Here is a 57060-nt window from a genome sequence, read left to right on the forward strand (position 1 = left end):
TGCCTGGTGGCCTCCGGCACCGGACCCACCGATCGGGACGTCGACAGAGTGGGCAGCATCGTCACTCGGTTGAAGTCCGACCACCCCGACGTCGAGGTGTGTGCCTGTCTGGGCCTGCTCAAGGAAGGGCAGGCCGAGCGACTGGGCAGCTGCGGCGTCGACGCCTACAACCACAATCTCAACACCGCCCGCTCGCACTACCCGGAGATCTGCAGCACCCACGGCTACGACGACCGGGTGGAGACCGTCGGCCGCGCCGTCGACGCCGGCCTCTCCCCCTGCTCGGGGCTGATCGTCGGCATGGGCGAGAGCGACGAGCAGCTCGTCGAGGCGCTGGCCGCACTGCGGGACCTCGACGCGGACTCCGTGCCGGTGAACTTCCTCATGCCCTTCGACGGCACGCCGCTGGAAGGCCGGTGGGAGCTGACCCCGCTGGCCTGCCTGAGGATCCTCGCCGTCGCCCGCATGATATGCCCGGACAAGGAGATCCGGATCGCCGCCGGCCGCGAGATGCACCTGCGCAGCCTGCAGCCCCTCGCCCTGGAGGTGGCGAACTCCCTGTTCCTGGGCGACTACCTCACCTCCGAGGGCCAGGGCGCCGCCGACGACCTGACGATGATCCGCGACGCCGGGTTCACCGTGATCGGCGCCGACGGCTCCCCGGCCTCCACAGCATCCCCGGCCTCCCCTGCCGCTGACCGCTCGACGGCACCTGCTCCGCGAGCCGAGACGGCACGTCCTGCCACCTCACCGCCGCCGACCCCGTCAGCAGCCCCGACCGACTCCGCAACGGCACCTGCTCCGGCACCCGCTGCGACACCCGCGATCCGCCGCCGTGGCGCCGGCACCGATGTGGCGCCCAACGCCTGAACCGGCGCGCCTCAGCCGGCCAGGTGCGACCATCTGCCGCTGAGCTGACGCCACGGGCCGACGGCAGCGACCCGACCGGCCTCGAGGATCACCACGCGATCCGCCCGAGCCAGCGCCGCGCGCTTGGAGGTGGAACCGATCACCGTAACGCCCTTGTCCCGCAGCGCCTGCCACAACTCGATCTCCGTGGACGCGTCGAGGGCGCTGGAGACATCGTCCGCGAGCAGCAGCTCGGAGCCGGTGGCCAGGGCACGCGCGGTCGCCAGGCGCTGCACCTGACCGCCGGACAGGCGCACGCCGCGGTGCCCGACGGCGGCGTGCAGGCCTCCGGCCTCGGCGATGTCCTGCTCCATCTGCGCAATGCGGATGGCCTCGCCAGCCTCCCGCTCACGATCGAGCCGGATGTTCTCCTCGAACGTCCCGGAGAGCACCCGGGGCATCTGGGCGACGTAGGCCACGCGACGGGGCCGCAGGAAGGTGTCCGAGGTGACCTCTGCTCCGTTCCAGAGGATCCTCCCGCGGTGCGGCACCAGGCCCGCCAGGCTCCGCAGCAGGCTGGACTTGCCCGAACCGATGCCCCCGAGGATGAGGATCAGCTCGCCGCGGGCGACGGTGAGGTCCACCTGCTCCACCCCGATGACGCCGTCCGAGTGGACCGCGGAGAATCCCTCCAGGCTGAGGCTGCGGAGCTCGTCCTGCTGCTCCGGACCAGGAGCCGGGGCGTCTCCGGTCAGCTCGTCGACCCCGTCCACCCGGCGGAAGATGCTCTCCCCGCCGGCCAGCCGCTGGGTGGCCACCTGCCAGGCACGAGCCCCCGGCGCCTTGGTCACCACAGACCCGGCGCAGAGGCCGTACCAGGTGAAGCCCATCACGCTGCCGGAGGCGAGCACCGTGGTGGCCAGCCCCCAGGCGCCGATGAAGTACATGGCCCAGGAGACGGTCACCCCGACGGCGATCACCAGCCCGGGCACGCCGTCCAGGAGGGCCTGGATGCGGTGCTCCCTGACCTGGGCGTCCACCCGTCGGCGGTCCACGGTGTTCAGGTGCTGGTGCACCGGCCCGGTGGCCGCGGAGAGCTTCACGGTCCGTGCGGCGTCGAGCGCCGAGACCAGCACTCGGCCGAACTCCACGCGCGCGTCGGCGGCGCGCGTGGCAGAGCGTCCGGCCGCAGGTCTGCCGGCCCAGGAGGCCGCCGCAGAGAGGATCAGCACACTGGCAAGCACCGCCCCCACCACCCAGGTGCCCGAGAGCAGGACGGAGAGCAGCACGATCAGCACCGCATTGCAGAGATCCGCCCAACGGTCCGCGTAGTCCTGGATGCGGTCGCCGTCCATGGCGCGGGCCACGACCTCACCCGGCGGCGTGGTCTCCAGCCGGGGCTCACCGAGCTGACCGTCCAGGACCCGCGTCCGATGCCGGGACAGACAGGAGACCCACCAGCGGGGGTAGAGATTCACGCCCAGGGCGAAGACTCCCGGCATGATCAGCACGGAGGCTCCCGCCAGAAGGATCACCAGTCCCCACACCTCGTGATGACCCGAGGCCAAGGAGTCCGCGATGCGCCCCCACAGCCAGTTGGTGACCAGCCCCTGCGGGGAGAACAGGGCGATGAGCAGGAACATGGACAGGCCGACCAGTCCCCACCGCGGCAGGTGGCCGAAGGCGGCGAGCACGGCACGGGTCAGGCTCGGCCCGTCCCCGATGTCAGACGTCGTCGGCACATCGGTCCTCCGACGCGTGCCCCCGATGGCCACCGGACCGGTGGCCTCGTCGGAGGCTCCGGACGAGGTGTCGGTGAGGACATCACCGGGATCGTCATCCATGTAGCCCTGGTGTTCCCTCGAGGCCGCCAGCAGCACTCGGAACGGTCCCCGCGCGGCAGCGAGCTCACCGTAGGCTCCCTGCTGGATGACTCGACCGTGATCGAGGACGGCCACACGGTCCGCCCGGGCGACAGTGGTGAGCCGGTGCGCGATGAGCAGCCCGGTGCGCCCGGCCAGCAGCCGGTCCGAGGCGCGGATGACTCGGCGCTCGGTGAGTGGGTCCATCCGGGCCGTGGCCTCGTCGAGGATCACCACGGACACCTCGCGGACCAACAGCCGAGCGAAGGCCACCAGCTGCTCCTCCCCGGCGGAGAGCGTGACCCCGCCCGCACCCATGCGGGTGTCCAGCCCATCAGGCAGTCGCGCCACCCAATCCGTGAGGCCCAGCTCCTCCACGGCTGCCTGGACCCGCTCCCGGGGGATCGGGGCGAAGAGGGTGATGTTCTCCTCCAACGTGCCGGAGAGCAGCTCGGTGCGCTGCGTGACCACGCCGACCCCGCGGCGCAGCTGCTGAAGATCGATGTCTCTGACGTCGGTGCCGCCGAGGAACACCGTCCCCTGCGGGGGCTCGGTGGCGCGCGTGACGAGCGAGGCCAGCGTGGACTTCCCCGAGCCGGTGCGTCCCACCAGCGCCAAGGTCTCTCCGTCGTCGACGCTCAGCGAGACGTCCTGCAGGGCGAAGGACCCCTCCGTGTAGGAGAAGTGCAGGCCGCGGAACTCCAGGGCGTGGGTCGCCGGGAGCGCGGCGCCGCCGTCGGGCTCGGGCTCGACCTGCATCATCTGCTTCACGCGGGTGATCGCGCCGAGCCCCTCCTGCAGCTGGGGCAGCTGATTGATGAGCTCGCCGACACGTCCGATCAGCAGCGTGGTGGCCATCACCAGGGTGATCAGCTGGGGCAGCGCCATCCCGCCGGTGATGACCAGCGCGACGCCTGTCACGAGCAGCCCGGCGAACATCGCCTGCAGGACCGTCTGCGAGCGCAGGATCAGGTCGGCCTCCTTGACGACCATGTGCCGGAAGGTGCGGTGGATCCCCGCGGCCAGGCCGGCGACGCGCCGCATGCCGAAGGACTGACCGCCGCTGGTGCGCAGGTCGTCACGGGCCGCCACGACCTCCTCGAAGGCGGCGGCGTGGTCGGTCCAGGCCCTTTCATTGATGACTTTGCGCTGCGCGATGATCGCGAAGAGCGGGCGGACCATCAGCAGGGTGGCGGCCACGAGCACCGGCATGATGATCCAGGCCGGCCACCACATCACCCCCGCGACGACCCACAGCGGAACGGCGCCGAGGACGGTGGCCATCATGCCCCACCACTGCTCCCGCATGAGGGTGTTGATGGCGTTGGTGTCGTCGTCGATGCGGTCGAGCACCTCCCCCACAGCCTGCTCGCTGAGCACGCTGAGCGGCTGGGCGAAGGCGGCCGCGAGCAGGTCCCGACGCAGCTTCCCGGCCGCGCGGTCGATGACCTGGGCCCAGGCGACCTGCGCGCTGACCTGCACGGCCGCCGCCCCGACGATCAGGGCGCCGAGCAGCACCACCCCGTCGAAGGTGGGATTCTCGGCGAGCCGGCCGGAGACGACTGTGGCGAGGGACTGTGCGACCATCGCGACGGCGAGCACGGCCACCGCCAGCACGCTGAGCGGGCTGGCGAGCCTCCTCCAGGAGATCCGGCGCGAGGGTGGGACAGGACGCAGAACGGGCACCTGCGACATCCTAGTGGCCCGCACGGACGACTCATCCGCCGGAGGTGTCGACCTCCGCGGCAGCGATCATCTCACGCTGGGCCTCGTTGAGCTCCTGGGAGGCCAGCCAGTCCTCCGGCAGATGGACCTTCTTCGGCGAACCGGCCCGGCCGCGGGGCCCCTCGGCGTCGGCACCGGGGTACCCGATGCTCTGGTCGAGCTGGCCGAGCAGGTCCTCCAGCTGGGTCAGGGATTCGACGGTGACCAGCTGGGAGCGCAGCGCCCCGCCGATCGGATAGCCCTTGAAGTACCAGGCCACGTGTTTGCGGATGTCCTGCATGGCCTTGCGCTCGTCACCGTCGAAGTACGGGATGAGCATCTTGGCGTGCCGCAGCAGGGTGGAGATCACCATGGGCAGATCCGGACGGTGCCGGTCCGGCCGGCCCTCGAAGGCGGCCTGCAGGTCGCCGAAGAGCCAGGGCCTGCCCTGGCAGCCCCGGCCGACGACGACGCCGTCGACGCCGGTCTGCTCGACCATGCGCACCGCGTCCTCGGCGGACCAGATGTCGCCGTTGCCCAGCACCGGGATGTCCGGCAGGGACTCGCGCAGGGCGGCGATCGCGGACCAGTCGGCCTGGCCTGAGTAGTGCTGGCGCGCGGTGCGACCGTGGAGCGCGACGGCGGCGACGCCCGAGTCGCGCGCGACCTTGCCAGCTTCGATGAAGGTGAGGTGGTCCTCGTCGATGCCCTTGCGCATCTTCACCGTCACGGGGATGCCGCGCCGCCCGGCCTCCCGCACGGCAGTGGCGACGATCGACTCGAAGAGCCGGATCTTCCAGGGCAGGGCCGAGCCGCCGCCCTTGCGGGTGACCTTGGGCACCGGGCAGCCGAAGTTGAGGTCGATGTGGTCGGCGCGGTCCTCCTCGACCAGCATGCGCACCGCATGTCCGGTGGTCACTGGGTCCACGGAGTAGAGCTGCATCGAGCGGGGGATCTCGTCCGGCTCGTGCTTGATGATCCGCATCGACTCGGGCCGCCGTTCGACCAGCGCACGTGCGGTGACCATCTCATTGACGTAGAGCCCGCCGCCATGTTCACGGCAGAGCCGACGGAAGGCGGTGTTGGTGATCCCTGCCATGGGGGCCAGCACCACCGGGGTCTCCACGGTGATGGGGCCCAGGTGCAGCGGCGGCAGGAGGGCACGTCGGTCGCCCGACCCAGCCGGGGTCGGGCCGTCAGGGAGCGGCTGCTCCTCGGGAAGGGTCTGTGCGGTCATGGCATCCGGGTGTGCTCGGCGGAGGCGGGGCCTCCGGGCGGTCAGCGGGCGTAGATGAAGGCTTCGAAGTCGATCTCGGCGTCGCCGGAGGCGATGAGCTCGTCGGTGACGGTCTTCAGCGGGGCCATGGAGTCGTCCACCTCCAGCTCCACCGGGTGGCGGGCGGCCAGCAGGGCCAGCAGGGACCGGATGTGCCGCTCCGCCTCGGCGGGGTCGAGCTCCGGGTTCCAGCCGACCAGGACGTCGGCGGGGTCCTCGGTGCGGGCCGGGGTGTAGCTGACGGCGAAGGCGAGGACGGCGCCGTCGCCGCCCTCGGAGACGTCCCGCAGGGCCACTGCGCCCGTGGCGCCGGTGGCGTCGCCGAGGAGCAGCTGCTGGGCCTTGCCCACGGTCATCTCCGCGCGGTCCCAGTCGTGGACGGCGTTGTAGTAGTCGGCCACCAAACGGCTCAGCTCCACCGACCCGGTGGCGATCTCCTGGAGATCCAGGCCGGTTCGCTCCAGGTCCGGAAGCCGAAGGGCGCCCGGCTGGACGATCACTCGGCGGGTGGTCTGGATCTTGGTGAAGCCGTTGTCCTTGAGGAAGCACTGGGCGGCGGAACGCTTGGCGCAGCGGGCCTTCAGACCGGTGGCGCTGCAGTTGCTGGCCTCGGCCTCCAGGATCGCCAGCATCTCTGCGGCCACCCCGCGGCGGCGGTGGTCCGGGGCGACCTCCGCGTAGAAGGACAGCCGATCCGGGTGCAGCGAGGAGCGCAGGATGGTGGCCGCGGCCACGGGCACCCCCTGGTCCTCGGCGACGATGCACCGTGACCAGGGATCGTTGGAGGAGGGCCGCAGCAGCGCGCGGTCCTGGTGGTGCATCGCGTTCTCCGGGTCGCCCCAGACCTCAAGCAGGGCGAGGTCGTCGCCCTCGGCCCAGGGCCGGACGGTCAGGCCGGACTCGAGGGCGAGCCGGTCTGTGTCTTCGGTGGTGCTCATCGCCTGTCCTTCGGAAGCGTCCGTCTGCGCGGTGGCGCAGGGTTGATCAGCCACGCGAGTCTAGTCCTGCCGCCGTGGCACGGCAAACGAGCGACGCCCGGCCCCGTGCCGCAGGGTCAGGGACCCTGGGCCGGTGCCGGGCGTCTGTCCCGGGCATCTGTGCCGGGCGTCGCGCTCGACGTCGTCGCGCTCGACGTCGTGGTGCTCAGCCGAGGAGGCGGCCGGCCAGGTAGGTCTGCACCTGGTCCAGGCTGACGCGCTCCTGGGTCATCTCGTCCCGGTCACGGATGGTGACTGCCTGGTCCTCGAGGCTGTCGAAGTCGAAGGTGATGCAGAACGGGGTGCCGATCTCGTCCTGACGGCGGTACCGGCGACCGATCGCACCGGCCTCGTCGTAGTCGACGTTCCAGTTCCGGCGCAGCTCATCGGCCAGCCGCTGGGCGGGCTCGGCCAGCTCCGGCTTCTTGGACAGGGGCAGCACTGCCGCCTTCACCGGGGCGAGCCGCGGGTGGAGCTTCAGCACGGTGCGGGTGTCCACGCCGCCCTTCGCGTTGGGGGCCTCCTCCTCATGGTAGGAGTCCACCAGGAAGGCCATCATCGCGCGGGTCAGGCCGAAGGACGGCTCGATCACGTACGGGGTGTAGTGCTCCTCGGTCTTCGGGTCGAAGTACTGCAGCTTCTCGCCGGAGGCCTCGATGTGGGAGCTGAGGTCGTAGTCGGTGCGGTTGGCGATGCCCATCAGCTCGCCCCACTCGGAGCCCTGGAAGCCGAAGCGGTACTCCAGGTCGATGGTGGCCGCGGAGTAGTGGGCCCGCTCGTCCTCGGGGACGTCGAACTTGCGCAGGTTCTCCGGGTTCAGCCCCAGGTCCACGAACCAGTCGTAGCAGGCCTCCACCCAGTGGTCGAACCACTGGCCGGCCTCGTCCGGGTGCGTGAAGTACTCGATCTCCATCTGCTCGAACTCGCGAGTCCGGAAGATGAAGTTGCCGGGGGTGATCTCGTTGCGGAAGGCCTTGCCGACCTGGCCGATGCCGAAGGGCGGCTTCTTCCGGGCGGAGGTCATCACGTTGGAGAAGTTCACGAAGATGCCCTGGGCGGTCTCGGGCCGCATGTAGTGCAGGCCCTCCTCGTTGTCGACCGGACCCAGGAAGGTCTTCATCAGGCCGGAGAACTGCTGCGGCTCGGTCCACTTGCCGGGCTGGCCGGTCTCCGGGTCCTTGATGTCGGCAAGGCCGTTCGCCGGCGGGTGACCGTGCTTGGCCTCGTAGGCCTCCAGCAGGTGGTCGGCTCGGTACCGCTTATGGGTGTGCAGGGACTCCACCAGCGGGTCGGTGAAGGTCTTCACGTGCCCGGAGGCGTGCCAGACGGCCTGCGGGAGGATGATGGCGGAGTCCAGGCCGACCATGTCGCCGCGGCCACGCACGAAGGTCTGCCACCACTCGGCCTTGATGTTCTCCTTCAGCTCCGTGCCCAGGGGACCGTAGTCCCAGGCCGACCGTGATCCCCCGTAGATCTCACCGGACTGGAAGACGAAGCCGCGACGCTTCGCCAGGGTGATCACATGGTCGAGGGCAGTCTTGGGGGCCATAGGGCGGTACACCTCAGGTCGGGAGGGGGACAGACGCAGACGACGGGGACGGACGTCGGTGGGGCGGACGGTGCGGGCTGGTCCGCTCGCGGGGGCCTCAGTCGAAGACGACGGCGCCGTCGTCGGCCACCCGCCAGCCGGGGTTGTAGGCGATCTCCCAGACCACCCCGACCGGGTCCTCCACATAGGCGTGCAGCATGCCTGGCACCGCCGCCGGCTGTGGATGCTTCAGCACCGTGCCCCCGGCACGTTCCAGGCGTTCGACCGTGCGGTGGACCGCATCGGCGTCGTGGACGTTGCGGGCCAGGGTGAAGCCGCCGGGGGTGCTGTGGTCCCGGCCGTCTCCGATGTCCTCGCTGAGGCTGCCGGCGTCGAAGAGCCCGAGGACCTGCCCGGGCGCCACCTGGTAGAACTGGATCTCCCCGGCTGCCTCGAAGATCGGCCGCCAGCCCAGCCCGCCCACGTAGAAGCGGCGCGCGGCCGCCAGATCTCGCGTGGCGACGGTGATGATGTGGATGCCCTGCTCCATCGTGACCTCCTCCGGTGCTCTCCGCTCCCCGGCCTCTGGCCTGGCTCCTCGGGTCCGTCTGACCAGGAGGTGCGCGGGATGGACTGCGGGATGGCGAGTCTACGTCCGGAGTCAGGGCCAGGTCAGCGGCCACCGCCCGTCAGCCTCCACCGGGCACAGCACCGGGCCCAGCACCGGGCCCAGCACCGGGCCCAGCACCGGGCACAGGATGCTTCACAGGAGCCGTGCCGTCAGCGGCTCTTCGAGTGCGACGCCGTCGGGCCCCGGCTCGACGCGGAAGGCCTGGTGACCGGCACGCTCGGTGACGACGTCGGTCAGCCGCCCGTCGTCGAAGCGCAGCGCGCACCCGTCGTCGACGGCGTATCCGGCGGGCAGGGCGCCCTCGAGGACCCACCTCTGATAGCTCTCCCGTCGCCCCGACTCGCCGCGGTAGTGCGGGCAGATGCTGCCAGAGAGGACCCCCAGCCCGTCGCGAAGCGGCGCCAACGGCCCGTAGGAGTCGGTGGAGGAACCCTCGAACCAGCAGTTGGCCCCGGCGCTGATGCCGGCCAGGACCGTTCCGCCGGCCGCGGCGCGCCCCAGGACCTCCGGCAGCCCGTGCTGACGCCAGATCGCCAGCAGGTTGGCGGTCGACCCACCGCCGACGTAGATGAGGTCCTGCTCCAGCAGGACAGACGGACTCCGGTACCCCCACGGCGACTGGCCGAAGAGCGACAGCACGGAGGTCTCGGCGGAGTCGGCGAACGCATCTTCGAACTGATCGATGTACCCGCTGGCGTCCCCGCTCGCCGTGGGCACGAAACACACGCGCGGCCTGTCCCGCCCCGTGGCGCTGAAGATGTGGCCGAGGATGTGGTCGTCCAGAGCCGAGCGCCCGTCATCGGACATGGAGAACCCGCCGCCGCCCAGAGCGAAGATCGTCGACACCATGGACGAGACTGTATCGGCCTCCTACCCCGGCCCGATCCGGACCCCAGGAACATCGGCCCCAGGATCGACTCAGCGGGTGCGGCGGATGTCCGGCAGGGAGGCGATCACGACGGCGGCCAGGGTCAGCAGCGTGCCGAGCACCGTGGAGAGGGTGACCACGCTTCCCGGGGCGGGGACGAGGAGGTCGAGCAGCAACGAGCCGATCAGCTGACCGGCGATCATCCCCATGGCGGCCAGCAGCACACCCACCCGGGTGACCAGCACGGCCCCGAGCCCGATGAACACGCAGCCCAGCGGCCCGCCGAGGTAGTACCAGGGAGCGGTGGGCAGCGTCTCCCCCACCCCGCTGACCAGCACCTTCACCAGGTAGGCCAGCAGGAGCACTGCCGTTCCGGCCACGAAGTTGATGAGCGTGGCGGGGATCGGGCTGCCGTAGGCCGCCGACTGGCGTCCGTTGAGAGCCTGTTGGGCGCTGTTGGTGAAGCCGGCGGTCAGCGGGAAGATCACCAGGAGCAGCCAGGACCAGGACCCGGAATGGCCTCCCAGCTGCGGTGAGACCGTCCACAGCACTGCCAGCACGGTGAGGAGCGCGCCCAGCACCCGGACGGTGTTGAGCCGCTTCCGCCCCGCCGGGCCCAGGCCGATGCGGTCCCACAGCAGCCCGCCGAGGGTCTGCCCGGTCACCACGGCCACGGTGAAGACCGCGACCCCGATGAGCCCGATGGTCAGCGACTGGGAGAGCACGAAGTAGCCGCCGATGCAGCCGGCCAGCAGGTACCACCAGCGGACCTCACCGCGCCGGAGGGCTGGCCGGACCTGTCCCAGAGTGCGGCGTCCGGTGGGCGTGAGATATGCGATCACCAGCATCAGGAGCAGGCCGGTGCCGAAGGACAGCAGCGCGGCGAGGAACGGGTCGTCGACCTCTGCGGCCAGCTCCGAGTTGATGCGGCCCTGGCTGGGGATCGCCGCCCCGGCGACGAGGGCGGTGAGCAGGAACCCGAACCATGCGGCGGAGGACTGCCGCGACTGACCGACTGCGCTCATGGGCAACACTGTAGACCCGCCTGGCCGCTTTCTGCGCCGCGGCGTCAGGAGCGGTCAGCTCGCCACGGCCGCATCCCGTGGGAGACACTGACACCATGAACGCAGATGACGTGCAGCAGGTCCCGATCCGTGACGAGTCCATCCGCCTGGGGCAGCTGCTGAAGCTCGCCGGCGTGGTCGAGCACGGGGTGATGGCCCGTGAGGTGATCGACGCCGGCGCGGTGACCGTGGACGATGAGGTCGAGACCCGCCGCGGTCGGCAGGTGCGCCGAGGTCAGGTGGTGCGGCTCGACGGCGAGGAGCTGGGGCTTCCCAGCGCCGTCATCTCTCCCGCAGCGGAGTGAGGCGAGCGGGCGCCGTCGAGATGATCCTCAGGCGCGTCCGGCCGAACGCCGAGGCCGCAGCACCATGTAGGTGAGGAACTCGCCCACATGGGCGATCTCCTGGGGCACCACACCGTGGCCGGCGCCGGCGTAGAGCACCTTGGTCAGGTCCACCGACGAGTTCGCCCAACGGTGGGTGTAGTCGATGTGCTCCTCGGGAATGATCGGGTCGTCCTGGTCCCGGCCCCAGAAGAACGGCACCCGACGGGTGGCGAGCGCGGCGTCGTCGAACCAGTCCTGCATCTCCGGGCTCTCCCCGGGGTCGACGGCGAATCCGGAGAGCCCGACGACGGCGGCGAACTCCTCGGGCCGAGCGCGCAGCAAGGAGGTGGCCATCGCCATCCCCATGGAGAAGCCGAGCAGCGTCACCGAGGTGTGCTGGTCCTTCACCGAGGCGATCCAGGACCACAGGTCCTCGACGGCGTCGCGCGCCGCGGCCGAGGAGTAGGCCAGCCGTTCAGGGTCGAGGTCGAACCAGGTGTAGCCGCCGTGACCCATGGGCACCGGGGCGCGCAGGGAGGCGTAGGTGAACTCCTCGGGCAGGCTGGGCACCAGACCGAACAGGTCATGCTCGTGGGATCCGTAGCCGTGCAGCATCACCACCAGCGGGGTGCCTTCGCGGTCCTGCGGCTCGCGGGACCACACGACGACGGGCTCGGGCTGGGTGGGACTCATGCGGGGCTGCTCCTCGTACGCGACGTCGATGACCGCCTGTTCTGCTGGACGGCCGGACCATCTTCTCATTCCGGTCCCTTCGGCTGGTGCAACCGGGCTGATGTCCGCCTCAGGGAGGATGGAACCGACCGGTAACCTCAGGCACAATAAGACGTGTGGACCGATCAGCCGAGAGACCAGACGAGCAACCAGACCACCAGCACCCCGGCCCCGGCCAGGACGCTGGTGTGGTGACCACTCCGACACACCCCTGGACGCGCTACGTGGCCCTGGGGGACTCCTTCACCGAGGGCATCGGCGATCCCGACGAGTCTCGGCCCGGGTACCACCGCGGCTGGGCCGACCGGGTGGCCGAGGAGCTGGCTGCCGGAGCGGACCCTTCCCCGGGCGGGAAGCGCTTCGCCTATGCGAACCTGGCGGTCCGGGGGAAGCTGATCGGACAGATCCGTGACGATCAGATCGCCCCAGCCCTGGACCTGCAGCCGGATCTGATCACCCTGTGCGCGGGTGGCAATGACGTCATCCGTCCCGGCGGCGATCCGGACGAGACCGCTCGGATCCTCGACACGATGGTCCAGATCCTCTCCACCACGGGTGCCACGGTGGTGCTGTTCAATGGCCCCGACGTGCGTGAGACCCCTGTGGTGGGGTCGATCCGCGGGAAGGTCGCCATCTACAACGAGAACATCCGCACCGTCGCCGCCCGGCACGACGCCCTGGTGGCGGACATGTGGTCCCTGCGGCAGTTGGCGCACCCACAGATGTGGGACGAGGACCGCCTGCACTTCTCCCCACTGGGGCACCACACCATCGCCGCGATGGTGCTGGACACCCTCAATGTGGAACACGACCTCGAACCCCTGGAACCGCGGCCGGTGCCGGAGCGCACCTGGCGGGAGGCCCGGGCCGACGATGTCGTCTGGGCCCGCCACCACCTGTTCCCCTGGGTGGTGCGCCGACTGCGCGGACGCTCCTCCGGGGACGGGGTCACGGCGAAGCGGCCGTCCTTCGAGCCGCTGTTCGGCGGCTCAATGCCTCCCGGCAGCGGCGCCGCCGAGGAGGAGTGAGTGACCATCACGCCGGCGCCTGCGAACTCTGATCGTCACGATCCGCGCTTCGGCGCTGACGGCGTCCGGGCAGCACAGCGTTGAGAATGACGGCGGCAAGCATCGCGGGGACGATGCCCGAGGTCAGCAGCAACGCCACGTCTGCTGGGAACGCTGCAACAGCCTCCTCCGGGGCGAAGGAGAGCCCGACCCCGAGCCCGAGCGATAGCGCGACGATCAGCAGAGATCGCCGATCGATCATCTCGGGGGCCATCACCTGAATCCCTGCCGAGGCCACCATCGAGAACATCACGAGCACCGATCCTCCGAGAACCGCATACGGCACGGTGTTGAACACTGCCGCGACTTTGGGCACGAAGCCCGCCAGCACGAGCAGCCCGCCTGCCAAGGCCACGACGTACCGGCTGACGACGCCGCTCAGTGCGATGATCCCGGTGTTCTGACTGAACGTGGTGTTCGGCATCGCTCCGAGGACTGCGCCGAGAGATGTGCCGACGCCGTCAGCCATCACCCCACCGCTCAGCTCCCTGGCTCGTGGGGAACGTCCCAGCCCGGTACGTGCCACAGCGGTCAGGTCCCCGATCGACTCGACGGAGCTGGCCAGCGCCAGCACAGTAATCGCGATGATCGCGGCACCGGTGAAGTCGAGCCCGAAGTGCATAGGGGCAGGGGCGAATAACCACCTGGCCTCTGTCACGGGGGCCAGGCTCACCATGCCGAACACTGCAGCTGCGGCATAGCCGCTGAGGAGTCCGATCAGGACGGCGGCGACCGAGACCAGGCCTCTGCCGAATTGGTGACAGACCACGCTCACCACGATCACGAGTGCGGCGACACCGAAGTGGTGCAGCGCCCCGAAGTCCCCGGCGGCACGTGCGGCCGCACCCCCAGCGGAATAGTCGATGGCCGTGGGCATCAGCTTGAGCCCGATGATCAGGATGATGATCCCACACACCAGAGGCGGAAAAAGAGGGGTGAGCCAGCGTAAGGACATGCCGAAGACCACCTGGACCAACCCGGCGATGAACGCCCCGCCGAAGACCGCCGCGATCCCGAACTGCTCAGCTATGGGGATGGCCACGACCAAGAACGCAAAGCTCGTCCCCTGCATCACTGGCAGCCGGGACCCCACGGGCCCAACCCCGAGGGTCTGCAGAAGCGTCGTCGCACCCGAGACGATCATCGCCAGCTGGACCAACAGAGTGACTTCGCCTGCTGCCATACCGATCGCGGTGGCGACGATCAGGGGCGGTGCGGCGTTCCCCACGAACATCGCTAGAAAGTGCTGAACCGCCAGCGGCACAGCCCGCCGAAGAGGAGGCATCTCATGGACCGCGTCGTCTCTCTGAGGTGCTTCCGTCTGCCACACGGTCTCTGCGCTCATGACGTTCACGCTAAGCAGGCCATGTCACCGTGGTGTTACTCCATGGTTGCTGTCATGCGAAGAACGCTCCGCGCGGGCACGGCGCTCCGCGCCATCACAGCCTCAGGGTGTCTCGCATCTGGTCCGCGAGCTGCTCCGGGCTGGTGAGGAAGCCGTCGTGCCCGATGGGTGAGGAGATCATGTGGACCTCGTGCTCGCCGGGCAGCAGCGCCGCCAGCTCATGGGACTGTTCGGGCAGGTACAGCCGGTCTGACTCCACGGCGGCGATGAACGGCGTGGCGGTGACGCGGGACAGCGCCTCGGCGACGCTCCCGCGCCCGCGGCCGACGTCGTGGCTCATCAGAGCCTCGGTCAGCACGATGTAGGCGTTCGGGTCGAAGCGGTCCACCAGTTTGCGGGCCTGATGGTCCAAGTAGGACTCCACCTGGTAGCGGCCCCGACGTCGGGCGCTCCAGCCGAAGGGGTCCTCCTCCCCCTGGGGCTGACGACCGAACCGCACCTCAAGTTCGTGCTCGGTGCGATAGGTGATGTGCGCGATCCGGCGGGCCAGACCCAGCCCCTCCTCCGGGACGGGTCCGCCGTAGTAGTCCCCGCCGGCGAAGTGCGGGTCGTTCTCGATGGCCTTGATCTGTGCCTGCCCGAAGGCGATCTGCTCGGCGGTGGCGGCCGCGCCGCAGGCGAAGACCGCCACTGAGTCCACTCGGTCCGGGAAGGTGGCCGCCCACTCCAGCGCCCGGGCACCGCCCATGGAGCCGCCGATCACCGTGTGGAACCGCCGGATCCCCAGCTGATCGGCCAGCCGTGCCTCCAGGCGGACGGCGTCGCGGACGGTGGTGAAGGGGAACCGGGAGCCCCAGGGCCGCCCCTCCGGATCCGGAGAGGCGGGCCCGGTGGAGCCGTAGCACCCGCCGACCATGGCCGGGGCGACCACGAACCACTCGTCGGTGTCGATCGGTCGTCCCGGCCCCAGCAGGCCCTCCCACCAGCCCGGGGCCGGGTCGGCCTCGGTGGTGGCGACGTGGGTGTCTCCGGTCAGGGCGTGCGCGACCAGGATCGCGTTGTCGCCCGCCGCGTTGAGCGTGCCCCAGGTCTCGTAGGCCAGCTGCACGTCCGGCAGCTCACCTCCGGCCTCGAAGGTGTAGGCCCCGACGTCGACGACGGCGAGCGCGCCGTCGGGACGGAGGGTCGAGGTCAGCACCTGGGCGGTCATCGGGGTCGGAGCTCCTGCGTCGTTCATAGTGTGGACAGGCCTGCCGGGACGGGATGAACCGGCGGATACGGACGGGCCTCATCGGCCTCTCAGGCTAGCCTCAGGCCACCGGCTGCGGCTCGGGAGCCGCTGCCTTCTCACTCTGCGGACCGGTGGCCGCGGTCGTGATCGCCTTCTCCAGCCCCTGCTCGAGGTCGGCGATGATGTCCTCGATGTGCTCCAGGCCCACCGACAGGCGCACCAGGCCGGGCACGACGCCGGCGGCGCGCTGCTCGTCCTCGGTGAGCTGGCGGTGGGTGGTGGAGGCCGGATGGATGGCCAGGGAGCGGACGTCGCCCACGTTGGCCACCAACGAGTGGAGCTCGAGGGAGTCCACCACGGCCTGGCCGGCGGGCGCACCGCCGTCGACCTCGAAGGCGAGCACCGCTCCCACGCCCTTCGGCAGGTACCGCTGGGCCTGCTCGTACCAGGGGCTGGAGGCCAGGCCCGGGTAGGAGACCCGCTTCACGGCCGGGTGCGCCTCCAGGAACTCGGCGACCTTCTGGGCGTTCTCCACGTGGCGCTCGATCCTCAGGCTCAGAGTCTCCAGGCCGAGGTTGATCTCGAAGGCGTTGTGCGGAGACAGCGCCGGGCCGAGGTCGCGCAGCAGCTGCACGCGGGCCTTGAGCACGTAGGACAGGTTCACTCCGAAGACGCCGTCGGCGCCCAGGTCCCGGCCGAAGACGAGGCCGTGGTAGCTCTCATCCGGGGTGTTGAAGCCGGGGAAGCGCTCCGGGTAGGCGGTGTAGTCGAAGTTCCCCGAGTCCACGATCACGCCGGCGATCGCCGTGCCGTGGCCGCCCAGGAACTTGGTGGCGGAGTGGATGACGACGTCGGCGCCGTGCTCGATCGGCCGGATCAGGTACGGCGTGGTCAGGGTGTTGTCCACGATCAGCGGGGCGCCGTGCTCGTGGGCCACGGCGGAGACCGCCTCCAGGTCCAGGACGTCTCCGCGCGGGTTGGCCACGACCTCACCGAAGAAGGCCGCGGTGTTCTCGCGGATGGCGGCCCGCCAGGACTCGGTGTCGTCCGGGTCCTCCACGAAGGTGACCTCAATGCCGAACTTCGTCAGCGTGTGCTTGAAGAGGTTCTGGGTGCCGCCGTACAGCGACGGGGAGGCGACGATGTGGCCGCCCGCCTCGACGACGTTGAGCAGCGCCAACGAGGCCGCCGCCTGGCCGGAGCCGACGGCGAGGGCACCGACGCCTCCTTCGAGCGCGGCGGTCTTGTCCTCCACGGCCTGCACCGTGGGGTTGCCGATGCGGGTGTAGATCGGGGCGACCTCTTCCAGCCCGAACCGCTTGCCGGCGGCCTCGGTGCTGGGGAAGACGAAGGAGGTGGTCTGCTGGATGGGCAGGGCCCGGGCGCCGGTCACCGGATCCGGGGCGACGCCGGCGTGGATCTGCTGGGTCTCGAACCGAGGGGTCTGCGTGTGCTCGGTGGTCGTCATGGGAGGTGTCTCCGTTCAATGCGGTCGTGTCGACAGGACCGTCGGAGACACTCCAGGCGTGACGCCCGAAGCTGTTGCCCGTGTGGCGGCCCTGTCGTCGAGGACATGGGTTTGTGGGCCGCACTGTGGTGTGATGGCCCGCGCTTGCCCCACCGCATGGGCGGCAGGGCCTGGTCGTCACCCGGGGCACCCCACCGCGAACTGGAGGGTTGCCGGCCAGCAAACCGGGGTTTGACGCTGGCACTCTTGACCTGCCTCACAGTCTGCCCTGATCTGCGGGATCTGGGCAAGTCTGTGTCCTCAGGTGTCGGACCCCGGGAGCCCAGGAGACCGGGAGCCCAGGAGTCGCACGGACGCGGCACCGCCGCCGACCGCTCCGGTCGGCGCCGCAGCCGCTTGCGCCCCGAGTTGATTCTGGAACCCCGCTGATCTTTGCGGGGTTCCAGAATCTTCTCGGGGCGGGGTGGACTCACACCTCCGCTCAGTCGCGTCCTCCTGGATGACCCGCAGGCTCCACCGCGCCGACATGCCCACCGTCGATCCCACCACCGGTGAGGAACGAATGGAACGTGGGTCGGGCGAAGTCGCCGTGGACCAGTGCCCCGTCCTCGTCGCGCGCGTGAGAGACCGGCGGCGTGGCGGAGACCAGGTCGCGTTGCACCACGAGCCGCTGCCCGTCGGAGGTCTGTGAGCGGCTGCCGTCGTAGAGGACGTTGCTGGCGTCGACGTCGCCGGAAACCTGGTCCGCCCGGTCATGGCTGTCCGTGTGCGCCGAGAGGTTGTTGCGGAAGACGCCCTGCTCCTCGGGCTCGAAATACGGATTGGTGCGGAAGATGTAGTTGTACCGGGCGTTGTCCACCGCCGTGTTGTTGGTCAGCTCGAGCCGGCCCGGGTTGAAGTTGTCGGAGAAGCCGTCCAGGTTGTTGGCGTAGGCCAGGTTCCCGGCGAGCACGTGGTCCACCGGCAGGCCCTCGCCGCCGACCTTGAAGCCGGTGCCCACGCCGGACCCGGCGTTGTAGCCGTCGGAGAGCTGCCCGTTGTGGTGGGCGATGTTGTCCTCCAAGGTGATCGGGAAGTTGGGGCCCTCGTTGGTCCGGTTGTAGAGGTCCCAGCCGTCGTCGATGTTGTGGTGGGCCACATTGCCGCGGAAGACGTTGCCGGGGCCGACGCCGAGCTTGGCAGCGAAGCCGTCGGCGTTGATGTCGGCCGGGTCGCGATTGTCGTGGGCCTCAGAGTTCACGATCAGGTTCTCGGCGGGCCAGTCCTCCGGGTCGCCGGAACCGGTGAGCTGGAAGCCGGAGTTGCCGTTATGGCTGAAGACCATCGAGTCGACGACGTTGTGCGAGCCTGAGGAGCGCAGCCCGTTGCCGGCGGAGCGGGTGAGCTCCATGTCCGAGATGACCCAATGGTCAGCGTCCAAGCGGATGATCTGCTGCAGGGCGGACCGACCGTCGAGCGTGACCTCCGCATCCTCTGCGGCGGTGAGCGTCTTCGGCTCCTCGGCCGTGCCGGAGTAGGCCGGGGACAGCGAGATGGTGCTCTCCGGCTCATAGTCGCCCTCGAGCAGCTGGACCTCCTGGCCCGGCAGCACGTGGGTGACCGCCGTGTGCACATCGAGCGGGCTCTCCTCGGTGCCGTCCCCCTCGGGGGTTCCCTCAGGCGAGACCACCAGCGGGGCGTCGTCGCGAAACTCGCGCACGGTGACATCGACGCCGCGGGTGATCGGGCTCAGGTCCGGCCCGTCGGCCGGGTGGTAGGTGGCGCTGATGGTGCTCGCCCCCTCGGGCAGCTCCAGCTGCGCGGTGAACTCCTCCTCCGCGGTGATGGGCTCACCGGCCAGGACTGTCTCCCCGTCGACGGCGACGTCGACGGTGCCCGGGTAGCTGGCAGATGCGGCGAAGGGATAGTCGGTGCTGCCGGAATGTTCGGGGGCACGCAGGTCGAAGGCGACCGGGGTGACCGGTTCGGGCTGCTCGGGGCGGGGCTGGGTGTCGGCATCGCTGAGGGTCAGGGAGGCGTCGGAGAAGGTCACCGCCACGTTGCGGGAGGCGAAGAAGCCCACGGTCATCAGGTCCGGCTCGATGTCCTGGACCCAGTCCGCGCCCTCGAGCTCGTGGGTGTGGGTCTCCGGCTCATCCAGATGCGTATAGGTGGTGGACATGAGGAAGGCGTCGTCGGTGCGTTCCAGGCGCATGGTGACCGGCTCGTCGATCATCAGTCCGTGCCGTCCGAGGTCCGTGGCGCTGCGCTCCGAGCCCACCGTCCCCCACGGCTCGGTGACGCCGGTGCGTGTCATCCCCACCGACCCATGACGCAACATGGTGGTGGAGGCGTAGTTCGAGGCCGCCGGGACCTCTTCGAAGCCCTCGAGCATGGGGTCCTGGCGGGGTCCGCCGTTGAGATCGCGGACCATCAGCCCCGCGCCCTCCTGACCGTTCGGGTTCGCCCCGGTCTCGGGACCGAGCTGGTGGACGGTCACCTCCGCCTCGAGGACGAAGTTGTGCTCGTTCGGGTCGAGCGTCACATGGTAGAAGGTCAGACCGTCGTGGCCCGGGGCGAGCTTACCGCCGCGACTCTCCATGAAGATCTCGCCCTCGATCGTGCCGGGCTCATCAGGCACAGCATGATTCACGCCGACCTTCTCCGGCAGCACGTTGGAGGAGAAGTCCAGGTCGGTGGACTGGCCGAAGGTGATCTCCTGCCATTCGAGCTCCTCCGCCTGGACGTCTGGCTCCGGAGCGGACTCCTGCTCGGCGTCGGCCCAGGCCGACGGCGGGGCCAGCAGCGCGCCGACCAGCGCCAGGGCGACGGCCGTCGTCGCTCCGCGGGAGCTCACGCCGGGGCCTCTTCTTCTGCGGACGGTGGGTCGCTCGGGTGCGGCGGACTCGGACATCTGGTCTCCCCCTCAGGCAGTGGACAGCGCTGTCCCGACCAACCTAGAGGTGATCATCGTCACAGAGAAGGAGATGCGACGCTGAGTGCATTGCCAAGGAGGAATCGTCCGATACGCTCCTCGACCTGACGCGCCACAGCGTCATCGTCCACCACTGGCGCCCCGACATGATTCTGGAACCCCGCTGACCTTCGCGGGGTTCCAGAATCATGTCGGGGCAAAACGGTCAGGCCTGCGACTCAGACCCTCCTGCCCAGACCGCAGGATCAGACCCGCAGGATCAGGGCGTCACCCTGACCGCCGCCGCCGCAGAGGCCGGCCGCGCCGACTCCGCCTCCGCGGCGTCCCAGCTCCAGCGCCAGGTGCAGCAGCAGCCGCGCACCGGACATCCCCACCGGGTGTCCCAGGGCGATGGCTCCACCGTTGACGTTGAGCTTCTCCTCCCCGATCCCTAGCTGCCGCGCCGAGGCCACCCCGACGGCGGCGAAGGCTTCGTTGATCTCCACCAGGTCCAGCTCGGCGGGCTCGACGCCCTCCTTGGCGCAGGCCGCTGCGATGGCGTTGGCCGGCTGCAGCTGCAGGGAGGAGTCCGGACCGGCGACCATGCCGTGGGCGCCGATCTCGGCGATCCACTCCAGCCCGAGCTCCTGGGCCTTCTCCTTGGCCATGACCACCAGGGCGGCTGCACCGTCGGAGATCTGTGAGGCCGAGCCGGCGGTGATGGTGCCGTCCTGGGCGAAGGCGGGACGCAGCTTGCCCAGCGATTCGGCGGTGGCCTCGGGCCGGATGCCCTCGTCCGCGTCGACCACCAGCGGCTCCCCGCGACGCTGCGGCACCTCCACCGGGACGATCTCCGCGGCGAAGAGCCCCTTCTCCTGCGCGGCCGCGGCGCGCTGGTGCGAGGCGGCGGCCACCCGGTCCTGCTCCTCCCGGGAGACCTCGGCCTCGCCGGTGTTGCAGGACTCGGTCAGCGCCCCCATCGCCTGAGAGGTGGCCTGGTCGTAGAGCGCGTCATAGGCCATGGAGTCGACCAGTGCGGTGTCACCGTACTTCGTCCCGGTCCGGGAGCCGGGCAGCAGGTGCGGGGCGTTGGACATCGACTCCATCCCGCCGGCGACGACGATCTCGCACTCCCCGGCGCGGATGAGCTGGTCGGCGGTGGCCACGGCGTTGAGGCCGGACAGGCACACCTTGTTCAGGGTGATCGACGGCACCGAGGCGGGGATCCCGGCCCCGATCGAGGCGGTGCGTGCAGGGTTCTGCCCGGCGCCGGCCTGGATCACCTGACCCATGACCACATAGTCGACCGCGTCACCGGAGACCCCGGCACGCTCCAGGGCGCCGGAGATGGCGACCGCGCCGAGCTCCGCGGCCGACAGCGACGACAGCCCTCCCAGCAGCCGCCCCATGGGCGTGCGGGCACCGGCGACGATGACAGTTCCAGACATGACTCTCCTCTGCTGCAGTGATGGTCGCATCCTGTCCGGGAGCCGGACGACGCCGCGGCCGCACCGCAGAGGACGCCGTCGTCCCGTCAGACGTCCAGCCAGAGTATCGCGGTGAGCAGCGTCACGTCAGACGTCGGCGACGCCGACCGCGCGCTGTCAGCTCGCATCCGGACGGAGACGGCACACTGTCCGTCATGATCGTCTCCGAGACCGCCCCCTCCGCGGGTGCTACAGCGTCGCCCCCGCCTGCGACCTCCCTGGCGCCGCACATGTCGACGCTCGCGGACTGGCCCGCCCAGCTCTGGGACCGGGTCGCCGCCGCCCAGGATCCCGTGAGCTGGCAGGTGTCCCTACTGCTGGCCGCCGTCGTGCTGGCCGTGATCTGGAGCCCGGGCGGGTACCGCCTGGTGCGGCACCTGGTGACGCTGGTGCATGAGGCGGGCCACGCCGTCGTCGCGGCCCTGGCGGGCCGGCGACTGCAGGGAGTGCGCCTCCATGCTGACACCTCCGGTCTGACGGTCTCCCGGGGACGGCCGGACGGCCCCGGCATGATCGCCACGCTGTGCGCGGGCTACCCGGCCCCGGCCGTGGCCGGGGCCGCGGGCGCGATGCTGCTGGGCGCCGGCCACGCGGCGGCGGTGCTGTGGATCCTGGTGGTCACCAGCGCCCTGATGCTTCTGCTGGTGCGCAACCTCTACGGCCTGTGGGTCGTGCTGATGCTCGGCGCCACGGTGGGCGCACTGTCCTGGTGGGCCACCGGACCGGTGCTCTCGGCGGCCGCCCAGGTGGTGGTGTGGTCGCTGCTGCTCGCAGCGCCGCGGGCGGTCGTCGAGCTGCAGCGCCAGCGCCGACGCACCCGCGGCGGTGACAGCGACGCCGACCAGCTGGCCCGCCTCACCCGCACTCCCGCGGCCCTGTGGGTGGGGCTGTTCTGGCTGGTCTGCGTCGCGGCGCTGGCCCTGGGCGGCTGGCAGCTGCTCGACGGCGCCCCCTGGCCCTGGGGCTGAGCTGCCCTAGCCCTGAACAGCACTGGCCCTGAACTCCACTGGGCCTGAACAGCACGGGGCCGGTAGCCTGAAGTCCATGACCTCCCCCACGGCGAGCACCGGCCCCACCGCAGAGTCCTCCGAGGTCGGTCGGGTGGTGATCGTGGGCGCGGGCGACCTGGGCACCCGGATCGGACGACTGCTGCGGTCGGCAGGCCGCGCCGTCGACGGCTGGAAGCGTGACCCCTCGACGCTGCCGGAGGGGTTCGGCCGCGTCCCGGCGGACCTCACCCGCGGCTCGGAGCTGCCCGAGCTGCCCGAGGACACCGCCGCCGTCGTGTTCTGTCCGACCGCTGGGGCGCGCTCCGCAGCGCGCTACCGAGCCGTGTACCGTGACGGCCTGCGCGCGCTGCTGGAGCGTGCCGATCGGCTGGGCGGCCGCTCCGGACGGCGGGTTCGGATGGTGCTGGTGTCCTCCACCGCGGTCCATGGCGGGGAGGAGGGCCTGATCGATGAGACCTCTCCCCTGCACCCGAACACTCCGACCGGCGAGGTGCTGGCCGAGACCGAGCAGCTGCTGCGCAGCGACGACTCGGTGGAGTCCGTGGTGCTGCGCCTGGCCGGGATCTACGGGCCCGGACGTCGACGGCTGCTCGACCAGGTGCTCGGCGGAGGGTTCGGCGCCGCCGCTGAGCTGACCGGTTCCGCCCAGGTCTCCACCGCCGGAAGCCTGGGCACGGACCCCTGGAAGATCTCCAACCGGATCCACGTGGACGACGCCGCCGCGGCGGCCGCCGCGATGGTCACCGCATCCGAGTGCCCCTCGGTGCTGCTGGGCGTGGACGAGCTGCCCGTGCCGGTGGGGATGGTGCACGACTGGCTGGCCGATGAGCTCGGCCTGCCGCGTCCGTGGCCGCACCTCATCCCGGAGGGCGTCGCACTGGACCAGGTGCTCCACACCGGGCGGGAGGACCCCCTGTGGAGCGCGACGCCGGCCCACGGCCGGGCCGTCGACGGCGCGGCGCTGCACCGCTTCCTGGGCGGGCTGAGGCACCCGGACTTCCGATCCGGCTATGCGCCGATGCTCGAGAAGCCCGCCGCGGACGACTGAGAGGGCCGGTCAGCCGACCTCTGCCGCCGCACGGGCCGCCGCACGGGCCGCCGCCCAGAGATGTGCTTGACATCACATGACGGCGATGCTTGAGTTGACTTACCGACCAATCGGTCTGGAAATAAGTCGAGGAGTGTCGATGACCGAGCCCACCCAGCTGGCCTACGAAGGCGTGATCATGCCCGACGGCGGACCCCGGCACAGGATGCTGGAGACGGACCGCTGCACCCGCTGGCTCGGCGCCGAGGTGCTCCAGGCCGACCCCGGGCACGCCCGCCTGCGCATGACGGTGCGCCGCGAGATGACCAACGGCTTCGACATCGTCCACGGGGGAATGATCTTCGCCCTGGCCGACACCTGCTTCGCCATGGCGTGCAACCACCCCGACGGCGACGACGCCACTGTGACCGTCGCCTCCGGGGCCGACATCAACTTCCTGAAGACCGCCTGGCTGGGTGATGAGCTCATCGCCGAGGCCGTGGAGGTCTCCCGCTCCGGACGCAGCGGAGTCTACGACGTCAGCGTCACCCGCGGGGACGAGACCATCGCCGTCTTCCGCGGCCGCTCCCGCACCGTCCCGTCCCCCGGAAAGAAGTGAGCCATGAACACCCTGGCCGACGAACCCACCCGTGACAGCGCACAGCCCCACGACCCCGCCCTGCCGGATCCTGAGGAGCTGGCCACCCGCGAGGAGATCGAGACGCTGCAGCTGACCCGACTGCAGCACACCGTCCGGCACGCCTACGACAACGTCCCCGCCTACCGCGCGCTCTACGACGCCCACGGCGTGGGACCCGATGACCTGCGCAGCCTGGAGGACCTGGCGAAGTTCCCCTTCACCGACAAGGAGTTCCTGCGGGCGGCCTACCCGTTCAAGGCCTTCGCCGTGCCCATGGAACAGGTCCGCCGGATCCACGCCTCCTCGGGCACCACCGGTCGCCCCACCGTGGTGGGCTACACGCAGGACGACATCGACGTCTGGGCGTCGCTGTTGGCCCGCTGTCTGCGATTCTCGGGCGTCCGGCCGGGCGACCTCGTCCACAACGCCTACGGCTACGGCCTGTTCACCGGTGGCCTGGGCGCCCATTACGGCATCGAGAGGCTCGGCGGCACCGTGATTCCGATGTCCGGCGGACAGTCCGAGAAGCAGGTGCAGCTGATCCAGGACTTCCGGCCCCGCGTCATCCTGTGCACGCCCACCTACCTGCTGGCCCTGGCCGACACGTTCCGGGAAGCCGGCATCGATCCGCGCTCCACCTCCCTGGAGATCGCGGTGCTCGGCGCCGAACCGTGGACCGAGCAGATGCGGCATGAGATCGAGGAGACCTTCGCGATCCGGGCCTGCGACATCTATGGCCTCTCCGAGATCATGGGCCCGGGCGTGGCCGGCGAGTCCTGGGAGCTGCAGGACGGCTCCACCATCTGGGAGGACCACTTCCGCCCCGAGATCATCGATCCGATCACCGAGGAGCCGCTGCCCACGGGGGAGGACGGCGAGCTGGTGTTCACCACGCTCACCAAGCAGGCGCTGCCGATCATCCGCTACCGCACCCATGACCTGACCCGGCTGATGCCGGGCACCGACCGGCCGGGGCATCGACGCATGGCCCGGATCACCGGTCGCAGCGATGACATGATCATCCTGCGCGGGGTGAACCTGTTCCCCTCCCAGATCGAAGAGATCGCCCTGGAGATCGAGGAGCTCTCCCCGCACTTCCAGCTGCGCCTGAGCCGCCCAGGAACCATGGACGAGATGACGGTCCACATCGAGCGCCGGCCGGAGTGCGACGGCGCGGCCGCCGACTCCGCCGGCGCTGAGCTCGCCCGCCGCATCAAAGTCCGCATCGGCACCAGCTGCCGAGTATCGGTGGAGGAGCCGGGATCGCTGGCCCGCTCCTCCGGAAAGCTGCGGCGCATCTACGACGAGCGTCCGCGGCAGGCCGGATAGCCTGATGCCCATGACGACCACCCCCACCTCTTCCGGGACCTCGCGCCGCGGGCGGCCCGGCTATGACCGCGAGGCCCTGCTGACCGTCTGCGTGGAGGCCTTCAACCGCCACGGCTACGAGGCCACCTCCATGGGAGCGCTGTCCCGGGAGCTGGGCATCTCCAAGTCCGCGATCTACCACCACGTCTCCTCCAAGGAGGAGATCCTGGACATCGCGCTGAACCGGTCGCTGGCGGAGCTGGAGCGCGTGGTCAGCGAGGCCGAGGCGCTCGGCGCCCCGGCGGTGGACGAGCTGGAGACCATCATCCGGGAGTCGGTGAAGGTCCTGACCGCCTCGCTGCCGTACGTGACGCTGCTGCTGCGGCTGCGCGGCAACTCGGAGATGGAGGTCAAGGCCCTGCAGCGACGCCGGGAGATCACCCTGCGGATCGCAGAGCTGATCCGTCAGGCCCAGGCCGACGGCGACCTGCGTGACGACGTCGACGCCCGCACCGCCTCGCGCCTGGCCATGGGCATGGTCAACTCCCTGGTGGACTGGTACCGCCCGCAGGACGGGCAGCCCGACGACGCCCTGGCCGCGACGGTCACCCACCTGCTGCTGGACGGGCTGCGTTCCCCGCGGAGCTGACGCCGCCACCACATCCTTCTGCCGCCGATCGGGCGATGCGAGTGCCCACCGAAGGCTTCACGGCCGACGAGGCCCGTCGCATCGCCCGATCGGTGCGTTCCCGCACCTGTCCTGGACCAGATATCCCCAGGTCATCGTGTGTTGACCATCACACCTACCCTGCTATACTGAACGAACGGTCGGTAATTCAGGCGACGGAAACGAGGACCAGCATGTCGGCAGAGCACCCTTCCCAGGACCCCCACGCACCGCAGCTCCGCCTGTCGGACGACTCCGACGCGTCCGCGGCCGCGGACGCCGCGCGGGCCGGTCAGGAGCGCTTCGAGGAGCTCATCGCCGCAGACTCCCGAGTGGAGCCGCGGGACTGGATGCCCGAGCCGTACCGCAAGACCCTGGTCCGCCAGGTCTCCCAGCACGCGCACTCGGAGATCATCGGGATGCAGCCGGAGGGCAACTGGATCTCCCGCGCCCCGAGCCTGAAGCGCAAGGCCATCCTCATGGCCAAGGTCCAGGACGAGGCCGGCCACGGACTCTACCTCTACTCCGCAGCCGAGACGCTGGGCACTCCGCGGGACGAGATGTTCGACCAGCTCTACACGGGCCGCGCGAAGTACTCCTCCATCTTCAACTACCCGGCCCGGACCTGGGCCGACGTCGGCGCCATCGGCTGGCTGGTCGACGGCGCGGCCATCACCAACCAGGTACCCCTGTGCCGCGCCTCCTACGGGCCCTACGGACGCGCGATGGTACGCGTCTGCAAGGAGGAGTCCTTCCACCAGCGGCAGGGCTGGGAGATCCTCTACACGCTCTCCCACGGCACCGAGGAACAGCATCAGATGGCCCAGGACGCCGTGGACCGCTTCTACGGACCTGCCCTCCAGATGTTCGGCCCGCCGGACAGCGACTCCCCCAACTCCGGACAGTCCATGGCGTGGAACATCAAGCGCTTCTCCAACGACGAGCTGCGCCAGCGCTTCGTGGACATGATCGTCCCCCAGGCCGAGGCCCTGGGGCTGACGCTGCCGGACCCCGACCTGCAGTGGAACGAGGAGCGCGGCCACTACGACTTCGGCGAGCTGGACTGGGACGAGTTCTTCTCCGTGCTCAAGGGCAACGGCCCGCTGAGCCGCCAGCGCCTGGAGCACTACCGCCGCGCCCGTGACGAGGGCGCGTGGGTGCGCGAGGCCGCCGCGGCCTACGCCGGCCGCCAGCACCAGGAACAGGCCGCCCTCGCCGGCGCCTGATCCATCGGCTCGTCACATCCCATCACCCTTCGACTCCCGAGACACCCTCAGGAAAGGCGAGGCCCATGACCTCCATCGACCCCGCAGACTCCGGCTCGTGGCCCCTGTGGGAGGTGTTCATCCGCTCCTCCCGCGGACTCTCCCACGTCCACGCCGGCTCGCTGCACGCCCCGGACGCCACCATGGCGCTGCGCAACGCCCGGGACCTCTACACCCGGCGCAACGAGGGCACCTCGGTGTGGGTGGTGCCGGCCGAGGCAATCATGGCCTCCGACCCCGACTCCAAGGGCGGGTTCTTCGAGTCCCCGCAGGGCAAGAGCTACCGTCACGCCACCTACTACACGCAGTCGGAGGGGGTGAAGCACCTGTGAGCTTCGCATCCCACGACTCCGCCACGCGCCAGTCCCAGGGCGAGGCGATCACCCCGGAGGAGATCGCCGCCTCCGACGCCGTCGCCGACGAGGCCACCGCCCGCTACGCGATGATCCTCGGCGACGACGCCCTGATGCTCTCCCAGCGCCTCAGCTCCTGGATCTCCCGCGCCCCTGAGCTGGAGGAGGACGTCGCGCTGGCCAACATCGCCCTGGATCTGCTGGGACATGCCCGCTTCCTGCTCACCTATGCGGGCACCGCCTGGGGCAAGACCGAGGACGATCTGGCCTACTTCCGCGATGAGGAGGAGTTCCGCTCCTGCCGTCTCGTGGAGCAGGAGAACGGGGACTTCGGCCGCACGATCGCCCGCCAGCTGATCTTCAGCACCTATCAGCACCAGCTCTACAGCCGGCTGGTCCACTCCACCGACCCGACCCTGGCCGCCATCGCGGACAAGGCACTCAAGGAGGTCCAGTACCATCAGGACCATGCCGCCCAGTGGACCCTGAGGCTCGGACTGGGCACCGAGGAGTCCAGCCGCCGCATCCAGGACGGGCTGGACTCGCTGTGGTCCTACGTGGAGGAGCTGTTCCTCGACGTCGACCCGATCCCCGCACTCGGCGACGTCGCAGTCCTGCCCTCCAGCCTGCGCGATGACACCCTGCACCAGCTGCAGGAGATGATCGAGGCCGCCGGCCTCACCGTGCCCGAGATCTCCGGGGCCTACGGCTCGGACCGGACGGGACGGTTCTCGGAGCAGCGAGGCTTCATCCTCGCGGAGATGCAGGTGCTCGCGCGTCAGCACCCCGGAGCGAGCTGGTGAGCATCGCAGTCCGGACCCGAGCCGGCAGGACGGAGGACGCCATGAGCGCACGCTATGAGACCCCTGACCCACGCCAGGCCTCCCGCATCGTGGCAGAGACCATGATGGCCGGCCACCCGTCGCTCGCGCCGACCGCTGAGACGGCGGAACCAGCCGTCGACGGCGGCCGGGAGCGCACCCTGTGGGAGATCGCGGCCACGGTCAACGACCCGGAGATCCCTGTGCTGTCCATCGAGGACCTCGGCATCCTGCGCGACGCCCGCCTCGACGAGGACGGGACCGCCGTCGTCGTGATCACCCCCACCTACTCCGGCTGCCCCGCCATGGACACCATCACCTCCGATGTCCGGGAGGCACTGCGCGCCGCCGGCCATGAGCGCGTCCGCGTGGAGACCGTGCTGCAGCCGGCCTGGACCACCGATTGGATGACCGAGGCCGGAAAGGCCAAGCTGCGTGCCTACGGGATCGCTCCGCCCACCGGGCGGGCCGCCGTCGGACCTGTACGGGTAGGGCTGAGCGTGAAGTGCCCGCACTGCGACTCCCCGGACACCCGTGAGATGACCCGCTTCGGCTCCACCGCCTGCAAGGCCCTCTACCAGTGCCGGCAGTGCCTGGAACCCTTCGACCACTTCAAGGTGCACTGATGCAGATCAAGACCACCAAGCGCCGTCGTGCGAAGTTCTCCACCCTCACCGTCTCCGAGGTGCGGCGACTCACCCCCGACTCGGTGGAGGTCACCTTCGCCGTGCCGGAGGAGCTCCAGGACGACTTCGACTACGCCCCCGGCCAGTACGTGGCGCTGCGCGCTGAGATCGACGGCCAGCAGGTCCGACGCTCCTACTCGCTGTGTCAGGAGCCCACCCGCGGCGAGATCCGGATCGCCATCAAGCGCGACCTCGGCGGATCCTTCTCCACCTGGGCCAACGAGCACCTCTCCCCCGGCGACACCCTGCAGGTGATGAACCCCTCCGGGACCTTCGTCTCCAGGACGGCCATCACCTCCATGAACCGGCCCGAGGAGCTCGCCGCCGAGGCCGTGGCCGGCCGCCCCGATGTGCACCTGGTGGCCTTCGCCGCGGGCTCCGGGATCACCCCGATCATGGCGATCGCCCGCTCTGTGCTGGCCGCCTCGGACAGCTCGACCTTCGACCTGGTCTACGCCAACCGTTCCGCCGGCGACGTCATGTTCGCCGAAGAGCTGGGCGATCTGAAGGACCGCCACCCCTCCCGGCTGGCGATCCACCATGTGCTCAGCCGCGAGCAGCGCATCAACCCGCTGCTGACCGGTCGGATCGACGTCGAGAAGCTCGGCGACCTCCTGGACAAGGTGCTCCGTGTGCCCGAGACCGACGAATGGTTCCTCTGCGGACCCTTCGAGCTGGTCCAGCTGGTCCGCGACCAGCTCGCCGCCCGCGGCGTGCCGGAGGAGAAGGTCCGCTTCGAGCTGTTCACCACCGGCCGCCCGGACCGCCCCGAGGGACATCAGGGCCGCCGGGTGGAACAGGAGGCCGACGGCGAGACCGTGGAGATCGAGTTCACCCTCGACGGGCTGACCGGCCAGGTGACCTCTCCGAAGGGATCCGGGGAGACCGTGCTCAATGCGGCGCTGCGCTCCCGCTCGGACGTGCCCTTCGCCTGCGCAGGCGGCGTCTGCGGCACCTGCCGGGCCAAGGTGGTGCGCGGGGAGTTTGAGATGGAGGAGAACTACGCCCTAGAGACCGACGAGCTCGAGGCCGGCTATGTGCTCACCTGCCAGACCCGTCCCACCGCGGAGAAGCTCGTGGTGGACTACGACGCCTGACACGGCCCCGATCCCACCCACCTGCCCGACCCCGACCCACCCAGACCCGCCCGCCCCGCCTACTGACGTGCCGCTGAGGAGCCGCCCTGTGATCCGCACCCACCTCGACGACGGCCTGGCCGAGATCGTCCTGGACGCCCCGAAGAAGCTGAACTCCCTGGACGAGGAGGCCTTGTCGGCACTGGACGACGCCTATCGGCAGGCCGAGGAGGCCGGAGTGCGCGCGGTGCTGCTGCGCGGCGAGGGCAAGGGGTTCTGCGCCGGGCGGGACATCTCCGGGGTGGACCCCGCCACCGACGACGCCCTGGGCTATCTGCAGGAGAAGGTCACCCCGGTGCTTCGCCGGATGGCGGACTTCCCCGCGCCGACCTTCGCCGCCGTGCAAGGCCCCTGCCTGGGGGTCGGGCTGGGGCTGGCCATCGCCACCGACGTCGTCTATGTGGCCCAGGACGCGAAGATCGGTTCCCCGTTCGCCGCGCTGGGCGCCACCCTGGACTCGGGCGGCCACGCCCTGTTCACCGAGCGGCTGGGGGCGCACCGCACCCTGGACCTGATCTACACCGGCGACCTGATGTCCGGAGCCGAGGCGGTGGCCTCCGGGCTGTTCTCCCGCGCACTGCCGGCCGAGGAGCTGGTGGACTTCACCCGCGAGAAGGCCCGCCGGGCGGCCTCCGGCGCGACGCTGGCGTTCCGCGAGTCCAAGGCGCTGGTAGCCCGGGTGCGGGATGAGCGGATCGGGCTGTGGGAGTCCCTCGAGGAGGAGAACCGGGCCCAGGGGCGGCTCTGCGACTCCGCGGACTACGCCGAGGGCTTCGCGGCCTTCCAGCAGAAGCGGACGCCCACCTTCCGCGGCGAGTGACGCGACGGGCGACAGGGACGCCCCGAGTCAGGATCAGCCGGACCCCGACGACGTCAGTGCCGTCTCGCCTCCGCCCCCCGCGGAGCGAGAGCGGGCGATCTGAGCTTTGTTCTGCTCGCCCCACTCGCCGAGGGGACCCGCCGCCAGGATGAGCGTGCGGCCGATCGGCGTCAGCGAGTATTCGACCCGCGGAGGAACTTCGCGATACACCTCACGATGGACGACGCCGTCGCGTTCAAGTTCTCTGAGCTGGCTCGTCAGCACCTTCTCGGAGATGCCCGGCAAACCACGCCGCACCTCAGCGAAGCGCCGCGCCCCCTCCGAAAGCTCCCAGATGATGAAGAGCTTCCATTTGCCGCCCACCACCGCCACCGCAGCGTCCAGGCCGCAGCTGAACTCAGAATCCTCAGACATGATCGGCACACTATCAAAGAGGTAAGTACCCCACTTCAAAGTGGGTACTTGCCACAGTGGCGGTGGGGTCAGAGGATCGACGCATGATCACTTCTCGCACCGCAATCCTGGGCTTGGGAGCCATGGGAACCGTCTTGGCCTCCGTCATGCTCCGCGCTGAACGTCCCGTCATCGTCTGGAACCGCACGCAGCACAGGGCCACTCCCCTGGTCGATCAGGGAGCAGACGCCGCAGACACTGCCGTCGCAGCGATAGGTACAGCCGACATGACCGTGGTGTGTGTCAGCGACAACTCCGTCGTCGAGGAGCTTCTCATAGGGGCGGACCTCGCCGGCCGGACGATCGTGAACCTCACCAACGGCACACCGGCCGAGTCGCGAGCACTGTCCGATCAGGTCGTGGGCCAGGGCGGGACCTACCTGGACGGGGCGGTCCTCGCCACACCCGAACTCGTCGGCACCCCCGGTGCCCGCATTCTGCTGTGCGGGCCCGAGTCGCTCGACCACGAGGTGTACGACCGGCTGTCCCCGCTCGGGGAGATCCAGTGGGTCGGCAGCGACGCAGGAGCCGCCTCACTGCTCGACGCAGCATTGCTGAGCAGCATGTACGGGATCTTCGCCGGCGGACTGCAGGCCTATGCGCTCGCCCGAACCCACATGCCGCCGACGCAGTTCGCGCCGCTGCTCCACGGCTGGATGACGGCGATGCTCCCCTACGTGCCGAGCTTCGGCGAGCGCGTGGAGGACGGACAGTTCGAGGAAGGCGTCACCTCCTCCCTCGGCATGCAGGTTCCTGCCATGGACGCCATCCGCGCCACGGCTCGAGACGCCGGAGTGAGGGATCTGCTCGGACCCATGGGCGAGGTGATGCGCGGAGCGCAGGCGGCCGGTCACGGCACCCAGGACATCTCTGTCCTGGTCGAGCACCTCGCCACGGGCGCCCAGGGCCCGGCCTCGTCCCCTGAGCAGCTCGGCCTCCTGCTGGTGGAGCGATACAACGCCCAGGACCTGGATGGCCTGGTGGACCTCTATGAGCCCGATGCCGTCCTGGAGCTGCCGGACGGGACACAGGCCGTCGGACACACCGCCATCCGGTCGACGTACCAGACCCTGATGGAGGCCTCCGTCCCCTTCGAGGCTGACTTCACGGCCACCACGTATCACCACGGCGACGTGGCCCTGGTGAACACCAGAACCCGGGACAATGTGACATCCGAGCTGGCCAGCAGGCAGCCGGCGGGCGGATGGCGATGGGTGGTCGATCGGCCGCAGAGCATCTGAGTCGTCCCGCCGACAACTGTGGAGGGCGTCAGGACCAGTCCATCCGAGACCCCCCCCCAGGCCTCAGTCCTCGTCGCCAGCGTCGTCGTCCTGCCGGTGCTCCTGGACCCGGACGTCCTCGAACCTCCACGGGTCGAAGCCCTCTCGATCCTCCCACTCGGACTCCACCGGGATGTCGATGGTCACCTCCTCGCTGGAGACCAGGGGCCAGACCACGGTGACGACTCCCCGGACACCTTCGGCCGCACCGTAGCCCCCGCCGAAGTACTGGTCAGCCATGGGCGAATACCAGGGGAGGTCGTCGATGATGAACTCCCCGTCCTCGTCCACTCCGGAGACGAATCCCTTCCCGCTCATCTCCAGAGGGAAGACCCGGCTGTCACCGATCAGCAGGGTCACCGCATCCGCCTGTCCCCCGTCGGCCAGCGCATCGAGGTCATCCCGCTCGCCGCCGGGGCCGAAGCTGAACGGCCAGGCCAACGAGCCTGAGCTGTCGTGGCCGTCCGCGTTCTGGGTGATCTCCACCGAGAGACGACCCACCAGCAGGCTGTCCACCTGATAGAGCTCCTCCACGGCGACCTCCGCGGATCGGCCGTCCTCCGCGGTGACCTGCAAGACGTCGTCAGCCGCACCCACCGGGCCCTGCGGCTCCGCCGGCTCGCCGATCTGCTCCAGGTCGCTGAGGTCCTCCAGGTCCGGGAGCTCGAGCGCAGCTCCACGCGTCGGTTCTGCGCCCGCCCCTCCTCGGTCTCGTTGTCCGCCACCGGTTCCTGGAAGTTCCGGCCCTCCACGGTGATGTCGAAGCCGGAGAGGTCGGTGAGGTCGTCGAGCCGGTCATGGACCGACCCCGCACGCCGTTCCGAGAGCGCCTGGTTGTAGTCCTCGTCGAGCACGTCATCGGTGTGCCCGATGATGAACAGCTCTCCGCCGTCGAGACGCTCCAGCTCCTCGGCTGCGGCCTGCAGTGCGGCGTCGGCGTCGTCATCGAGCTCGTGCTCGTCGACGTCGAAGAGCACGTCGGAGGGCATCGTCAAGGTGGCCTGGCCGTCGTCGTCGCGGATGGTCACGTCTCCGCCGTCACGCTCCCGGTAGACGTCCCCCGGGTAGGTGCGGGCCTCGAGCCGCTCCGGCGGGTGCTCCAGATCCTCCAGCATGTGATAGCCCTCACGCAGCTCATCCTCGAGATCCTCAGGGTCCACCACCTCGATGTCTTCGACCAGCCCGAAGTACGGCAGCAGCATGGCAGTCTCGTCGAAGCCCGTGTCGCCGAAGTAGGCGATCCAGCTGGCCCGCTGGCCGGGCAGGATGTATTCCTCGTCGAGCCCGTAGAAGTCCAGAGGCTGCTCACCGTCGGAGCTGACCGCCGTCATCTGGATCTCCAGAGTGACAGGGTCCACGATCCTCACCTCGGCGGGCTGCTCCGTATGGGACATCAGCACATGCGAGAGATCCAGGGCGCCTTCGTCACTCAGCAGTTCGAACTCAAGTCGCGCGGCCAGGTAGTCCTCCCCCTGGAACGGGGTGCGGACCAGCGGCAGCACGGTGACCTGGGCCTCGACCTCCATGCCATGATCGAAGTCCCACAGCTCGGTGGTCACGACCGTCCCGGCGTCCCCCCAGCCATCCGGCGCGTCAGGGTCGATCAGCACCTCCCCGTGCACGTCCTGATCGGGCTCGTCCGACTCCTCCGACTCCTCCGGCTCGTCGCCGTCGTCGTCCTCACCGGACTCGTCACCGGACTCGTCACCGGACTCGTCACCGGGCTCGTCGTCGTCGGCGGCCTCCTGCACGTCGGGGGTGCTCGCCGGCTCCGCGGGGCCCTCAGCCTCCCCCAGCGGGATGCAGCCGGAGGCGAGGAGCATCACCAACGCCGTCACCGCCGTCGGGGCGGACCAGGTCCGTGAACCGTCTGCCGCAGCCATGCCGTCCCCTTCCGCCCACGTTCGCCAGTGTGGCGTTCACTATTGCAAACAGCCGGTGGGGTGTCAAGGGGTGCAGGCTCCTCCGCGACGCCGACGAGGCGCCCCATGCCGCCCCGACCAGATGACGGGACCCCTCCCAGCTGGGAGGGGTCCCGTCATCAGAGTGAGGAGGATGGGCTCGACGGCTCAGCGGACCGTCGGCTCAGAGAGTCACGCCCACTCGGGCTTCTTCTCCTTCGCCACCCGGGTGAGGACGTCGTAGGTCGCGACGACCTCGTCGTGCTGGTTGTGCAGCACCGTGTCCCAGCGGACCTCGCCGTAGTCGTCGGTCTCGCGCGGGATGATCTGCTTGGCGGTCAGCGTCACGCGGATCGAGTCGTCGTAGGTGACCGGTGTCTGGAAGGAGAGGTTCTCCAGGCCGGTGTTGGCCAGCACCGGCCCCGGGGCCGGCTCCACGAACAGCCCGGCGGCCCAGGAGACCAGCAGGTACCCGTGAGCCACCCGGCGCGGGAAGAACGGGTTGGCCGTCGCCGCCTCCTCATCCGTGTGCGCGTAGAAGGTGTCCCCGGTGGACTCGGCGAAGGCGAGGATGTCCTCGAGGTCGACCGTCCGCAGGCCAGAGGCGAACTGGTCGCCGATGCGCAGCTCGGCCAGTGACTTCCGGAACGGGTGGACGGCCTCGCCGCTGGCCACCGTGGCCGGGGTGGCGGTGTTGGCGCGGGCGCCCCGGTGCCACACTCCGGTGACGCCGGTGAGCAGGTCCGGGGAACCCTGGACGGCGGTGCGCTGCATGTAGTGCTTCACCGCTCGCACGCCGCCGAGCTCCTCGCCGCCGCCGGCGCGGCCGGGTCCGCCGTGGACCAGGTGCGGCAGGGGCGAGCCGTGGCCGGTGGAGGTCTTGGCGTCGTCGCGGTCCAGGAACAGCACGCGCCCGTGGTGGGAGCCGATGCCGCGAGCGAAGGCCGCTGCGGTCTCCGGGTCATGGGTGCAGACGGTGGCCACCAGGGAGCCGCCGCCCAGCGCCGCCAGTTCGACGGCGTCGTCGACGTCCGCATAGCCCAGCACGGAGGTGACCGGCCCGAAGGCTTCCACGGCGTGCACCTCGGGAGTGCGGGCGTCGTCGAAGGACAGCACGGTGGGTGGGAAGAACGCGCCGGCCTCGGCATCGGCGGTGCCGACGTCGCCCTCGGGTCCCCCCAGGCAGAGGGTGCCCCCGGCGCTCAGCAGGGTCTGCACGGCACGGCCCACTTCGGCCTGCTGGTCCTTCGAAGCCAGTGCCCCGACGGTGGTGGCCTCGTCGCGCGGGTCGCCGAGGACCACGCGAGACTCCAGCCGGCTCCGCAGCGCCTCGACCACGGCGTCCACATGCTCGCTGGGCACGATGGTCCGCCGCACGGCGGTGCACTTCTGCCCGGCCTTGGCGGTCATCTCCAGGGTCACCGACGTGATGAAGGCGTCGAACTCGGGGGTCCCCGGCCCGGCGTCAGGGCCCAGGATGGCCGCATTGAGCGAGTCGGTCTCGGCGGTGAAGCGGACGCCGCCCTCCTGGACGTTGCGGTGGGAGCGGAGCATCTGCGCCGTGGCCGCCGACCCGGTGAAGGCCACGTGGTCGCGATGGTCCAGGTGGTCGAGCAGATCCCGGGCGGAGCCGGAGATCAGCTGGATCGCGCCGTCGGGCACCAGCCCGGACTCCAGCATCAGCCGCACGCAGGCCTGCGTGACGTAGGCGGTCTGGCTGGCAGGCTTGACGATGGTCGGCACTCCGGCGATGAAGCTGGGCCCGAGTTTCTCGAGCATGCCCCACACCGGGAAGTTGAAGGCGTTGATCTGCACGGCGGCGCCGGTGAGCCGGGTGTAGATGTGCTCGCCGAGGAAGGAGCCGTCCCGGGAGAGCTGCTCGACGTCGCCGTCGATGATGACGTTGGTGTTCGGCAGCTCCTTGCGCCCCTTGGAGGAGAACACGCGCAGGGTGCCGATGCCGCCGTCGACGTCGATCAGATGATCACGGCGCGTGGCGCCGGTGCGGTCGGAGAGCGCGTAGAGCTCCTCCTTGTGCTCGTCCAGGTAGCCGGCGATGTGCTTCAGGCGCAGCGCGCGCTGGTGGATGGTCAGCTCGCCCAGCCCGGCCTGCCCGACGCTGCGGGCATGCTCGACGGCGGCACGGGTGTCGAGGCCGTCGGTGGAGATGCGGCACACCGGCTCTCCGGTGGAGGCGTCGTGGACCTCGGCGACCTTCTGCGGGTCCTCCGGCGTCCACCAGGAGTCCTGGATGTAGCTGGGCAGCAGGTCGACGACGGCGGCCTCGGCGGTGGGGGCTGTGGCGGTCATGGCGTCCTCTCGACGGCGGCGTAACTGACCGAACGGTCGGTAATCATGATCATACTAACGTGATCGCGGCCACTTTTCGAGGGGCAGTCGATGCGGACCGAGACCCCATCCACCGAGACGGAGCCTCAGCCCTCCGGCGCCACGGCATGCCGATGCTCGGCGTGATCGTCGAAGATCAAGGCGGTCTGCGTGGACTGCACACAGGACAGTGACTGGATCCGCTCGAAGATCACCCGGCGCAGCTCCTCCACCGTGCGCGTGCGGACCAGCAGCACGGCGTCGTACTGCCCGCCCACCAGGGCCAGGTGCCGCACCGCCGGCTCGTCGGCGAGCGCCGAGCGCAGCACCTCCCAGTCATCCTGCTTGAGCGTGAGGAACACATAGGCCGCCGTCGCGAGGCCTGCGGCGCGAGGGTCGATGACCGCCGTGTAGCCACGCAGCACCCCGGCCTCACGAAGCCGCGCGATGCGCTCATAGGCGTTGGCCCGAGACAGGTGGAGCTCCTGGGCGATGCTGGTGACCGATTTCCGCGCATCCGCACTCAGCGCAGCCAGGATGCGATGGTCGACGGCATCCAGCGGCCGCATGCTCGACGAAGTGGTGTCCGGCAGACTGCTCATATCGCTGGACGATACCACCGCCAGAACCAGCCATCGAGGACAGATCGTCCAGCCGACAGCCCGCCGAGTGAGACGACGTCTTGGATGTCCGGCAGAGCTGGAGACCTCGCCATGAGCTGGGTCACACTCGAAGCATCACCCGTGATGCACCGATGCCGCGACCCCCGCGCCGGCGACACCTTCGAGGAGGCTGACAGCCATGACCCCCGGCACAGCACCAGCCGACGAGACCACCCCCACCGGGGAGGCCTCGCCGCACGCGCAGCAGCCCGACCAGGCCGCCGACGACGGACCGCGAGCCGGAGCCGGGTCCACGCGCACCGACGTGGACCCGCGCTTCGCCCCGGAGGTCCCGGGCCATGAGAAGGCCGAACAGGCCACCCATATCTGGGAGACGAGCCGCCGCTTCGGGATCACCCCGGAGCAGTACATGCTCCCGGCCGGCCAGCAGATCCGCATGCTGGCCCCCGACGGCACCCTGATCCCGGAGGACCAGCAGGGCACCAGCCCCGGCCACGAGTACCCCCTGCCGGAGGACGAGGCCCTGCTGGCAGCCTATGAGGCCCTGGTGGTCGGCCGCCGGATCAACGACCAGAACTACGCCCTGGTCCGGCAGGGCCGCCTGGCCGTCTACCCCTCCTCCCACGGGCAGGAGGCCTGCCAGGTGGGCGCCGCTCTCGCCCTGGGCGACGGCGACTGGATGTTCCCCACCTACCGGGACACGGTCGCGGTGATCACCCGCGGCGTCGACCCGCTGGAGGTCATGGTCTCCTTCCGCGGCGACTGGCACTGCGGATACGACCCGCACCAGTACCAGGTCTCCGCACTCTCCACCCCGCTGACCACCCAGCTGCTGCACGCGGTCGGCGTCGCCCACGCCGCGAAGCTGCGCGGCGAGGACACCGTGGTGCTGGCCATGTGCGGCGACGGCGCCACCAGTGAGGGCGACTTCCACGAGGCGCTGAACTTCGCCGCCGTCTTCGAGGTTCCGGTGGTCTTCTTCGTGCAGAACAACGGGTATGCGATCTCGGTGCCGCTGTCGCACCAGTCGGCCGCGCCCTCCCTGGCGCACAAGGCCATCGGCTACGGCATGGCGGGCGAACAGGTGGACGGCAACGACATGGTCGCCGTGCTGGCCACCCTCCGCCGCGCCGTCGACCTGGCCCGGGAGCATTCCATGCCGCTGCTGCTGGAAGCCACCACCTACCGGATGCAGGCCCACACCAACGCCGACGACGACACCCGCTACCGGGACGCGGATGAGGTGGAGCTGTGGAAGGAGCGCGATCCGCTGCTGCGGATGAAGCGGTTCCTCTCCGGCAAGGGCGTGCTCGACGACGCCGTCGAGTCCCGCATCAGCGCCACGGCCGAGGAGGTGGCCGCCTCCCTGCGCCAGGCGATGACCACCGAGCCGGCCATGGACCCGCTGGAGATCTTCGATCACGTCTACTCCGCCCCCACCGCCCAGCTGCGCGAGCAGCGCGCCCAGCTGGCCGACGAGCTCGAGCGCAGCCAGGAGGACTGACCATGGCCACCACCACAGAGACCACCAGCACCGCCGAGACTTCCCCCGCCTCCGCCGCGGGCGACACCTCGCCCACCGGAGTGAAGGCCACCACCTTCGCCGCGGCGCTGAACACCGCGATGTCCGACGCCATGGAGCACGACGACGCCGTCTGCGTCTTCGGCGAGGACGTGGGCACCCTCGGCGGCGTCTTCCGCATCACCGACGGGCTGACCCAGCGCTTCGGCGAGAACCGCTGCTTCGACACCCCGCTGGCCGAGTCCGGGATCGCCGGCATGGCCACTGGCATGGCGATCAACGGCATGAAGCCGGTGATCGAGATGCAGTTCGACGCCTTCGCATACCCGGCGCTGGAGCAGATCTTCAGCCACATCGCCAAGCTGGCCAACCGTACTCGCGGCCACGTGCGCCTGCCGATGGTGATCCGGGTGCCCTACGGCGGCGGAGTCGGCGGCGTGGAGCACCACTGCGACTCCTCCGAGGCGTACTACGCCCACACCCCCGGCCTGAAGGTCTACACCCCGGCCACCGTGGCGGATGCCTACCTCATGCTGCGGGAGGCCATCGACTCCCCCGATCCCGTGGTCTTCTTCGAGCCGAAGAAGCTCTACTGGACCAAGGAGCAGGTCGACCTGGCCGCGCTGCGCCGCCGGTATGAGTCTGGCGCCGCGGACGCCGGGGTGGGCACCGAGGGCCGCGCCGTCGTCGTCCGCGAGGGCTCCGACGTCTCCCTGATCAGCTACGGGCCCTCCGTCTCCGTGGCGCTGAAGGCAGCCCAGGCCGCCGCCGAGGAGGGCATCTCCGCCGAGGTCCTGGACCTGCGCAGCATCGTGCCCTTCGACGACGACGCGCTGACCGCCACCGTGGAGAAGACCGGCCGCGCCGTGGTGATCGCCGAGCCGCAGGGTTTCGTCTCGGTGGCCGGTGAGATCGTGGCCCGCATCCAGGAGCGCTGCTTCCACTCCCTCTCCTCCCCGGTGCGGCGGGTCACCGGTTTCGACATCCCGTATCCGTCGCCGAAGCTCGAGGAGCACCACCTGCCCAGCGTGGACCGGATCCTGGATACCCTCGACGAGTTGCAGTGGGAGGACTGAGATGACCACGTTCGACCTGCCCGACCTGGGCGAAGGCCTGACCGAGGCCACCCTGCTGAGCTGGCTCGTGGACGAGGGCGACATGATCGAGGTCGACCAGCCGATCGCCGAGGTGGAGACTGCGAAGTCGTCCATCGAAGTCCCCTCCCCCTACGCCGGAATCGTGGTGCGCCTGCACGGCGCGGTCGGCGAGACGCTCATCGTGGACGAACCGCTGATCACCGTGGACACCGACGGCGGCGGCGGGTTCGACGACGCCGCCGGGCCGAGCGCGGCCGCAGGCTCCTCCGCGGGTGCGCTGAGCTACCGCGAGGAGGAGCGGGCCGGGACCGCGGTCCCCGCCGACGGCGGCGGGGAGGAGACCCTTCAGGACACGGGCGACGAAGGCTCTGGGAACGTGCTGATCGGCTACGGCACCTCCGCCTCAGCCGGCGCCCGCCGTCGTCGCCGTCGCGCCGGTGGCTCGAGCCAGTCGCCCGCCGGCCCTCGCGCGGGGAGTGCACTCGCCGTGGCGGAGCGTCCCGCGCAGAAGGCACCGCGGGTCTCCTCTCCGCTGGTCCGCCGACTGGCGCGGGAGCATTCCGTTCCGCTGACCGGACTGACGGGCACGGGCCCGGACGGGCTGATCATCCGCGCCGACGTGCTGGCCGCCGTGGAGTCGCGCGGCGCGGCGCCCGCCCAGGACCAGCAGACTGCTCAGGCGCCGGCGTCGGCTGGCCCGGTGTCGACGGACTCTGTGTCGACTTCGCCGTCCCTGCCGGCTCCCGGCGGGCTCGAGATCCGCGAGCGGGTCGCTGTGACCGGCATCCGCAAGGCCGTGGCCACCACGCTCTCCCGCTCCCGCCGGGAGATCCCGGAGGCCACCGTGTGGCAGGACGTGGACGCCACCGAGCTGCTGGCGCTGCGGGCCCGCCTGAAGCGTCAGGCGGAGGCCGAAGGCTCCTCCGCGCCCTCACTGCTCGCACTCATCGGCCGGTTCGTGCTGGCCGGGCTGTCCCGCCACCCGGAGCTGGCCACCCGGGTGGACACCCGGGAGGACGGTGAGCAGGAGATCGTCCACTTCGACGGGGTGAACCTGGGCTTCGCCGCCCAGACCGACACCGGACTGGTGGTGCCGGTGGTCCGGCATGCCGAGCGACTCTCCGCCCGTGAGCTGCACGGCGAGATCGGCCGACTCGTGGGGGCCGCCCGCGACGGCTCCATCTCCGGCAAGGAGCTCACCGGCGGCACGTTCACGGTGAACAACTACGGGGTCTTCGGCTCCGACGGGGCCACTCCGATCATCAACCACCCGGAGGTCGCGATCCTGGGGATCGGACGCATCCTGGACCGCCCCTGGGCGGTGGACGGGGAGCTGACGGTGCGCAGCATCACCACGCTCACCCTGGCCTTCGACCACCGGGTCTGCGACGGCGGCACCGCCGGAGGGTTCCTCGACTTCGTGGCACGCTGCGTAGAGGACCCCACCACAGCCCTGGCAGATCTCTGAGCCGCTCCCCACCGCCCGGACCCCACAGAGCCGGTCCCACTGAGCCGGTCCCACTGAGCCGGTCCCTCGGACCGCCCGCAGGATCACTCGCACCCTGCACGACGGCCGGGACACGGCCCACCTCCGCGTGACTCCACGCAGCGGTGGCCGCGTCCCGGCCGTCTCGTCAGAATCCTTCACCTGGACGCTGTCTCCATCGAGGAGTCACTTTCCCTCACGCCACAGGCCGGTGCAACCACCGATAGACCCCGCCGCGCGTCAGCCCTCCCTGATGTGCGGGAGAATGACTCCTCGAGGCGAACCGCATCGAGCCGAGCCGCAGCACCTCACCCAGGCACGCGCGCGAGCAGGCGATCCACCGCCCACAGCAGGCACGCCAGCAGCAGATACCCGCCCAGGATGGCGCCGACGTACACCCCGACCCCGGCGTAGCCCATCCCGGGGACGTCGAGGATGTCATAGGGGTACCAGTCGATCAGCGGCCCTCGTCCGAGGGTGACGGCCAGCCAGCCCAACGGCACCAGCAGGGACAGCGCCACCACCTTGCCGGTGATGACTCCTCGCGGCCCGACCAGCAGCCAGACGGCCGGCACCAGGATCGGCACGATGACATGCAGCACCGTGTCATTGACCCACCGCACCCCGGTGAGCACGTCCGGGCCCCGCAGGAGCAGGTTGAACACCACTCCGGTGATGATCACGCTCACCACCGCGCAGAGCCGCAGGGCATGGAAGACCGTGGAGGTCCGAGGCACCCGAACCGCCAGCATCGCCGAGGTCAGGCAGGCCAGGAACCCGGAGAGCACTGTGAAGTAGGCGGGCTGGTTGAGGGTGTGCTCCCACCCGGCGGCGAATCCTCCGTGATAGCCGACCCCGACGGGCAGGCTGGTCTCCGTGGTCCACCCCAGGTGCACCGAGGTCACCAGGCCCACGGCACACAGGGCCGCGACGACGGCGTGCAGGCCCCGCGCCGTCGTCGACTCCTCCCACCGGCCAGGGCCGAAGGGTCGCGGCTCCGCTGCGTCCTGGCGTGCGCTCAGGGCACCTCCTGTGTGCTCGTCGCCGGCCACCTCAGGGAGTCCGCTTCAGGACAGCCCGATCAGGACAGCCCGATCAGGATAGCCGGATAGGGACATCCGGATCAGGAGGGCCGGCGGGTCAGTCCTGAGGGTAGTCGTAGAAGCCCTTGCCGGTCTTCCTCCCGAGCTCTCCACGGGCCACCATGTCCCGCATCAGCTGCGGCGGGGCGAAGCGCTCCCCCAGCTGGGACTCGAGGTACTCGGCGATCCCGAGCCGTATGTCCAGGCCCACGATGTCGGTCAGCGCGAGGGGACCGATCGGGAACTTGTAGCCCAGCACCATGGCGTTGTCGATGTCCTGCGGGCTCGCCACGCCCTCCTCCACCATCCGGATGGCTTCGAGTCCGATCGCGACCCCCAGCCGGGAGGAGGCGAAGCCCGGAGCGTCGTTCACCACCACCGGCGTCTTGCCCAGCGCCTGTACCCACTGCGGGCTGCGGCGAGTCAGCTCCTCGCCGGTGGTCTCGGCGAGCACCACCTCCACGAGCTTGGAGGCCGGCACAGGGTTGAAGAAGTGCAGTCCGCAGAACCGCTCGGGGCGCTGCAGGTGCTCGGCCAGTCCGGTCACGGACAGCGAGCTGGTGTTGGTGGCCAGCCACGCCTCCGCGGAGAGCTGCTGCTCCGCCCGGCGCAGGGAGGAGGTCTTCAGCGCCATGTACTCCGGCACAGCCTCGATGACCAGCCCGCAGCGGGCGAAGGCGGTCACGTCGTCGGTGGTGGTGAGCTTCGCCGTCCAGTCGGTCAGCTCACCGCTGATCTTGCCGCGTTCCAGGGAAGCGGCGACGTCGGCCTCGATGCGCCCTCGGGCAGCCTCCGCGGCTTCGGCGGAGACGTCGACGACGACCACCTCCTCGGCTCCCGAGACGAGGAAGGCGTGGGCGATGCCTCCGCCCATGCGCCCTCCCCCCAGGACACCGACGATGGCGGGCAGGGTGGCGCCTCGGGCGGGCTCAACGGTCTGGGGGGTGCTCATGCGTCGTCTCCGGTGTTCTTCTCGGCGGCCTGGCGTCGCTTCCGATCCAGGAAGGCCTGCATGCGGTCGAACTTCGCCTCGGACTCGAAGAGGATCGCCTGGGCGAGGTTGTCGATCTGCGGGTGGGCCTCCCGCGGCATGTGGAAGACCTGCTTGGAGATCCGTACCGCCAGAGGGTCCTGCCTCGCGATGCGATCGGCGAGCGCATGGGCGGCCTCGGACAGCTCCTCCGCCGGGTGGACGGCGTTGAGGAGCCCGTGGGCCAGAGCCTCGTCGGCGTCGAGGATGCGCCCGGCCAGCAGGATCTCCTTGGCCATCGCTTCCCCGGCGAGCTCGCGCAGCCGCCACAGTGCCCCGGCGGCGGGGATGATGCCCAGTCCGGTCTCCGGCTGGCCGATCCTCAGCTCACGGGTGCCGAGTCGGAAGTCGGCGGCCCAGGCGAGCTCGGCCCCGCCGCCGAGGGCGTAGCCGTCGAGGGCGGCGATGACCGGCATGGGCAGCTTGGCGATCCGGTCGAAGACCGTGGAGTTGACGCCGCGCAGGGCGTCGTCGCGGCGGCGTGCACGCAGCTGGCCGATGTCGGCTCCGGAGGCGAAGACCCCCGGTCGGCCGGTCTGCGGCTCCGGGTCGGTGCCGGAGAGGATCAGGATCTTCGGGTGATGCTCCAGGTGGGCGCACAGCGCGTGAAGCTCGTCGACCATCGTCGCGTCGATGGCGTTGCGGACCTCGGGTCGGTCCAGTTGGGCGTGGAGACGATCGTCGGTCTCGGTGACGCGGAGGGTGGTGAAGGCAGCGGCGTCGAGCCGGGGTCCGTTCTGGTCGGAGGAGTGCGGCGCAGGGGTCTCAGTCATGGTCACACCGCCTCCAGCAGCATCGCCGACCCCTGACCGACTCCCACACACATGCTGGCCAGGCCGCGGCGGGCGCCTTCGTCCTCCATGCGGCGGGCCAGGGTGAGCACGATGCGCGCCCCGGAGGAGCCCAGCGGGTGGCCCAGGGCGATCGCGCCGCCGTCGGCGTTGACCAGTGCGGGGTCCAGGCCCAGGCGTCGGATGCAGGCCAGGGACTGGGTGGCGAAGGCCTCGTTGAGCTCCACGGCCTCCACCGTGCCGATGTCCCAGCCGGCACGCTTGAGGGCCTTGGTGCTGGCCGGCACGGGCCCCATGCCCATGATCTCGGGGGCCAGGCCGGCGTTGGCCCCGCCGGCGATCCGCGCCCGGGGGGTGAGCCCGTACTGTTCGACGGCGGCTTCGGAGGCGACGATGACGGCGGAGGCTCCGTCGTTCAGGGACGAGGAGTTGCCGGCGGTGACCACGTCGCCGCCGCCCACCACCGGTCGCAGACCGGCCAGGTCTTCCATGCTGGTGCCGGGCCGGGGCCCTTCATCGGTGTCGACGACGGTCACCGCGCCTTTGCGCCCGGGGACCTCCACGGGAGTGATCTCGCGGGCCAGCCGGCCGGCGTCGACGGCGGCGGCCGCCCGACGCTGGGACTCCACCGCGAAGGCGTCGGCCTCCTCCCGGGTGACGCCTTCGACGCGGGCGACCTCCTCGGCGGTCTCCGGCATGGAGTAGGTCCGTTTGTCGATGGTGAGGAACGTCGGGTTCACGAAGCGCCAGCCGATGGAGGTGTCGACGATCTCCCCGGGCTTGCCGAAGCCGCGGGTGGGTTTGGCCATCACCCAGGGGGCCCGCGACATGGATTCCACTCCCCCGGCGACGACGAGGTCCGCGGCACCGGCGGCGATCATGTGGTGCGCCTGAGCGATGGCGCTCATCCCGGAGGCGCACAGCCGGTTGACGGTGATGCCCGGGACGGTCTCGGGGAACCCGGCCAGCAGCCAGGCCATGCGGGCCACATTGCGGTTCTCCTCGCCCGCGCCGTTGGCGTTGCCGAGGATGACCTCATCCACGGCGGCGGGGTCGATGCCGGCGTCCTCGACGACGGTGCGCACCACCAGGGCGGCGAGGTCGTCGGGCCGGACGGAGGACAGCGCGCCGCCGTAGCGGCCGACGGGCGTGCGTGTCCCGGAGACGAGGAAGGCGGGGGTGGTCACGGGGTTCCTCCGACTGTCGGTGAGGGCTGCAGGGCGGCGGCAGGTCGCCGGACCGGAATTACTGACCGATCGTTCACCTGAACACTCTTCCACGCCCGGGCTGTGAGGTCAATCACCAGGAGGTCGCCTGCGCCGCACCCAGCGGGTCGCTCGCCCGGCGAGGCGGTCGACTGACTAGGGTGAGGTGAGCCACGTCACTCAGGAATCACCCCTTCCCTGTCACTGACGCCTCAGTCTCACCATCAAGGAGGATGCCGTGAACGCTGCCCCCTCAGGCCAGAAGCCCAGCGCGGGAGGCGGAGCCCTGCTCGGCCCCGTCATGCGACCGCTGAACACCGTGGTCGAGAAGCTGATCCCCTCAGCCCTGGTCTTCGCGATCGGGCTGACGGTCATCGTCGCCGTGCTCGCCCTGCTGCTCACCGACGCCGGCCCGGTGCAGGTGATCGAGGAATGGGGCCTGGGCCTGGCAGGCCTGCTGGAGTTCATGACGCAGATCGCGCTGATCCTGTTCCTGGGCTACATCCTGGCCAGCACCCGTCCGGTCCGGGCCCTGCTGCGCCGGCTGGCCCAGGTCCCGCGGACCCCCATGCAGGCCTATCTGTTCGTGTTCCTGATCGCCGCCCTGGCTTCGCTGATCACCTGGGGGCTGGGACTCGTGGTGGGCGGTCTGATGGCCCGGGAGGTCGCCGAGCAGGCCCGCCGTCGGGAGATGCCGGTGCACTTCCCGATGCTGGTGGCCGCCGGATTCTCCGGCTTCGTGGTGTGGCACATGGGGTACTCGGCCTCCGGACCGCTGACCGCCGCCACGCCGGACTCCTTCGTGGCCGATGTCCTCGGCGAGCCGCTGTCCATCACGGAGACGGTGTTCTCCAGCTGGAACCTGATCGCCGCCGCGGTGACGATCCTCGTGGTCGCCGGCGCGCTCACGCTCATCGCGCCCCGCAATCCCCACGACGTCGTCCCGCTGGGAGTGGACGCGCGCCTGAAGGACACGGAGGTCGACGACGCCGTCGTCACTCCGGCCGACCGCGTGGACGCCAGCCGCATTCCCACGATGCTGGTGGGGCTCATGCTGGTCGGCTACCTGGCCATCCACTTCTCCGGCGGAGGCGGGCTGACCCTGGACATCGTCAACTGGAGCTTCCTGACGCTGATCATGCTGCTGGTGCGCAGCCCCTTCGAGCTGCTGGCGCTGACCAAGGAGGCCGCCGCGAATGTCGGCGACATCCTGCTGCAGTTCCCGCTCTACGCCGGGATCCTGGGCATCATGGCCGGCACCGGACTGATGCAGGTGTTCTCCGAAGCGTTCGTGGCGATCTCCACGGACCAGACCTTCGCGCTGTGGGCATTCCTCTCCGCCGGCATCGTGAACTTCTTCGTCCCCTCCGGCGGCGGGCAGATCGCCGTGCAGGCACCGATCCTGCTGGAGGCGGCCGAGTCCCTGGGCACCGATCCGGCAGTGGCGATCATGGCGGTGGCCTACGGCGACCAGTGGACGAACATGATCCAGCCGTTCTGGGCGCTGCCGCTGCTGGCCATCGCCGGGCTGAAGATGCGCGACATCCTCGGCTACACCACGATCGTGCTCATCGCCTCCGGACTCGTCTTCGCCGCGACGCTGCTGATCGTGTCCTGAGCTCCCCCACCACCCTGAACTCGACTCGGAAGGTCCTATGACAGCCCATTCCAGCACTCTGACGTCCACCACCGCCCTGCTGGCCGCCGGCGCCGCCGTCGCGCTGCTCACCGCCTGCTCACCGGCTTCCGAAGCCGACGCCGAGCACGGTGCCGACCAGAGCACCGAGCAGGCCGCCCCGCAGTCCCTCGAGGACTCCTCCCGGCTGGACGAGGTCCTCGACGCCGGCTCGCTGGCGGTGTGCACCACCGGCGACTACCCACCCTTCACCGAGCTCGACGAGGAGACCGGCGAGTACACCGGCATCGACGTCGACATGGCTCGAGACCTCGCCGAGCACCTCGAGGTGGAGGTCGACTGGGTGCAGACCAGTTGGGACGACCTCATGGAGGACTACCTGGCGGAATGCGACATCGCCGTGGGCGGCATCTCCATCAATACGGCGCGGTCCGAGCAGGTGTTCTTCTCCGCACCGCTGATGGAGGACGGCAAGACCCCGATCACGCGCTGTGAGAACGTGGACGAGTACCGCACGATCGAGCAGATCAACGACCCTGACGTCACCTCGATCATGCCCAGCGGCGGGACCAACGAGATCTTCGCCCAGGAGCACTACCCCGACGGGGACCTGGTCACCCATGACAATCTGACGATCTTCGACCAGATCGTCGACGGCGAGGCCGACGTCATGACCACCGACCGCTCCGAGGTGCTGTGGATCGCCCACGAGTATGACGAGCTCTGCGCTGTGAATCCGGACGAGCCCTTCGACTACTTCGAGAAGGCCTATATGCTTCCGCGCGGCGACACCGTGATGAAGCACTATGTGGACCAGTGGCTGACCATGGCCCTGAACGACGGCACCTACGAGGAGATCACGGAACCCTGGTTCGGCGACGACGTCGACCTGTGAGAGCGGGCCGTGGGCCTGGCACACCGCCCCGAGCGGCGGCTCACCTGCTGGCGGTGGCAGAGCCTGCGCTCATCGACCCCGCGGTGCCATCGCTGTGAGCGCGAGCTCCCCGGACTCCACCCGCCGGCGGTGCGAACGTGCCATGACCACCGCGATGAGCGGACCGAAGAACGGCAGCGTGAACGCCAGCAGTCCCAGCACCAGCTTCCACCCGGGGGCCAGGCCAGGGCAGCGGAAGATCTCGACCAGCGCCCAGACGAGCAGGGCGAGCGTCAGGAGCCCTGCTCCGCTGGCCACGGCCTCAAACCCGGCCGGAACCAGCGGGGTGGCGGACAGGAGCACCAGCGCGTCAGCAGTCATGACCCCCACGGTACTCCCTCAGAACGCGTTGAGCTGGTGCGTTCCCGCCCGAATGACGCTCGACAGCGCCTGATTCCGGTGGAAACGCACCAGCTCAACGGTGACGGAGTGCGCCTACTGCAGCATCGTCTTGTCGTCGACGACGGCGCCCTTGAGCTTGCCGAACTCGGCCAGCAGGTCCTCCGGGGTCATCTGAGACTTCCGCTCAGCATCGACGTCGAGGATGATCCGACCCTCGTGCATCATGATCAGCCGGTTGCCCACCTCCAAGGCTTGGACCATGTTGTGGGTGACCATCAGGGTGGTCAGCCCCTTCTCCTCCACCACGGAGCGGGTGAGCCGGGTGACCAGCTCCGCCCGCTGCGGGTCCAGGGCGGCGGTGTGCTCGTCCAGCAGCAGCACCCGGGGGTCGGAGTAGGTGGCCATGAGCAGGCTCAGCGCCTGCCGCTGCCCGCCGGAGAGCAGCCCGACCTTGGTCTTGAGACGCTTCTCCAGGCCCAGCTCCAGCTGGGTCAGCGCCTCGGCGAACCGCTCGCGCTTCGCCTTGGTCACGCCCCGGGCCAGGCCGCGCATCTTGCCGCGACGGTCGGCCAGGGAGAGGTTCTCCTCGATGGTGAGGTTCGGGGCGGTGCCGGCCATGGGGTCCTGGAAGACCCGGCCCACCTTCGCCGCGCGCTGGTGCTCCTTGAGGCGGCTGACGTCCTTGCCGTCGAGGGCGACGACGCCGTCGTCCTGGATGATCCGGCCGGCCACGGTGTTCAGCAGGGTGGACTTTCCAGCGCCGTTGGAGCCGATCACGGTGACGAAGTCGCCCTCGGCCATCTCGAGGTCCACGTCCACCAGGGCCCGACGCTCGTTGACGGTGCCGGGGAAGAACGTCTTGGACACGGAGGTGATGCTCAACATGTCAGGCTCCCTTCTTGCCGGCGCCGGCAGCGGCGTCGGAGGTCAGCGTGGCCTCGGCGGCGGCGCTCAGGGCTGAGCGCCCCTTGCGACGGCGGGTGAGCTTGGCGAAGCCCTTCCACTGCGGCAGCAGCAGGGCGGCCACCACCAGCACCGCGGACATCAGCTTCATGTCGTTCGGGTTCAGCCCCACGTTGAGGGCCAGCTGGATGGCCAGGCGGTAGATCACTGCGCCGAGGACGACCGCCAGGGTGGCCTGGAAGACGGTGCGGGTGCCGAAGATGGCCTGACCGACGATCACCGAGGCCAGGCCCACCAGGATCAGACCGATGCCCATGCCGATGTCGGCGAAGCCCTGATGCTGGGCCACCACGGCGCCGGAGATGCCGACCAGCCCGTTGGAGAGCATCAGCCCGGTGATCTTCTGCCGGTCGGTGGAGACCGCGAAGGAGCGGATCATCTGCTCGTTGTCACCGGTGGCCTGCAGGGCCAGACCGTTGTCCGTGTGGAGGTACCAGTCCATGACGAGCTTGAAGATCACCGCCACCGCGGCGAGCACCAGCACGGAGGTCCAGCCGACCCCGGCCACGGAGCGCAGCGCGCTGATCATGGTGTCCTGCCCCAGCAGTGGCACATTGGCCCCGCCCATGATGCGCAGGTTGATCGAATACAGCCCGATCATCGTCAGGATGCCGGCCAGCAGGCCGTTGATGTTGCCCTTGGTGTGCAGCAGCCCGGTGATCAGGCCGGCCAGGCAGCCGACGACGAACGCCGCCGCCGTCGCCAGGAAGGGGTTCACCCCGTTGGTGATCAGGATCGCCGCCGTCGCCGCGCCCGAGGTGAACGAACCGTCCACCGTCAGGTCCGGGAAGTTCAGGATCCTGAAGGTCAGGTAGACGCCCAGGGCCATGATCGCGTAGATCAGCCCGAGCTCAAGTGCTGTGATCATCTGTCCTCATCCGCCGTCGTCGGCCGGGTTCCGCCCGACGACGTCTCCACGTCCGCCCAGGGAACGGGCACCGGCTCGGCCTGGTGGGCCAGGCCGATGCCCGTCCTGGATTCTGTCTCTGGGTGATCCTACGCGTGCGTGATCAGCGTCAGGGTCACTCGTCGTCCTCGTCGACGTCGTCCTCAGCGTCCTCGTCCGAGTCCTCGTCGGCGTCCTCGTCGGAGTCCTCGTCGGCATCCTCGTCGTCCTCAGGGTCCAGCTCCTCGAGGTCCTCGCCGACCACGCCGTCGGCCCGGTCGAGCAGCTCGTCGTCGAGCTCGATGCCCATCTGCTCGGCGGCCTCCGGGTTGACGACCAGCTCGAGGACCTCACCGGTCTCCACGGGCATCTCGGCCGGGTCCTCGCCGTCCTGGAGGATCCGCAGCGCCATCTCCCCGGCCTGGCGGCCCAGGTTCTCGTAGTTGATGCCATAGGTGGCCAGCGCCCCGCGCTGCACCGAGTCGCCCTCAGCCGCGATGACGGGGATCTGGTTCTGGTGCGCGTACTGCAGCACCGACTCCAGAGCCGAGACGACGGCGTTGTCGGTGGGTACGTAGATCGCGTCCACACTCAACGACTCCACGCCCTGCTGGACCTCCGCGGAGTTCGAGACGGTGGCCTCCTGGATCTCCAGACCCAGCTCCTCGGCGGCCTCGTGCGCCAGCTCCACCTGGACGGCCGAGTTGACCTCGCCGGAGGAGTAGACGATGCCGACGGACTCGACGTCCGGGGCGATCTCCTGGAGCAGCTCCAACTGATCGGCCACCGGGTTCATGTCCGAGGCGCCGGTGACGTTGCCGCCCGGGGCGTCCCAGTCGTCCACCAGGCCGGCCTCCTGCGGCTCGGTCACTGCGGAGAAGACGATCGGGATGTCGGTGATGGACTGGGCGGCCGCCTGGGCGGTGGGGGTGGCGATCGCGTGGACCAGGTCATGGCCTGCGGTGGCGAAGGTGCCGGCGATGTTGGAGGCAGTGGCCTGCTCGCCCTGCGCGTTCTGCTCGTCCCAGTCCACCTCGACCCCGGCGTCCTCGAAGGCCGCCTTGAAGCCCTCGCGGGCGGCGTCCAGGGACGGATGGGCGACGATCTGGGTGATGCCGATGGAGTAGCTGTCGCCGTCGTCGCCGCCGTCCTCTCCCTCGCCGCCGCCGTCGCAGGCGGTGAGCAGCAGAGCGGCGGCGGCCGTGGCGGCCGAGAGCCTCAGAATGGTGCTGTGGTGTCGCATGGGGGTTCTCCTCATCTGTGGTGCGGATCAGTCATCAGCGCTGGTGAGCGATCCATGACTGACATCATGCGCGACGTCGGCGCCGATTGTCTGCCCTCGGCGGGCGTGTCAGCGCGAAGACTTCAGGATGGTGAGCTCTTCGCGGTCGCTGTCGTCGGTCAGGTTGATGCCCTGCAGGTGCTTCGGAACCACCGAGACCGCCAGGAAGGACATCACGGCCAGGGCCGCGATATAGACGCCGATCAGCCAGGACTTCCCGGTGGTGTCCAGGATGGTCTGGGCGATCGTGGCGGCGAAGGCTCCACCGATGATCGAGCCGAGCGCATAGCCGATGGAGACCCCGGAGAAGCGGATGGCCACCGGGAACATCTCGGCGTAGAGGGCGGACTGCGGGCCGTAGGAGGGCCCGAGGCCCACGGTGAGCACGAAGATCGCCAGGGCGAACAGCGGCAGGGAGGCCGTGTCCAGCAGGAACCACATGGGCACCGCCCACACGATGATGATGCCGTAGCCGATCTGGAAGGTGCGCACCCGGCCGATGCGGTCGGAGACCCAGCCGCCGAAGAGGGTGAAGCAGAACCAGCCCACACCGCCGATGAGCGAGGCGATGAGCGTCTCGGTACGAGCCATACCCAGGTGGCTGACGCCGTAGGCGGCGAAGAAGGCGATGACCAGGTAGCCGGCGGCGTTGTTGGCGGCGAAGATCAGCGCGGCCAGGAAGGTGTACTTCTTATGAGTGGTCACCAGCTCCTTCAGCGGGGCCGAGGACTCCTTCTTCCGCTCCTTCATCTCGGTGAACACCGGGGACTCGTCGACCTTCACCCGGATCAGGTAGCCGACGATGATCAGCACGAAGGAGAACAGGAACGGCACGCGCCAGCCCCATTCGAGGAACTGCTCCTCGGTGGTGACGGCGTTGAGGCCGAACATGAACCCGGTGGCCAGCAGCATGCCCAGCGGGACGCCGATCTGCGGGTAGGCGCCGAAGAGGCCGCGCTTGTGGCGCGGGGCGTGCTCCACGGACAGCAGCGCGGCACCGCCCCACTCGCCTCCGGCGGAGAGTCCCTGCAGGATCCGCAGGAAGATCAGGATCATCGGCGCGGCGATGCCCAGGGTGGCGTAGGTGGGCAGCAGGCCGATGAGCACGGTCGCTCCGCCCATGCCCATCAGCGTGATGACCAGGACGATCTTGCGTCCGAACCTGTCCCCCAGCCAGCCGGCCAGGATGGCGCCGAGGGGTCGGAAGAGGAAGGAGATGCCGATGGAGGCCCAGGCGACGATCTGCGCCAACGCCTGGTTCTCCTGGCCGAGAGGCTCGAAGTACAGCACGGCGAGCACGAAGCCTGCCGCCTGCGCGTAGATGAAGAAGTCGTACCACTCGATGGTGGTGCCCACGAGCGTCCCGGCGAGGACCTTCTTCTCCTCGCGGGTCATCTCATGGCCTTCGGTGCTGAGATAGATCGTCTGGCTCATGTGCTCTCCGGGTGCGGTCGATGCGGACGGGCCGCCGGCAAAGGGGCCGGATCGTGTGATGCAGCTCACCTCTGCGACAGAATGTACCAGATTTATTGACCGAACGGTTGGTCAGTTCAAAAAGTCACCCAGACTCAGCACGTCGACTCCGCTGACGACGAGATGCAGACCGTGCTGGGCCGCTGAGGCAACATGACGGTGGGTCTACCAGGCGATGACGTGGGACTGAGAGACTTCACGCAGCCCGTGAGTGCCGAACTCAAGACCGAACCCGGATTCCTTGGCCCCACCGAAGGGGATCCGAGGATCGACCGCACCATGCTTGTTGATCCAGGTGGTACCGGCCTCCAACCGGGCCGCCACCGCCCGGGCCCGGTCCAGGTCCGAGGACCAGACCGAGGAGCCCAGCCCGACCTCCAGAGCATTGGCCGCGGTGATGGCCTGTTCCAGATCGGTGTAGCGGATGATCGGCAGCACCGGCCCGAACTGCTCCTCGACCACCAGAGGGTTGTCTTCCTCGATGTCGGCCACCAGGGTGGTCGGGTAGAAATGTCCACCGCGCCCCGCGATGACCTCGGGGTCTGGGTCTCCTCCGATGAGGATCCTGGCCCCGGAGTCCTGGGCCGCGGTGACCAGCCGGTCCACGATCTCCCACTGGGCACGGTTCTGCACCGGGCCCAGCACATTGGCCTCATCGAGCCCGACTCCCATGGGCATCTGCCCGGCGATCGCCACCAGAGCGTCACAGACCTGGTCATAGAGGGCATCGGGGACATAGAGGCGTTTCATGGCCGCGCAGGTCTGCCCGGTGTTGATGAATGCCCCCCAGAAGAGGTCTTCGGCGATCGCGGTCGGGTCAGCGTCGTCCAGGACGATGCCGGCGTCGTTGCCGCCCAGTTCCATGGTCAGCCGCTTCACGGTCTCGGAGGCTGCGGCGATGATCTTCTTGCCCGTGGGGGTGGAGCCGGTGAACATGATCTTGGCGATGTCAGGGTGCCGAGTGAGTCGGTCCCCGGTGTCTCCGCGCCCGGGCACGGCGATGAGCACATCAGGATCGAGCACCGTGTTGAGCACCTCGACCAGTCCCAGCACCGACAGCGGGGTGTATTCGGAGGGTTTGATCACCACGGTGTTGCCCATCCGCAGGGAAGGAGCGATCTGCCAGATGCTGATCATCATCGGCCAGTTCCACGGCCCGATCGCGCCGACCACACCCAGGGGGCGGTGGTGCAGCTCGGCCCGGCCGGACTCGTCATCGACGATGACTTCCGGGCCCACTGGGAAGGACGCGGTGGCGCGCAGCCAGGCCACACAGGCTCCGACCTCGAACCGGGCGTTGGGGCCATTGAGGGGTTTGCCCTGTTCACGGGAGAGCAGCACTGCCAGTTCCTCGGCGTGGGCCTCGATCGCTTCAGCAGCGGCATTGAGCCGTTCTGCCCGGTCAGCATCCGAGCGGGCGGCCCATCCGGGCTGAGCTGCTCGGGCCCGGGCCACGGCGGCATCGAGGTCCTCCATGGTGGCCTCAGGGGCTCGACCGACCACCTCCACGGTGGCCGGGTCCAGGATCTCCCGCCCCCCAACAGCCGGCTGGATCCGCTCCAGCAGGGACACCTTCTGGGGCACGTTCTGCGTCGTCATCGCTGTGATTCCTCCTCCATCGTCAGGAATGCTTCATTCACTTCACTGTGCGCGACGGCTGCCGGGAAGGTGTTGTCTTCCCCTGCAGCCTTCTATGACGGGAGCGCGCCGTCTCCCCGGTCCGAGTCTCTCGCCGCAAGCCCAGATGCCAGCACATGGCCGCCAGCACCAGCAGGAGTTCCGCCGTCGCGAACCCGAGGGCGAGATGCATGAGCGGCTCGTGCAGCTCGGCCGGCCCGACGCCGCCGCCGTGGTGGGACACGTCCGCCTCGAGTTCTCCGGGGCTCCCCGTCTCAGCGCCGTTCGACCTCATCAGACCGAGATGCAGGATCAGCATCCCGGCATTCATGACGGCGATCATCGTCCAGGCGCGCAGGGACTCGCCCCGCCAGAGGTGGCCCGCGCACGGCAGGCACACCACGGCCATGGCAGCCATGACGAGACCCATCAGCAGTCCTCCATGGCCCAGCAGGACCAGGTGCACCACGCCGGAGAGCGCCGCACAGGTCGCCGCGGCACGACGCAGGACGACGGGCGCCATGGGCGTCACCTCTTCCCTGAATGCTGTGAACTGTGCCATATTTATTTTGAGCGTGCGCTCAACTATAAGGAGGAGTTCGATGACTGACAAGACCTCGGGCGATGCCGCCGCCCACCCGCTGACCCCTCTCTCCGCCGAGGAGATCTCCCGGATCCGCGCCGTGTTGGAGCACCATGGCCTGCTGCCTGATTCCGCGCGGGTGAGCTACCTGATGCTGCGTGAGCCGGAGAAGCAGAAGGTCCTGGCCTGGACGCCGGACCAGCGGCTCCCCCGCCAGGCCTCGCTCGTCGTCACCGACCTGGCCACCAACGCGGTCCGTGACGTCATCGTCGACCTGGACGGCGACACCATCGTCTCCGACCAGCCGGTCGACGTCGCAGAGCAGGGCACCGGCCCGATCTTCATGGAGGAGCTCTTCGGGGTCGACGACGTCCTCAAATCCGACGCGCGCTACGTCGAGGCCTTGGAGCACCGTGGCGTGACCGACCTCGAGAAAGTGGTCGTCATCGGCCTCTCCGCCGGCGTCTTCGGCTACGAGGATGAGCGCGGCCACCGCATCCTGCGCGCGCTCTCCTTCCGGCAGGACTACCCGACCGACTCCATCTGGGCCCACCCGATCGGCGGCGTGGTCGCCCACATCGACATGACCGACCGGAAGGTCCTGCGCGTCGTGGAGACCGAGGTGACCCACGTGCCGGAAGAGTCCGGCGACTACCTGGACCCGGCCGTGCGCGGCGAGCTCCGCACCTCACTGAAGCCCATCTCCATCACCCAGCCCGAGGGAGTCAGCTTCACACTGGACGACGGCGTGCTGGAGTGGGAGAACTGGAGCGTCCGCTTGGGGTTCAACGGCCGGGAGGGCCTGACCCTGCATCAGCTCACCTTCTCCGACCAGGGCCGCCGACGCCCCATCATGTACCGCGGCTCCGTGGCGGAGATGGTGGTCAACTACGGGGACCCCTCCCCCACCAACGCCTGGCAGAACTACTACGACGTCGGCGAGTTCCAGTTCGGACGGCTCGCCAACGCTTTGGAGCTGGGCTGCGACTGCAAGGGGGAGATCACCTATGTGGACGCCGTCGTCGCCGATGACTTCGGGCGCCCGCAGACGTTGCCGAACGCCATCTGCCTCCACGAGGAGGACTACGGCATCCTGTGGAAGCACACCGACGACTTCTCCGGCAGCTCGGAGGTCCGCCGCCAGCGGCGCCTGGTCATCTCCTTCTTCGTCACCGTGGGCAACTACGACTACGGCTTCTACTGGCACCTGTACCTGGACGGGAAGATCGAGCTGGAGTCCAAAGCGACCGGCATCGTATTCACCAACGCCCACCCCGGCGGCGACTACCCGTACTCCACCGAGATCGCCCCGGGGCTCGGCGCCCCGATCCACCAGCACCTGTTCTGCGCGCGGATGGACATGATGGTCGACGGCACCGCGAACGCGGTGGACGAGATCGACGTCGTCCGCGAGCCCACCTCGCAGAGCAATCCGTGGGGCAACGCGTTCAACCGCACGATCACCCGACTCCCCTCCGAACAGCAGGCGATCCGCGATGCGGACG

At 69.7% G+C, this 57060-nt stretch carries 50 protein-coding genes and 1 riboswitch (2 of these 51 cut by a window edge); of the genes, 21 read left to right on the top strand and 29 right to left on the bottom strand.

The genetic code is table 11. The annotated features are described in order from the left end of the window. Positions 1-870: the 3' portion of a biotin synthase BioB gene (gene bioB / locus SD455_RS06300; protein ID WP_445507563.1), read on the top strand. 378 nt of this gene lie to the left of the window's left edge; the window shows 870 of its 1248 coding nt (coding positions 379-1248); the start codon falls outside the window, past its left edge; its stop codon occupies positions 868-870. A gap of 11 nt (positions 871-881) precedes the next feature. On the opposite strand, the gene SD455_RS06305 is transcribed toward bioB, so the two are convergent. The 7 genes from SD455_RS06305 to SD455_RS06335 all read right to left on the bottom strand — a co-directional run bounded on the left by SD455_RS06305 (position 882) and on the right by SD455_RS06335 (position 10720). Next, positions 882-4406 carry an ATP-binding cassette domain-containing protein gene (locus tag SD455_RS06305; RefSeq protein ID WP_445507564.1) on the bottom strand — a complete coding sequence of 1175 codons (3525 nt, stop codon included), beginning with the start codon at positions 4404-4406 and terminating at the stop codon, positions 882-884. A gap of 22 nt (positions 4407-4428) precedes the next feature. Beyond that, positions 4429-5652, bottom strand: coding sequence for a tRNA dihydrouridine synthase DusB (dusB, locus tag SD455_RS06310; RefSeq protein WP_445507565.1), 1224 nt, complete (start codon positions 5650-5652; stop codon positions 4429-4431). Positions 5653-5693: 41 nt separating this feature from the next. Beyond that, positions 5694-6629, bottom strand: coding sequence for a GNAT family N-acetyltransferase (locus SD455_RS06315; protein WP_445507566.1), 936 nt, complete (start codon positions 6627-6629; stop codon positions 5694-5696). A 205-nt stretch (positions 6630-6834) separates the two neighbouring features. Then, positions 6835-8217 carry a glycine--tRNA ligase gene (locus tag SD455_RS06320; protein WP_085437808.1) on the bottom strand — a complete coding sequence of 461 codons (1383 nt, stop codon included), beginning with the start codon at positions 8215-8217 and terminating at the stop codon, positions 6835-6837. A gap of 97 nt (positions 8218-8314) precedes the next feature. Continuing rightward, positions 8315-8746: a VOC family protein gene (locus SD455_RS06325; RefSeq protein WP_445507567.1), complete on the bottom strand. Its 432-nt coding sequence runs from the start codon at positions 8744-8746 to the stop codon at positions 8315-8317. Positions 8747-8959: 213 nt separating this feature from the next. After that, entirely contained in the window at positions 8960-9676 is a 717-nt protein-coding gene (locus SD455_RS06330; protein WP_445507568.1) for a Type 1 glutamine amidotransferase-like domain-containing protein, read from the bottom strand. Positions 9677-9745: 69 nt separating this feature from the next. Continuing rightward, complete coding sequence (locus SD455_RS06335; RefSeq protein ID WP_311025679.1) at positions 9746-10720, bottom strand: DMT family transporter; 975 nt, start codon at positions 10718-10720, stop codon at positions 9746-9748. Between the two features lie 95 nt (positions 10721-10815). Between SD455_RS06335 and SD455_RS06340 the strand changes: the two genes are divergently transcribed. After that, positions 10816-11064, top strand: a complete 249-nt coding sequence (locus SD455_RS06340; RefSeq protein ID WP_070160709.1) for an RNA-binding S4 domain-containing protein — start codon at positions 10816-10818, stop codon at positions 11062-11064. Between the two features lie 27 nt (positions 11065-11091). Here SD455_RS06340 and SD455_RS06345 read toward each other — a convergent pair whose 3' ends face one another. After that, positions 11092-11778, bottom strand: coding sequence for an alpha/beta hydrolase (locus SD455_RS06345; protein WP_070160698.1), 687 nt, complete (start codon positions 11776-11778; stop codon positions 11092-11094). 230 nt (positions 11779-12008) lie between these two features. Here SD455_RS06345 and SD455_RS06350 point away from each other — a divergent pair, with 230 nt between their 5' ends. Beyond that, positions 12009-12845 (top strand): SGNH/GDSL hydrolase family protein, encoded by an 837-nt coding sequence (locus SD455_RS06350; protein WP_237090162.1) that lies wholly within the window; start codon positions 12009-12011, stop codon positions 12843-12845. Positions 12846-12852: 7 nt separating this feature from the next. Here the strand turns inward: SD455_RS06350 and SD455_RS06355 are convergent, their stop codons facing one another. The 5 genes from SD455_RS06355 to SD455_RS06375 all read right to left on the bottom strand — a co-directional run bounded on the left by SD455_RS06355 (position 12853) and on the right by SD455_RS06375 (position 21269). Beyond that, positions 12853-14229, bottom strand: coding sequence for a uracil-xanthine permease family protein (locus tag SD455_RS06355; RefSeq protein ID WP_445507569.1), 1377 nt, complete (start codon positions 14227-14229; stop codon positions 12853-12855). A 94-nt stretch (positions 14230-14323) separates the two neighbouring features. Beyond that, positions 14324-15439 (bottom strand): homoserine O-acetyltransferase MetX, encoded by a 1116-nt coding sequence (gene metX, locus SD455_RS06360; RefSeq protein WP_070160702.1) that lies wholly within the window; start codon positions 15437-15439, stop codon positions 14324-14326. A gap of 100 nt (positions 15440-15539) precedes the next feature. Beyond that, a complete protein-coding gene (locus SD455_RS06365) occupies positions 15540-16928 on the bottom strand; it encodes an O-acetylhomoserine aminocarboxypropyltransferase/cysteine synthase family protein (RefSeq protein ID WP_445507570.1) in 1389 nt (462 codons plus the stop codon). Positions 16929-17063: 135 nt separating this feature from the next. Further along, positions 17064-17180, bottom strand: a riboswitch (SAM riboswitch). Between the two features lie 229 nt (positions 17181-17409). Then, complete coding sequence (locus SD455_RS06370; protein WP_445507571.1) at positions 17410-19764, bottom strand: right-handed parallel beta-helix repeat-containing protein; 2355 nt, start codon at positions 19762-19764, stop codon at positions 17410-17412. A 323-nt stretch (positions 19765-20087) separates the two neighbouring features. Continuing rightward, positions 20088-21269: an acetyl-CoA C-acyltransferase gene (locus SD455_RS06375; RefSeq protein ID WP_445507572.1), complete on the bottom strand. Its 1182-nt coding sequence runs from the start codon at positions 21267-21269 to the stop codon at positions 20088-20090. Between the two features lie 194 nt (positions 21270-21463). Between SD455_RS06375 and SD455_RS06380 the strand changes: the two genes are divergently transcribed. From SD455_RS06380 to SD455_RS06430, 11 genes are all read left to right on the top strand, one after another. Beyond that, complete coding sequence (locus SD455_RS06380) at positions 21464-22276, top strand: M50 family metallopeptidase (RefSeq protein WP_445507573.1); 813 nt, start codon at positions 21464-21466, stop codon at positions 22274-22276. A gap of 76 nt (positions 22277-22352) precedes the next feature. Continuing rightward, complete coding sequence (locus SD455_RS06385; RefSeq protein ID WP_070158947.1) at positions 22353-23366, top strand: NAD-dependent epimerase/dehydratase family protein; 1014 nt, start codon at positions 22353-22355, stop codon at positions 23364-23366. Positions 23367-23505: 139 nt separating this feature from the next. Then, the gene (gene paaI / locus SD455_RS06390) at positions 23506-23964 is read left to right on the top strand and encodes a hydroxyphenylacetyl-CoA thioesterase PaaI (protein WP_139827654.1); all 459 of its coding nucleotides are present in this window, start codon (positions 23506-23508) and stop codon (positions 23962-23964) included. A gap of 3 nt (positions 23965-23967) precedes the next feature. Next, positions 23968-25314, top strand: coding sequence for an AMP-binding protein (locus SD455_RS06395; protein WP_311025776.1), 1347 nt, complete (start codon positions 23968-23970; stop codon positions 25312-25314). A gap of 10 nt (positions 25315-25324) precedes the next feature. Further along, a complete protein-coding gene (locus SD455_RS06400) occupies positions 25325-25942 on the top strand; it encodes a TetR/AcrR family transcriptional regulator (protein WP_070158952.1) in 618 nt (205 codons plus the stop codon). A 212-nt stretch (positions 25943-26154) separates the two neighbouring features. Further along, positions 26155-27186, top strand: coding sequence for a 1,2-phenylacetyl-CoA epoxidase subunit PaaA (gene paaA, locus SD455_RS06405; protein WP_445507574.1), 1032 nt, complete (start codon positions 26155-26157; stop codon positions 27184-27186). A 65-nt stretch (positions 27187-27251) separates the two neighbouring features. Then, a complete protein-coding gene (paaB, locus tag SD455_RS06410) occupies positions 27252-27557 on the top strand; it encodes a 1,2-phenylacetyl-CoA epoxidase subunit PaaB (protein WP_070158946.1) in 306 nt (101 codons plus the stop codon). After that, entirely contained in the window at positions 27554-28381 is an 828-nt protein-coding gene (paaC, locus tag SD455_RS06415) for a 1,2-phenylacetyl-CoA epoxidase subunit PaaC (RefSeq protein WP_445507575.1), read from the top strand. The genes paaB and paaC overlap by 4 nt, the downstream gene beginning before the upstream one ends. 104 nt (positions 28382-28485) lie before the next feature. Next, positions 28486-29025 carry a 1,2-phenylacetyl-CoA epoxidase subunit PaaD gene (gene paaD, locus SD455_RS06420; RefSeq protein WP_445507606.1) on the top strand — a complete coding sequence of 180 codons (540 nt, stop codon included), beginning with the start codon at positions 28486-28488 and terminating at the stop codon, positions 29023-29025. Beyond that, positions 29025-30182: a 1,2-phenylacetyl-CoA epoxidase subunit PaaE gene (gene paaE, locus SD455_RS06425; RefSeq protein WP_445507576.1), complete on the top strand. Its 1158-nt coding sequence runs from the start codon at positions 29025-29027 to the stop codon at positions 30180-30182. The genes paaD and paaE overlap by 1 nt, the downstream gene beginning before the upstream one ends. An 88-nt stretch (positions 30183-30270) precedes the next feature. Then, on the top strand, positions 30271-31041 hold the full coding sequence (locus SD455_RS06430) for an enoyl-CoA hydratase/isomerase family protein (protein WP_445507577.1): 771 nt from the start codon (positions 30271-30273) through the stop codon (positions 31039-31041). A gap of 33 nt (positions 31042-31074) precedes the next feature. On the opposite strand, the gene SD455_RS06435 is transcribed toward SD455_RS06430, so the two are convergent. Continuing rightward, positions 31075-31455: a winged helix-turn-helix transcriptional regulator gene (locus SD455_RS06435; RefSeq protein WP_445507578.1), complete on the bottom strand. Its 381-nt coding sequence runs from the start codon at positions 31453-31455 to the stop codon at positions 31075-31077. A gap of 83 nt (positions 31456-31538) precedes the next feature. Between SD455_RS06435 and SD455_RS06440 the strand changes: the two genes are divergently transcribed. After that, on the top strand, positions 31539-32735 hold the full coding sequence (locus SD455_RS06440; RefSeq protein WP_445507579.1) for an imine reductase family protein: 1197 nt from the start codon (positions 31539-31541) through the stop codon (positions 32733-32735). Between the two features lie 63 nt (positions 32736-32798). Here the strand turns inward: SD455_RS06440 and SD455_RS06445 are convergent, their stop codons facing one another. From SD455_RS06445 to SD455_RS06460, 4 genes are all read right to left on the bottom strand, one after another. Continuing rightward, positions 32799-33134 carry a hypothetical protein gene (locus SD455_RS06445; protein WP_445507580.1) on the bottom strand — a complete coding sequence of 112 codons (336 nt, stop codon included), beginning with the start codon at positions 33132-33134 and terminating at the stop codon, positions 32799-32801. Beyond that, positions 33131-34657, bottom strand: coding sequence for an OmpA family protein (locus tag SD455_RS06450; protein WP_445507581.1), 1527 nt, complete (start codon positions 34655-34657; stop codon positions 33131-33133). The genes SD455_RS06445 and SD455_RS06450 overlap by 4 nt, the downstream gene beginning before the upstream one ends. A 210-nt stretch (positions 34658-34867) precedes the next feature. Further along, positions 34868-36985, bottom strand: a complete 2118-nt coding sequence (gene paaZ / locus SD455_RS06455; RefSeq protein ID WP_445507582.1) for a phenylacetic acid degradation bifunctional protein PaaZ — start codon at positions 36983-36985, stop codon at positions 34868-34870. 125 nt (positions 36986-37110) lie between these two features. Continuing rightward, a complete protein-coding gene (locus tag SD455_RS06460) occupies positions 37111-37605 on the bottom strand; it encodes an Lrp/AsnC family transcriptional regulator (protein WP_311025768.1) in 495 nt (164 codons plus the stop codon). Positions 37606-37804: 199 nt separating this feature from the next. On the opposite strand from SD455_RS06460, the gene pdhA reads away from it, so the two are divergent. Genes pdhA through SD455_RS06475 form a run of 3 tightly spaced genes read left to right on the top strand, consistent with a single transcriptional unit; the run spans position 37805 to position 41713 of the window. Then, positions 37805-39130 (top strand): pyruvate dehydrogenase (acetyl-transferring) E1 component subunit alpha, encoded by a 1326-nt coding sequence (pdhA, locus tag SD455_RS06465; protein WP_445507583.1) that lies wholly within the window; start codon positions 37805-37807, stop codon positions 39128-39130. Positions 39131-39132: 2 nt separating this feature from the next. Then, positions 39133-40224: an alpha-ketoacid dehydrogenase subunit beta gene (locus SD455_RS06470; RefSeq protein WP_445507584.1), complete on the top strand. Its 1092-nt coding sequence runs from the start codon at positions 39133-39135 to the stop codon at positions 40222-40224. A 1-nt stretch (position 40225) separates the two neighbouring features. Then, positions 40226-41713, top strand: a complete 1488-nt coding sequence (locus SD455_RS06475) for a dihydrolipoamide acetyltransferase family protein (RefSeq protein ID WP_445507585.1) — start codon at positions 40226-40228, stop codon at positions 41711-41713. Between the two features lie 326 nt (positions 41714-42039). Here SD455_RS06475 and SD455_RS06480 read toward each other — a convergent pair whose 3' ends face one another. The 4 genes from SD455_RS06480 to SD455_RS06495 all read right to left on the bottom strand — a co-directional run bounded on the left by SD455_RS06480 (position 42040) and on the right by SD455_RS06495 (position 45821). After that, positions 42040-42783 (bottom strand): Pr6Pr family membrane protein, encoded by a 744-nt coding sequence (locus SD455_RS06480; RefSeq protein ID WP_344682531.1) that lies wholly within the window; start codon positions 42781-42783, stop codon positions 42040-42042. An 88-nt stretch (positions 42784-42871) separates the two neighbouring features. Continuing rightward, positions 42872-43765, bottom strand: coding sequence for a 3-hydroxyacyl-CoA dehydrogenase family protein (locus SD455_RS06485; RefSeq protein WP_445507586.1), 894 nt, complete (start codon positions 43763-43765; stop codon positions 42872-42874). Continuing rightward, positions 43762-44616: an enoyl-CoA hydratase/isomerase family protein gene (locus tag SD455_RS06490; protein WP_445507587.1), complete on the bottom strand. Its 855-nt coding sequence runs from the start codon at positions 44614-44616 to the stop codon at positions 43762-43764. The genes SD455_RS06485 and SD455_RS06490 overlap by 4 nt, the downstream gene beginning before the upstream one ends. Positions 44617-44618: 2 nt before the next feature. Next, entirely contained in the window at positions 44619-45821 is a 1203-nt protein-coding gene (locus SD455_RS06495; protein ID WP_311025761.1) for a thiolase family protein, read from the bottom strand. A 319-nt stretch (positions 45822-46140) separates the two neighbouring features. Between SD455_RS06495 and SD455_RS06500 the strand changes: the two genes are divergently transcribed. Both SD455_RS06500 and SD455_RS06505 read left to right on the top strand, forming a co-directional pair. Then, positions 46141-47457 carry a short-chain fatty acid transporter gene (locus SD455_RS06500; protein ID WP_445507607.1) on the top strand — a complete coding sequence of 439 codons (1317 nt, stop codon included), beginning with the start codon at positions 46141-46143 and terminating at the stop codon, positions 47455-47457. Positions 47458-47494: 37 nt separating this feature from the next. Then, the gene (locus SD455_RS06505; RefSeq protein ID WP_445507588.1) at positions 47495-48370 is read left to right on the top strand and encodes a transporter substrate-binding domain-containing protein; all 876 of its coding nucleotides are present in this window, start codon (positions 47495-47497) and stop codon (positions 48368-48370) included. Positions 48371-48439: 69 nt separating this feature from the next. Here SD455_RS06505 and SD455_RS06510 read toward each other — a convergent pair whose 3' ends face one another. The 7 genes from SD455_RS06510 to SD455_RS06540 all read right to left on the bottom strand — a co-directional run bounded on the left by SD455_RS06510 (position 48440) and on the right by SD455_RS06540 (position 55495). Next, entirely contained in the window at positions 48440-48730 is a 291-nt protein-coding gene (locus SD455_RS06510) for a hypothetical protein (RefSeq protein ID WP_311025758.1), read from the bottom strand. A 114-nt stretch (positions 48731-48844) separates the two neighbouring features. After that, positions 48845-49636, bottom strand: a complete 792-nt coding sequence (locus SD455_RS06515; protein ID WP_344682545.1) for an ABC transporter ATP-binding protein — start codon at positions 49634-49636, stop codon at positions 48845-48847. A gap of 1 nt (position 49637) precedes the next feature. Then, entirely contained in the window at positions 49638-50582 is a 945-nt protein-coding gene (locus tag SD455_RS06520) for an ABC transporter permease (protein ID WP_344682547.1), read from the bottom strand. Between the two features lie 154 nt (positions 50583-50736). Then, positions 50737-51843: an ABC transporter substrate-binding protein gene (locus SD455_RS06525; protein ID WP_445507589.1), complete on the bottom strand. Its 1107-nt coding sequence runs from the start codon at positions 51841-51843 to the stop codon at positions 50737-50739. A 108-nt stretch (positions 51844-51951) separates the two neighbouring features. Further along, the gene (locus SD455_RS06530) at positions 51952-53316 is read right to left on the bottom strand and encodes an MFS transporter (RefSeq protein ID WP_311025754.1); all 1365 of its coding nucleotides are present in this window, start codon (positions 53314-53316) and stop codon (positions 51952-51954) included. Positions 53317-53520: 204 nt separating this feature from the next. Then, positions 53521-54954 carry an aldehyde dehydrogenase family protein gene (locus SD455_RS06535; protein WP_445507590.1) on the bottom strand — a complete coding sequence of 478 codons (1434 nt, stop codon included), beginning with the start codon at positions 54952-54954 and terminating at the stop codon, positions 53521-53523. A gap of 37 nt (positions 54955-54991) precedes the next feature. Continuing rightward, entirely contained in the window at positions 54992-55495 is a 504-nt protein-coding gene (locus SD455_RS06540) for a hypothetical protein (RefSeq protein WP_445507591.1), read from the bottom strand. A gap of 79 nt (positions 55496-55574) precedes the next feature. Between SD455_RS06540 and SD455_RS06545 the strand changes: the two genes are divergently transcribed. Continuing rightward, positions 55575-57060 carry the 5' portion of a primary-amine oxidase gene (locus SD455_RS06545; RefSeq protein WP_445507592.1) on the top strand. The gene runs 506 nt beyond the window's last position, so the window shows 1486 of its 1992 coding nt (coding positions 1-1486); the start codon lies at positions 55575-55577; its stop codon lies beyond the right edge, outside the window.

The sequence above is a fragment of the Nesterenkonia sp. K-15-9-6 genome (assembly GCF_052656005.1).

Bases quoted from the DNA above. Each gene is read 5' to 3' on its own strand.
- SD455_RS06505 (WP_445507588.1), top strand. From the start codon at position 47,495: ATGACAGCCCATTCCAGCACTCTGACGTCCACCACCGCCCTGCTGGCC.
- metX (WP_070160702.1), bottom strand. From the start codon at position 15,439: ATGACCGCCCAGGTGCTGACCTCGACCCTCCGTCCCGACGGCGCGCTC.
- SD455_RS06485 (WP_445507586.1), bottom strand. From the start codon at position 43,765: ATGAGCACCCCCCAGACCGTTGAGCCCGCCCGAGGCGCCACCCTGCCC.
- paaA (WP_445507574.1), top strand. From the start codon at position 26,155: ATGTCGGCAGAGCACCCTTCCCAGGACCCCCACGCACCGCAGCTCCGC.
- SD455_RS06385 (WP_070158947.1), top strand. From the start codon at position 22,353: ATGACCTCCCCCACGGCGAGCACCGGCCCCACCGCAGAGTCCTCCGAG.
- SD455_RS06540 (WP_445507591.1), bottom strand. From the start codon at position 55,495: ATGGCGCCCGTCGTCCTGCGTCGTGCCGCGGCGACCTGTGCGGCGCTC.
- paaE (WP_445507576.1), top strand. From the start codon at position 29,025: ATGCAGATCAAGACCACCAAGCGCCGTCGTGCGAAGTTCTCCACCCTC.
- SD455_RS06520 (WP_344682547.1), bottom strand. From the start codon at position 50,582: ATGATCACAGCACTTGAGCTCGGGCTGATCTACGCGATCATGGCCCTG.
- SD455_RS06525 (WP_445507589.1), bottom strand. From the start codon at position 51,843: ATGCGACACCACAGCACCATTCTGAGGCTCTCGGCCGCCACGGCCGCC.
- SD455_RS06365 (WP_445507570.1), bottom strand. From the start codon at position 16,928: ATGACGACCACCGAGCACACGCAGACCCCTCGGTTCGAGACCCAGCAG.
- SD455_RS06400 (WP_070158952.1), top strand. From the start codon at position 25,325: ATGACGACCACCCCCACCTCTTCCGGGACCTCGCGCCGCGGGCGGCCC.
- SD455_RS06355 (WP_445507569.1), bottom strand. From the start codon at position 14,229: ATGAGCGCAGAGACCGTGTGGCAGACGGAAGCACCTCAGAGAGACGAC.
- SD455_RS06435 (WP_445507578.1), bottom strand. From the start codon at position 31,455: ATGTCTGAGGATTCTGAGTTCAGCTGCGGCCTGGACGCTGCGGTGGCG.
- SD455_RS06325 (WP_445507567.1), bottom strand. From the start codon at position 8,746: ATGGAGCAGGGCATCCACATCATCACCGTCGCCACGCGAGATCTGGCG.
- SD455_RS06315 (WP_445507566.1), bottom strand. From the start codon at position 6,629: ATGAGCACCACCGAAGACACAGACCGGCTCGCCCTCGAGTCCGGCCTG.
- SD455_RS06450 (WP_445507581.1), bottom strand. From the start codon at position 34,657: ATGGCTGCGGCAGACGGTTCACGGACCTGGTCCGCCCCGACGGCGGTG.
- paaD (WP_445507606.1), top strand. From the start codon at position 28,486: ATGGCCGGCCACCCGTCGCTCGCGCCGACCGCTGAGACGGCGGAACCA.
- SD455_RS06375 (WP_445507572.1), bottom strand. From the start codon at position 21,269: ATGTCTGGAACTGTCATCGTCGCCGGTGCCCGCACGCCCATGGGGCGG.
- SD455_RS06440 (WP_445507579.1), top strand. From the start codon at position 31,539: ATGATCACTTCTCGCACCGCAATCCTGGGCTTGGGAGCCATGGGAACC.
- SD455_RS06515 (WP_344682545.1), bottom strand. From the start codon at position 49,636: ATGTTGAGCATCACCTCCGTGTCCAAGACGTTCTTCCCCGGCACCGTC.
- SD455_RS06470 (WP_445507584.1), top strand. From the start codon at position 39,133: ATGGCCACCACCACAGAGACCACCAGCACCGCCGAGACTTCCCCCGCC.
- SD455_RS06530 (WP_311025754.1), bottom strand. From the start codon at position 53,316: ATGAGCCAGACGATCTATCTCAGCACCGAAGGCCATGAGATGACCCGC.
- SD455_RS06320 (WP_085437808.1), bottom strand. From the start codon at position 8,217: ATGGCCCCCAAGACTGCCCTCGACCATGTGATCACCCTGGCGAAGCGT.
- SD455_RS06340 (WP_070160709.1), top strand. From the start codon at position 10,816: ATGAACGCAGATGACGTGCAGCAGGTCCCGATCCGTGACGAGTCCATC.
- dusB (WP_445507565.1), bottom strand. From the start codon at position 5,652: ATGACCGCACAGACCCTTCCCGAGGAGCAGCCGCTCCCTGACGGCCCG.
- pdhA (WP_445507583.1), top strand. From the start codon at position 37,805: ATGACCCCCGGCACAGCACCAGCCGACGAGACCACCCCCACCGGGGAG.
- SD455_RS06490 (WP_445507587.1), bottom strand. From the start codon at position 44,616: ATGACTGAGACCCCTGCGCCGCACTCCTCCGACCAGAACGGACCCCGG.
- SD455_RS06460 (WP_311025768.1), bottom strand. From the start codon at position 37,605: ATGAGCAGTCTGCCGGACACCACTTCGTCGAGCATGCGGCCGCTGGAT.
- SD455_RS06395 (WP_311025776.1), top strand. From the start codon at position 23,968: ATGAACACCCTGGCCGACGAACCCACCCGTGACAGCGCACAGCCCCAC.
- SD455_RS06305 (WP_445507564.1), bottom strand. From the start codon at position 4,406: ATGTCGCAGGTGCCCGTTCTGCGTCCTGTCCCACCCTCGCGCCGGATC.
- SD455_RS06345 (WP_070160698.1), bottom strand. From the start codon at position 11,778: ATGAGTCCCACCCAGCCCGAGCCCGTCGTCGTGTGGTCCCGCGAGCCG.
- SD455_RS06380 (WP_445507573.1), top strand. From the start codon at position 21,464: ATGATCGTCTCCGAGACCGCCCCCTCCGCGGGTGCTACAGCGTCGCCC.
- SD455_RS06475 (WP_445507585.1), top strand. From the start codon at position 40,226: ATGACCACGTTCGACCTGCCCGACCTGGGCGAAGGCCTGACCGAGGCC.
- SD455_RS06510 (WP_311025758.1), bottom strand. From the start codon at position 48,730: ATGACTGCTGACGCGCTGGTGCTCCTGTCCGCCACCCCGCTGGTTCCG.
- SD455_RS06330 (WP_445507568.1), bottom strand. From the start codon at position 9,676: ATGGTGTCGACGATCTTCGCTCTGGGCGGCGGCGGGTTCTCCATGTCC.
- SD455_RS06500 (WP_445507607.1), top strand. From the start codon at position 46,141: ATGCGACCGCTGAACACCGTGGTCGAGAAGCTGATCCCCTCAGCCCTG.
- paaI (WP_139827654.1), top strand. From the start codon at position 23,506: ATGACCGAGCCCACCCAGCTGGCCTACGAAGGCGTGATCATGCCCGAC.
- SD455_RS06335 (WP_311025679.1), bottom strand. From the start codon at position 10,720: ATGAGCGCAGTCGGTCAGTCGCGGCAGTCCTCCGCCGCATGGTTCGGG.
- paaZ (WP_445507582.1), bottom strand. From the start codon at position 36,985: ATGACCGCCACAGCCCCCACCGCCGAGGCCGCCGTCGTCGACCTGCTG.
- SD455_RS06535 (WP_445507590.1), bottom strand. From the start codon at position 54,954: ATGACGACGCAGAACGTGCCCCAGAAGGTGTCCCTGCTGGAGCGGATC.
- paaB (WP_070158946.1), top strand. From the start codon at position 27,252: ATGACCTCCATCGACCCCGCAGACTCCGGCTCGTGGCCCCTGTGGGAG.